Source organism: Bacillus cereus, from assembly GCF_015071065.1.
Classification (GTDB): domain Bacteria; phylum Bacillota; class Bacilli; order Bacillales; family Bacillaceae_G; genus Bacillus_A; species Bacillus_A cereus_BA.
In genome coordinates, this window is sequence record NZ_VOVA01000014.1 from 1 (window position 1) to 57,671 (window position 57,671).

Below are 57,671 nucleotides of genomic sequence, written 5' to 3' on the forward strand. Positions count from 1 at the left end.
TTTACATAAAGGCTCGGTAGCTCAGTCGGTAGAGCAGAGGACTGAAAATCCTCGTGTCGGCGGTTCGATTCCGTCCCGAGCCACCATTTTGAAATCGCAAGCCGGCTTAGCTCAATTGGTAGAGCAACTGACTTGTAATCAGTAGGTTGGGGGTTCAAGTCCTCTAGCCGGCACCACTTTCAAAATGAGCCATTAGCTCAGTTGGTAGAGCATCTGACTTTTAATCAGAGGGTCGAAGGTTCGAATCCTTCATGGCTCACCATTTTTAATTTAATGCGGGTGTAGTTTAGTGGTAAAACAAGAGCCTTCCAAGCTCTGGTCGAGAGTTCGATTCTCTTCACCCGCTTATTATGGGCCTATAGCTCAGCTGGTTAGAGCGCACGCCTGATAAGCGTGAGGTCGATGGTTCGAGTCCATTTAGGCCCACCATAATTATTCCGCAGTAGCTCAGTGGTAGAGCTATCGGCTGTTAACCGATCGGTCGTAGGTTCGAGTCCTACCTGCGGAGCCATATTATAGAGAAGTACCCAAGTGGCTCAAGGGGCTCCCCTGCTAAGGGAGTAGATCGCGAACGCGGTGCGAGGGTTCGAATCCCTTCTTCTCTGCCAGATTTTGGCCCGTTGGTCAAGTGGTTAAGACACCGCCCTTTCACGGCGGTAACACGGGTTCGAATCCCGTACGGGTCATACTAAAAGAGATAGCATAATCTGCTATCTCTTTTTTGTTGTATATATTTTCTTTAAAGCAGACTATTAGTAGTCTGCTTTTTTTATAAAATGTTGTATACTTTTTTCAATTTGAATCGTCTAACTAATAGAAAGGAGAGAGCGATGGAGTATGAAAAGGTCATTATAGGGGGGGATTTTGTTCTACTGGAAAAGATACCTAAAATATTAAAGCATCTTTCGCTAGATAACCACCTTTACACTGATTCCGCCATCGCTCTACTGAATATCAAGTTCACTGCAATCACGATGACTGCACCGATAAGGGTTGCAAATACACGGTCGAACAGAATGATAAACTGGAACGGCTTGCCGGCTTCCATGATCAAAATAATGAGCGGGATCATGGTTGCAGAGTATACAAGATAATTTCGAACCTTTAGAAGAGGTCGAACACCTGCGAATAGCCCGATACTTATAACTAACCCCCAAATTGGTAGACTAGTTGCGAGAAGCAAGCTCGCAACAATCACGCCGATTACTGTACCAAGCACTCGTTGTGTTGTTTTGATTGGAAAGAGTTCTATTTTCCGCTGAGTAAGGATCGCTACGGTAATTGCAATCCAATAGAAGTGGTGCTCGGGCCAAAGTATTCGTAATCCCTCAGCTATACCTAGACATAATGCGAGCCTGATTGGGAATTGCCAACCGGATAGGTGTGCAAGAGAGTTCAGCCATAGAATGATTTTTTTCGATGTTGGCCCTTTCACAGCTCCATCCAGCGATGATTTAAAACAACGGTGTACCCAGATGCCTAGCACCAAGCTGATACTGACGGTCCAAATCGCCCCTGCTAAGATTGAAAAAATTAGTTCCATCCGGTACTCCGTCTGGTCGACCATATTGAGGATGATAATCAGGAATACGACAAAGCGTGTTGTTGCCACCGCCAAGGCACGACTATATCCGCCAATTAACGCAGCAAGGCTTACCAGCAGGATCAAGACTCCAAATGTCAGATAGCCATGTCCGAAAGAGAGAACAGCAGCAATCGCAGCGAGCACTACTGATATCAGCGATGATGCCAACTTTTTCCCGTGATTTATAAAACTCGAACCGACTTTCACGCTACTGACTGCCAAACTGCCGACCGATGCAGCAAAACCAAGAGCGGGATAGCCTAGAACTGTGGCGAACAGAACAGGTCCGGCCATACCTATGCCGGCGGAAATGAGTTCTACTATTTCTACCTTGGCCTCCTTAGACCAAGAAAACACTTGAGCCCTATATGTCTTTACATTCATCTATAGCACCTCTTCCGACCCAAAGAGTAGGGTACAGTTTAATAATAGGCTCTTTCTTTAATCCATGTACATGTGGTGATACCTATGTCCATCAGGCTAATATTTTGAAGTATCCCCAAAATGAAAATTTTATCTTTCCAGAGTTATTTATAATAATTCAGCTCATTTTTTTCGATATGGGGAAATACCAATTTCTTAAGTTGATGGCAATGTATGGTGACCCCTTATAAAAACCTCTAAAAGTATGGCTGCGGATTTACAAAAGTTAAATGATAAGAATTATGTGAAGGCTGCTGTATTAGGGGCTACTGCGGAAAATAAATAATATAGATAGAAGAAGCTGTCTCTAAATAGGTGATCTATTGGAGACAGCTTCTTTATGGTGCTATCCTTGTCGAAATGTCGATATATTTGATTTTGCGTCTATATAATATCACTTACCAAGAAAACTTTAAGAAAAAACCTTTCACAATCTAAAGAAAACGCCTCCATTGAGATGGATTTCACCCGCATTCTAACAACTTTATACTGTGTGTGAAAAAGTTCACAAATAGGTCATAATTTGTGAAGTAATTCACAATAAACCATGCTACAATATGAATGTAAAGAAGTTAAACAACATTAAATTAGTATTTTAATTAATTACTTAAACAATAATATAAAATATATGTGAACAATAGAGAGGGGAAATTATCATGAAAAAAGGTATCAATCGTGTAGTATTAGTAGGAACAGGAGCTGTAGGTTGTAGTTATGCTTACTCAATGATCAACCAAGGTGTAGCTGAAGAATTCGTACTTGTAGATGTAAATGAAGCAAAAGCAGAAGGGGAAGCAATGGACTTAAGCCATGCAGTACCATTCTCTCCAGCACCAACAAAAGTTTGGAGCGGTAGCTATGCAGATTGCAAAGATGCAGATTTAGTAGTTATCACTGCTGGATTACCACAAAAACCAGGTGAAACTCGTTTAGACTTAGTTGAGAAAAATACAAAGATCTTTAAACAAATCGTTCGCGGTATTATGGATAGCGGATTCGATGGAATTTTCTTAATTGCAACTAACCCAGTTGATATTTTAACTTACGTAACTTGGAAAGAATCTGGTTTACCAAAAGAGCGCGTAATCGGCTCTGGCACAACTTTAGACTCTGCTCGTTTCCGTTACATGTTAGGCGACTACTTAGATGTAGATCCACGTAACGTTCATGCTTACATCGTTGGTGAGCACGGTGACACTGAACTTCCAGTATGGAGCCACGCTACTGTAGGTGTACAAAAACTAGAAACAATCTTAGCGAACAACGAACAATACAACCAAGAAGATTTAGATAAAATCTTTGAAAATGTACGCGATGCAGCTTACCATATCATCGAACGTAAAGGTGCAACTTACTACGGAATCGGTATGTCACTACTTCGTGTAACTAAAGCAATCTTAAGCAACGAGAACAGCGTGTTAACTGTATCTGCATACCTTGAAGGCCAATATGGTGAGAAAGATGCTTACGTAGGTGTTCCAGCTGTTATTAACCGCGAAGGTGTACGTGAAATCGTAGAGCTTGAATTAAACGAAGAAGAAAAAGTGAAGTTCGCTCATTCTGTAAAAGTATTAAAAGAAACAATGGCACCAGTACTATAATAATTGCTAAATGATTCAGAGGCGGGAAACTGCTTCCTACCTCTGAGTTTTTATATATAATTGAATATAAATTCCTTTTCCGGTTTCCCTTGTATATCCCCAATATACCCCTTTTGCTGGAGAAGGGTCGTTTATAGAAAAAGCACTCTATTTTTGAATAGAGTGCTTTTGTGCATTATCCCACTATTTGCGAGCAGAGTTTCACTTTATTCCTTAGGAGTTAACCTCGTGGCAATTTTTCAAGAAGGAAAAATATTTAAGCTTTTTCCTAACCGCATTCATCTCTCGCATACTCATTGGATCATGCCCTACCTATTCCTTGAGGTGGGAGTTCTCCGTCGGGAAATGATAAAATTTGTGACAAAAAATGTTGAGAAATATTTTTAAATAATAGATTATTTCGCTTGTATTTTACGTGGAAAGAGCGTGAAATACAGAGAGAAACCAATAAAATAAATATTGAGCAACAATGAAAGGCGAGAAATAGTAAGGAAAATGAAGCGTTTGCAATGAATATTCGTCAAAATTCGATATTTTATATGGAAATTCGAAAAAAATTAAACATTTTCAAGGAAAAAACGTATATTTTTTAAAAACAACAAGGATATTTCAGTTTTTTGCAGAAATAGTTAAAGTGTTTAAAATTTCTGTCATCTTAGTGAGGTGAACATATTGGATGTAATAAATTGTGAAGAAGTGAAACGAGATGAGTTTCATACAGAAAAGTACTATGACAGTTATAACATCTTTGGGGCACATATTGTGACGGAAGATGGGATGCGAGGTGTACGATTCACAGTATGGGCTCCTCATGCGAAAGCAATGAGTGTTGTTGGAGATTTTAATGAATGGGATTATGAGCAACATAAGATGCTACAAGTGACAGAAGAGGGAATTTGGTCCTTGTTTGTACCGCATATTGAAGAGAATGAGATATACAAGTATGCGATTGAAACGATGGACGGTGCCGTTATTTTAAAGGCCGATCCTTACGCAGTATATGCAGAAGTAAGACCAAATACGGCATCTGTAGTTTTTGATATAGAGGGATATGAATGGAATGATAAAAACTGGATTCGTAAGAGAAAGAAAAAATCGATTTATAAAGAAGCGATGACAGTTTATGAATTACATTTCGGTTCTTGGAAAAATAAAGAAGATGGTGCTCTGTATTCTTACAGAGAAATGGCCGAGGAGCTCATTCCGTATGTGGTGGAACATCAATTTACACATATTGAAATTATGCCGCTTGTTGAGCATCCATATGATCGTTCTTGGGGATATCAAGGAACGGGATATTATGCAGCGACAAGTAGATTCGGTACGCCACATGATTTGATGTATTTTGTCGATGAATGTCATAAATATGGAATCGGTGTCATTTTAGATTGGGTGCCGGGGCATTTTTGTAAAGATGCTCACGGTTTATATTTGTTTGATGGGACACCGACTTATGAATATAAAGATATAGATGTGCAAGAAAACCTCGTATGGGGAACTGTTAATTTTGATTTAGGGAAGAGAGAAGTACGTAATTTCTTAATTTCAAATGCGTTATTTTGGATGAGGTATTTCCATATTGATGGTTTTAGGGTAGATGCAGTTGCGAATATGTTGTACTGGAATAAAGAAGGAAAAGAGCAAAGCAATGAACACGCTGTTTCTTTCTTACGAGAGTTAAATGAAGCTGTGTTTGCAGAAGATGAAGAGTTTCTTATGACAGCAGAAGATTCAACAGCTTGGCCACTTGTAACAGCTCCAACATACGAGGGCGGACTTGGATTCAATTACAAATGGAATATGGGCTGGATGAATGACGTGCTGAAATATATGGAATGTGCACCAGAGTACCGGAAATACATTCATGAGAAAATGACATTCTCTTTAATATATGCTCACTCTGAAAACTTCATATTGCCGCTTTCTCATGATGAAGTCGTTCATGGGAAAAAGTCGTTATTAAATAAAATGCCGGGAGATTACTGGGATAAGTTCGCCCAACTTCGTTTATTATATGGATATTTCTTTACTCATCCAGGTAAGAAATTACTCTTTATGGGTGGAGAATTCGGGCAATTTGATGAGTGGAAAGACCTTGAAGATTTAGATTGGAATTTACATGATTTTGAAATGCATCGTTACATGCATGATTACTTTAAAGAGCTCATAGCATTGTATAAGCGCTCAAAACCACTTTGGCAGTTAGATCACTCGCCTGAAGGATTTCAGTGGATTGATGCTAATAATAATGAACAAAGTATTTTCTCGTTTATCCGCCAAGGGGATAAGCAGGAAGATGCGTTAGTTGTCGTATGTAATTTTACGAAATCTACATATGAAAACTATAAAGTAGGTGTACCAGATTTTGATTATTATAACGAAATTTTAAACAGTGACGCTATGCAATATGGCGGATCGGGGCAAGTTAATAAGAAACGTCTCAAGACGATTCTAGAGCCATATCATAATCAAGCGGCACATGTAGAAATTACAATTCCACCATTTGGCGTATCCATATTACGACCAGTGAAGACGAGAAAGGGGAGCAAAAAACAAGATGGCTCAAAAACAAAAGTGCGTAGCAATGCTACTAGCAGGGGGAAAAGGTAGTCGTTTAAGTGCATTAACAAAAAATTTAGCCAAGCCAGCTGTTCCATTTGGTGGTAAATATCGCATTATTGATTTTACGTTAAGTAACTGTGCAAACTCCGGTATTGAAACGGTGGGGATTCTAACACAATATCAACCGCTAGAACTTCATAATTATATTGGAATCGGAAATGCTTGGGATCTTGATCGTGTAAACGGTGGAGTCACTGTGTTACCTCCTTATGCGGAGTCTTCAGGTGTGAAGTGGTATACAGGTACGGCAAGTGCTATTTATCAAAATCTAAACTATTTAAGTCAGTACGAACCAGAATATGTCCTTATTTTATCAGGCGATCATATTTATAAAATGGATTACAGTAAAATGCTAGATTACCATATTGAGAAAGAAGCAGATGTTTCAATTTCTGTTATTGAAGTGCCGTGGGATGAAGCAAGTCGCTTTGGCATCATGAATACAAATGAAGAGATGGAAGTTGTTGAATTTGAGGAAAAACCGCAATTTCCAAGAAGTAATCTTGCATCAATGGGAATTTATATTTTTAACTGGGCTATTTTAAAAGAATATTTAGAGATGGATGCAAGAAACCCTGAATCTAGTAATGATTTCGGAAAAGATGTCCTTCCGCTTTTATTAGATGAAGGGAAGAAGTTGATGGCGTATCCGTTTGAAGGGTATTGGAAAGATGTCGGAACGGTGAAAAGCTTATGGGAAGCGAATATGGATTTACTTCGCGATGAAACATCGTTGAACTTGAACGATCGTAATTGGCGTATTTATTCTGTGAACCCAAATGAGCCACCTCAATATATTGCAGAACAAGCAAAAGTAGAAGAGTCACTTATTAATGAAGGGTGCATTATTGAAGGGGACGTGAAGCATTCTGTTTTATTCCAAGGAGTGACGGTGGAAGAAGGTAGTATGGTAATCGATTCTGTCGTTATGCCTGGGGCAAAGATTGGTAAAAACGTTGTGATTGAAAGAGCGATTGTTGGATCGGAAATGGTTATTGAAGATGGGACAATAATTCGCCCAGAAAAAAATGTTGATGATGTAGTACTAATTGCTGAAGGGAAATAGAAAAGGGGGATGAAATGAATGGGAGAAAAAATGTTAGGAATTATTAATGCAACGGGAAGTTTTCCTTCCTTAAAGAAAGTAACAGGGCATCGTTCATTAGCGGCGTTACCGTTTGGGGGCCGTTACCGACTCATTGATTTCATGCTTTCAAATATGGTGAATTCTAACATTCATAGCGTGGCGGTTTTTACAAGTCATAAAAATCGTTCTTTAATGGATCATGTCGGTTCAGGACAACAGTGGGATTTAGATAGAAAGCGTGATGGTCTGTTTTTATTCCCACCGAACTGCCAATGTGATCATGACGAATTTGGATCTTTTGCACATTTTAGAAGACATATTGATTATTTTCTAAGAAGCAGAGAAGAGTATGTTGTTATTACGAATAGCCATCTTGTAACAGCATTAAACTTTCAAGCGGTGTTAGAGCGACATATACATACGTCTGCAGATATTACTGAAGTTTGTCATGAAGGGGTTTCGCTTCAAACATATGTGTTAAAGAAACAATTATTGCTAGACTTATTTGAGACATATAAAGATGTGGAGCAATACAGTTTATTTGATGTAGTGAGAGAAAAGAGCGGGAAATCACTGCATATTGCTACATACGAGCATACAGGATATGTAGCCATCATTGATTCGATTGAAAGTTACTATAAGCATAGTCTAGAAATTTTACAGCCTACTATTTGGAAGCAATTATTTAAGAAAGAAGCACCAATCTTTACGAAAGTAAAAGATGAGCCACCAACTCGTTATATGAAGGGTGCAGTAGTGAAAAATACAATGGTTGCAAACGGCAGTATTATTGAAGGTGAAGTGGAAAATAGTGTTGTCGCCCGTTCTGTTAAAATTGGAAAAGGTTCAATTGTTCGTAATAGTATTATTATGCAAAAGAGCCAAATTGGAGATAACTGTATAATAGACGGTGTTATTATTGATAAAGATGTGAAACTTGGCGATGGCGTAGTGTTAAAAGGAAATGCTGATGAGCCATATGTTGTAGAAAAGGGTAGTGTACAAAATAGTACAATCAACAGTTATTCGTAAATAGCAGGTGCATAATTAGTGGGGGATTTAGAAAACCCCCACTAATTAAGATTTTACTCTATATGAAAACTTGAAGGGAGGAAGCTGTAAGAAGAGCGATTTATGATGTATACGCTTTTCGTGCAGTGGAACAACAGGTGAATATTTTATTTGCAGTATCAGAATGTGTACCGTTTATTAAATCCGGAGGTCTAGCTGATGTAGCAGGAGCGCTCCCAAAAGAATTGAAAAAATTAGGAGTGAATGTTCGCATTATACTTCCAAACTACAGTCTTATCCCGAAAGAGTTAAGAGAAGGATGTACGCTTCATAAAGTAATTAACGTTCCTCTTGGATGGAGAAACCAATATTGCGGGATTTTAAAAGGTGAGCAGGATGGGATTACGTATTACTTAATAGATAATGAATATTATTTTAAGAGAGATTCTCTATATGGCCATTATGATGACGGGGAGCGTTTTTCTTATTTTTCAAAAGCAGTTTTAGAGTGTATCCCGCATCTTGATTTCGAAGTAGATGTTCTTCATAGCCATGATTGGCATACAGCTATGGTTAATTTCTTACTTCGTGAAAAGTATCAAGATAACCCGTTATATGAGCATATTAAAACGGTATATACGATTCATAACTTGCAGTTCCAAGGTGTATTTCCTCCTGAAGTGATGTACGACTTACTGGAGCTTGGTCATGAATATTTTCATAGTGAACAGCTTGAGTTTTATGGAAACGTGAACTTTATGAAAGGCGGTATTATCGCATCCGACGAAATTACAGCGGTTAGCCCGACATATAAAGAAGAGATTCAATATGAATTTTTCGGTGAGAAGTTAGATGGATTGCTACGAAAATATAATGATAAGCTTAGTGGCATTGTAAATGGAATTGATACGAGCGTATATAATCCAGAAACAGATCCATATATTACTGCTCAGTATAGTGCAGAGTCGCTAGATGAAAAGAATGAAAATAAACGCGCATTGCAGCGTTATTTTGGTTTACCAGAAAAAGAAGATACACCAGTTATTTCGATGGTAACACGATTAACGAAGCAAAAGGGTCTTGATCTAGTACGTACTGTATTCCGTGAAATAATGGAAGAAGATGTACAATGTATTATTTTGGGATCAGGCGATTCTGAATACGAGCAGTTCTTTGAATGGATGGCATACGAGTATCCAGAAAAGGTAAAAGTATATATTGGATTTAATGAAGCGTTAGCGCACCAAGTGTACGCAGGAAGCGATTTGTTTTTAATGCCATCGCTGTTTGAACCGTGTGGACTTGGACAACTTATTGCACTAGCATATGGCACGATTCCAATTGTAAGAGAAACAGGCGGATTAAATGATACTGTACATTCTTACGACGAGGACACTGGAATTGGGAATGGCTTTAGCTTTACGAATTTTAATGCGCATGACATGTTACATACGATTCTTCGTGCAATTGAGTTTTATCAAGATAAACCGGTATGGGATAAGCTTGTAAAGCAAGCGATGACTGAAGATTATAGCTGGGGGAAATCGGCTCTTGCATATAAGAAATTGTATAAAAGTCTCATGGAATAACATTGAGGTGGTGAAAAAATGTTTACTCATGTTGAAAGCTTCAAATCCGCTTTTCTAGAAAAATTAGAAACGATGTATGGGAAAAGTTTCAAAGATTCTACAACTCGTGATCAGTATAATACGCTCGGTCATATGGTACGTGAGTATATGAATAGTCAATGGATTGCAACGAATGAAAGTTATCGGTCTGGAGACCAAAAGCAAATGTATTACTTATCCATTGAGTTTTTACTTGGGCGTTTGCTTGGAAGTAACATATTAAATTTAGGCATTCGAGATGTATGTGAAAAGGGACTTTCTGAACTTGGAATTTCTTTGCAAGAGTTAGAAGAGATTGAAGCAGATGCGGGCCTTGGTAACGGTGGACTTGGACGTTTAGCGGCCTGTTTTCTCGATTCACTCGCTTCTTTAAACTTACCAGGACATGGCTGTGGTATTCGTTATAAGCATGGTCTGTTTGATCAAAAAATTGTTGATGGCTATCAAGTAGAATTTCCAGAACAGTGGCTTCTTCATGAAAACGTTTGGGAAGTAAGAAGGTATGACCAAGCCGTAGAAGTAAGTTATTTTGGAAACGTTGAACCACTAGAAATTGATGGACGTTTAGAGTTCAGGCATACAAATGCAGAAGTTATTATGGCAGTACCATATGACGTTCCAGTTGTAGGGTATGAAACAAGTACTGTGAATACGCTTCGGCTTTGGAACGCGGAGCCAGTTCCTTTCCCGCAAAATTGTAAAGATATTTTGAAATATAAGCGTGAAACAGAGGCCGTATCGGAGTTTTTATATCCAGATGATACGCATGATGAGGGGAAAATACTTCGTTTAAAACAACAGTATTTCCTCGTATCAGCAAGTTTGCAAAATATCGTTCGTATGCATAGGGAGAGACACGGTAGTCTTCGTCAGTTACATGAAAAAATCGCGATTCATATAAACGATACACATCCAGTTCTAGCAATTCCAGAACTTATGCGTATTTTATTAGACGAAGAAAAATTGACATGGGAAGAAGCTTGGCACATAACAACGCAGACAATTTCCTATACGAATCATACGACGTTATCAGAAGCGCTTGAGAAATGGCCAATTCACATTTTTAAACCGTTATTACCGAGAATTTATATGATTATTGAAGAAATTAATGAACGTTTCTGTCATGAGCTTTGGGACCGTTATTCGTACGATTGGAAGCGTATTGAGGACATGGCCATTATTGCGCATGACCTTGTGAAAATGGCTCATTTAGCGATTGTTGGTAGTCATAGCGTTAACGGTGTGGCGAAAATTCATACAGAAATTTTAAAGCAGCGTGAAATGCGATTGTTCTATGAATTTTACCCAGATAAGTTTAATAATAAAACGAATGGAATTGCTCATAGGCGCTGGCTAATGAAGGCGAATCCGCAGCTGACGAATCTTATTTCGGAAGCGATTGGAGAAGAATGGAAGAAAGAGCCGATTAAATTGCAAGCTTTACAAGCGTTTTATCAAAATGGTAGTTTTCAAGAAAAGCTTGCAGGGGTAAAACAAGAGCGTAAGATTATTTTAGCGGAGCGCATTCATAATAAAATGGGGATCACTATTGATCCAAATTCTATTTTTGATGTGCAAGTGAAAAGGCTACATGCCTATAAACGACAGTTATTAAATGTTCTTCATATTTTGTACTTGTATAACCGTTTAAAAGAGGATACTAGTTTTTCATTTTACCCGCGTACTTTTATTTTTGGAGCGAAAGCATCACCTGGCTATTATTATGCGAAGAAAATTATTAAATTAATAAATGAGCTTGCAAGAAAAGTAAATACCGATCCGTACGTAAGTCAATTTATGAAAGTTATCTTTCTAGAAAACTACCGAGTTTCTTTAGCAGAAGATATATTCCCGGCAGCAGATGTAAGTGAACAAATTTCAACTGCGAGTAAAGAAGCATCAGGAACAGGGAATATGAAATTCATGATGAATGGTGCGATTACACTCGGAACGTTAGACGGGGCTAATATTGAAATAAAAGACCGGGTCGGTGATGATGCCTGCTTCATTTTCGGCTTAACGGCGGATGAGGTTCTTCATTACTATCAAAATGGTGGATATCGTGCAAGTGACTATTATCATCACAATATGCACATTAAAAAGGTAGTAGATCAGTTAACGAATGGTTTCTTTGCACAGTCGGGAGCTGAATTTGAAGCGATTTATGATTCTCTCGTTATTCAAAATGATGAATACTTCGTTCTTCGAGATTTTAGCCCATATGCTGAAAGACAAGAAGCTGTTGGAAGGGCCTATGAAAATAGGAATAAATGGCTGGAAATTTCGATTTTAAACATTGCACAATCTGGGCATTTTGCGAGTGATCGAACAATTTTGCAGTACAGTAATGAAATTTGGGGTATTGGTAATACTGTTAAACTTTTTTAGATAAAAGCCCCTTTTGAAGGGGCTTTTATTTATTCACTTTTAAAACAGGGATACGCTTGCTTAGAAAAATAAAACGAGCTTAATGAGATTAAGCTCGTTTTATTTATTTTGCTTAAGAAAGGTAAGGCATGAATGTATATATTATACCTGTTCCGCCATATTCCCCTGTCGCAAAGTATGAAAATGTAAAGAAACCTGTAAACGAAAAAATTATAATGAGAAAAATTGCAAAGAAAAATTTTAGCATGTAAGGTCCCCTCATCCGAAAGTAATTTCATAGATTATTATAGTATACGAATATTAAAATTCCAATTGTTTACTGGTTAAAAATGAGAGGTCAGACATGTTTTGTATGTTGTAATGGAATGATTATTCGTAATGGATTTTGTATTTTTCGTAAATGTCATGTTGTGATGGACGTGTGCATATTCCCAGTCCTTCTCATTAAAATGGACATTTCTTGGAGGGAGAAGAGGAACGACATCGAATAAATTGACAAAACGAAAGCTACTAGCTACTTGCAGTTTATAATAATTTCGAAAGGCGATATCTCCAACTTTTGGAGAGGCAAAGCTATAAAGACCGTACTGTGCGAAGGCAGTATTTATACGTGCATCTAGTATGTGTAGTGTAGCGAGTGCGCCGCCTAAGCTATGACCTGTTGCAAGAAGTTTCTTATGGGCTGGTAATGACACGAGCATATCCATAATAGAATCACGGCAAGATTCATAAATTGAAAGAAAGCCGTTATGAACATTTCCGCTGTTTAAAGCGTATGGGTATGGCCTTTGGTTGACGAGTGAATCGATAATCCAATCTGTATCTGTTTGTGTCCCCCTAAAAGCTACAATAATTGTATCTTCAGATTCTAATATGAACCCAAACCATTCCATCGTTTGAATCGCTTTTCCTTGAAAGCCTTGTACATATTGGAATCCATCAGGTATTTCAAAAATCCCATTTTGTTTATATTGTTCATACGTTAGATCGCAGCAAGATGCTAACAATATGGCAGTATCTTTATCAAAGGATAAAGGAGTACGCATCAAGCAAGCCCTCCTTAAGAAAAGGTATAGTTCAATATATGCAGTGAGGGACTTGATTCATTCTTTTGGAAAACAGGTGGATGATCTAGAAGTACAAAAGCTTGTGGACCAACATATGAAAGTACCCTTTAAGTATGTCGGTGAAGAGTCAATGTACTCTTTAAGTAAATTAGAGAGTGTAGAAGAACAATATAATAATATGATGCCGTCCCCTTATACGGAGAAAGAGAGGTATGGCTCAATAAAACGATGGAATACTATATGATTCAAAATGATTTGTACAGTCCTCCGCAATAAAAATTATATCGACGAATATAATAATAAAAAAAATGTCCGATACGGACACTTTTTACTCTTTCCCATCTAAAAGGCGACCAAGTCCGCCTAAAACGCTGCCTTCACCGCTATTTTGAGCTGCTGGGCTTGTAAGGCGTGCTGCTAAGCGACTAAGTGTTAAGGACTGAATCCAAACTGTTCCAGGACCTTCTAACGTTGCGAAGAATAAACCTTCGCCGCCAAATAGAGCTGTTTTTACTTTTCCAACGAATTGAACATCGTAGTTAACATCTTTTGTCATTGCAACGAGACAACCTGTATCAATGCGAAGTTTTTCACCAGGTTTCAATTCACGCTTATATACCGTTCCGCCTGCGTGCATGAAAGCGAGTCCGTCACCTTCAAGTTTCTGCATGATGAAACCTTCACCACCGAAGAAACCAGTTCCAATTTTTTTTGTAAATTCGATTCCGATAGAAACACCTTTTGCTGCACAAAGAAATGCATCTTTTTGACAGACTACTTTTCCTTGATATTCTGTTAAATCAACAGGAACAATCTTTCCAGGATAAGGAGCGGCGAATGATACGTGACGTTTGCCATGGCCCGTATTTGTAAATACAGTCATAAACATGCTTTCACCTGTAACGAGACGTTTACCTGCGCCCATTAATTTACCGAATAGACCACCAGATGGTCCAGAACCATCACCGAAAATCGTTTCCATTTCGATATGATCTTCCATCATCATCATTGCGCCAGCCTCTGCGATAACGCTTTCTTCTGGATCCAATTCAATTTCAACAAACTGCATATCATCGCCATATAATTTATACTCGATTTCATGTGCTTGCATTTTTTCACCTCATCATATGTAGTAATTATATTGTACAGAAATCAAAGGAATTAGAATACTATAGTTTTGTTAATTGTTGAATAAAAATAGAATAGAAATTTAAGGTTATACTAGGATTATAAAAAACGATGGACGAAAGTGTTCTTATTTGACGTTTTTGATATAGCATGATATAGTGAAAACACTATTGAGCTACATAATGTGGTACGGAAATAAAGCGCGTTGTATTAAAGGCTGTAAGCTTGTTATACATTCATGTCCTTTATATCCACCTTTTCATGTGGATTCATAGTTTCATTTTTATTTAGGAGGTACATGACATGCAAACAGGTAAAGTAAAATGGTTTAACGGCGAAAAAGGTTTTGGCTTCATCGAAGTTGAAGGCGGAGAAGACGTATTCGTACATTTCTCAGCTATTCAAGGCGACGGCTTCAAAACTTTAGAAGAAGGTCAAGAAGTTTCTTTCGAAATCGTTGATGGAAACCGCGGACCACAAGCAGCTAACGTTACAAAAAACTAATTAGCTAGCGAAAAAAAGCATTCCGAACTTCGGAATGCTTTTTTTATGCTTTAGAACCAGACTCATCTGAAGATAATTCACCTTTAAAGGTGCGTTCTTCAAAATCATCAAGCAATTGTTCATATTCTTCATGTTCTTCTGTTGCGAAAACTTGCGGGTTTTTTCCATACATATCTGTTCCAATAAAATTTTCGAAATCCTCTACATACCCAACATTTTCTTCACTATTTACGTACATTCCATTATAGTTTTTTGAATCCTGTCTTTCTAAATCGGATGGTGTTTCTGATGTTCCGTAATTTGCGACGTCTTGCCAAGCATCTTCAGCATCGTACTCTACAGAATGATCTTCGTCGTGCTTGTGAAACGAAGGAGAAAGCACCTCTTCTTCAACTGGGCGCGTCTTCATATCTAATTTATTTGTAGTGTGCTGAATACACGTTGTAGCAGTTGGCATTGCTTCTAATCTTTCAAATGGAATTTCTTCACCAGACACTTCGCAAATTCCGTACGTACCAGCTTCAATTTTTTGCAGGGCATGTTTCGTATCTTCTAGCTGTTTATGCCAAAATTCGATGAGCCCGAAATCTTTCTCACGTTCGTACAATTCTGTTGCCATATCACCTGGGTGGTTGTCATAGCTAGACAGTTCTCCTACTGAATCACGTTCAGATGCACGGTCTTCATTTTCATGAGTTTGTATCGTTTGTTCAATTTCTTGTTTTTGCTTTTCTAAACTCGATTTAAATTGAGTTATTTGTTGTGGAGTTAACATAGTCGTCCACCTTCCTACAATTCAGTTTCTTTACATAGTATGAGCGTTGAGAGTAGGAATTATGAGGTGAATTTCAGCCGGGAAGTCGGTATATGAAAAAAGGAGCTGCGTAAGCAGCTCCTTTCTATCCCGCTATTTGCCGGGCAGTAAAGCTCCCACCTTAAAATTTTGCTGGAGCAAAGAAGTTAGGTAGGAGATCAACTGCCCGTAAAAGCCCGATTGGTGCGGGCTAATAATCAGTGGGGATGAAGAAAATCCCCACTGATTAAAGTTTCACTTTATAGGAAGTATCCAAGCAATAATCCGATTCCCATTAGGAGACCGAAAATTGTATTTGTTTTTGCTGTTGAAATCATCGCAGGTACCATTTCCATTGGAATACTTTTGCCGATAAAGCCTTTCGTCGCTTTAAATGCTTTCGGTGCACTTAAGAATACGATAAGCATCCATGGTGATACGATGTTAACGATGATTAAAGCGATTGTCCAAATGTAGGAAACGATGAACATAGAAGCAAGTACAGCGACTGCTCTTTCGCGTCCAACGAGAATCGCCAATGTTTTACGGCCATTTTCTTTATCACCATCTAAATCACGAATGTTGTTAGATAGTAAAATCGCACCAATTAAAATGGAGCTTGGGATAGATAGTAAAATCACTTCTGATGTTACTGTCCCTGTTTGGATAAAGAATGAAATACCGATAATAATGACACCCATAAATAATCCTGCTGTTAGCTCTCCGAATGGTGTATATGCAATTGGAATTGGACCACCTGTATAAAGGTAAGCAACGGCCATACTAACAAGACCGATCGCGGCAAGCCACCAGCTAGAGTTCATACAAATATAAACACCTAATAGTATTGCGATGCCAAAAAATCCGAATGCTAAGTTAAGCACGGTTTTTGGCTGAATGCCATCGCGGACGATAGCACCGCCAATTCCAACTGAACCTTCATGATCGAGTCCTCTTTTATAATCAAAGTATTCATTAAACATGTTCGTTGCTGCTTGAATGAGAAGGCAAGCAAGAAGCATCATAAAGAAAAGAGGAAGATGTATTTGATTTATACCTCCGACCTGCATTGCATAAGCTGTTCCGATGAAAACAGGAACGAAAGCTGCTGTTAATGTATGGGGACGTAATAAACTCCACCAAATGCGCCAGCCTGTTTGTTTACTTGGCTTTTGCGCTGTAGGAGAGGAATTCGTTTCGACGTTCATTTCCATGTTGAATCCTCCTTAGGTCACATATTGTACACAATTAAGTGTAGAAAAAGCATCATTTAGTGTCAACGTTTATTTTCTAGGAAGAGAAGGTGAATTTCTCAGAAATGCTAAACGTTGACAGGCCTTTCCTTTGAGGTGTATCTTAAAATCAAGCGTAATTATGACTATTTTTCGCCCATAGGGGGGAGACAATTGTGATTCAAACGAAACAAAAAGGCTTACAAGAAGTTTTTGTTACAGCTATTAAGCGTGCGACTGATGAAAAAACATTAGTTAGTTTTGTAAAACAAATAGATTGGGTGGATCCACTTCTGTTTTATGCAGCAGGAAAAAGGATCTCATTCGAAAATAGATGTTATTTTGCAGACCCAGCTCAGCATGTAATATTTGCTGGAATTGGCTCTGTGTTCACTATAGCAAATTCTTCTCACAAACGCTTTCAAACTGCTCGTGACGAGTGGGATAAAGTAAAAGAGAAAGCATTTGTACAAAGAGAAGGATACGAATTTGGAACAGGTCCTCTTTTATTTGGTGGATTTTCATTTGACCAAGAAAAAGAAAAAACGAATCTTTGGAAAGAATTTGATGATACCACATTTTCACTACCAGCATTTTTATTAACTGTAAAAAATGAAAAAGCGTGGTTAACCATTAATCAGTTCGTTTCAGCTGAAGATTGTGCAGAAACTCTTTATAACGAAATTATTTCTGTAGAAGAGAGAATTTTACAAGAGAGTAAATGTGTACTAGAAGGATCAAAATTAACAATTACTTCTAAAGTAGAAGTTGATCCGAAGGGCTGGATGAATGCGATTGGAAAAGTGCAGGATGAAATGAAGCAAGGGAACGTGCAGAAGGTTGTATTAGCAAGGGAGCTAAAATTAACGATGGATCAGCATATTGATTCCGTTCTTGTTTTAGAAGCGCTTCGCATTGGGCAACCGGATTGTTACGTATTTTCTTTTGATTATAAAGGAGCATGCTTCTTAGGAGCGACACCTGAGCGATTGATTCGAAAAGAAGGCGAGAAGTTTACATCGATGTGCCTTGCTGGCTCAATTGGTCGTGGCAATTCTATAGAAGAAAGTAAACAAAATGGTGAGACGCTTCTTCATGATGAAAAGAATTTGGCTGAACACGGTTATGTAGTTAACATGATTCGAGGTGTGCTAAGTGAGCATTGCGAATCTGTTAATATTCCGGAGAGCCCGGGCTTATTAACGACGAAAAATTTAATTCATTTATATACGCCAGTAGAAGCAAAAGGTGATGCAAGTCTTTTAGCGATGGTAGAAGAATTACATCCAACGCCAGCTCTTGGTGGTACACCTCGTCATGAGGCACTGAAATTAATCCGTGATGTAGAGCTTTTAGATAGAGGATTGTATGGTGCACCAATTGGCTTTATAGATGATGAAGGAAATGGTGAATTTGCGGTTGCACTTCGCTGCGGATTATTAAATGGCGAGAAAGCATCCTTATTTGCCGGCTGTGGTATCGTAATCGATTCAGTAGCGCAGCTTGAATATGAAGAAACAAGTTTGAAATTTAGACCGATGCTTGGTGCTTTGGAGGAATTAATGAAATGAACAATCATATAGAAGCATTATCATATTATTTAGGCGCGTTCGTGGACGAACTGACGCGTCTAAATGTATGTGATGTTGTCATTAGTCCAGGCTCACGGTCAACGCCGATTGCCTTACTAATGGAACAACATGAAGGAATGAAAACATATTTACATGTAGACGAAAGATCAGCAGGATTTTTTGCGCTTGGTATTGCGAAAGCAAAAAAACGTCCTGTTGCACTATTATGTACGTCAGGGACGGCAGCAGCGAACTATTATCCAGCTGTATGTGAAGCGTTTCATTCAAGAGTGCCGCTTATCGTATTAACAGCGGATAGACCGCATGAATTACGGGATGTGGGTGCACCACAGGCGATGAATCAATTTAATTTATACGGTACTTTTGTGAAGCAATTTATGGAGATGGCACTTCCGGAGGCGAGCGAAACGATGTATCATTACGCCCGTATGACGACGCAGCGTGCGATAGCAAGCGCACTTCTAGCACCGCAAGGGCCTGTTCATCTCAATTTTCCAGTTCGCGAGCCGTTAATTCCAGATTTCTCATTAGAAAGTTTATGGGATAAAGGACGTGGTGAATATACAGGAGTAGTTCAGCAAGGAAATGTGACGATGCCGAGTGAATATGTAAATTCTCTTGTAGGGCGCCTTTCAAATATGGAAAAGGGGCTTATTATTTGTGGCGACGATAGTCATTCGGAAATTGCAGCCTCAGCGATAGAACTAGCTGAAAAAACTGGATATCCAATATTAGCGGATCCACTTTCAAATATTCGTAGCGGACATCACGATAAAACGATGGTAATCGATTGTTATGATACATTTTTACGAAATGAATTGTTAAAAGAAACATGGAAGCCGAATGTTTTAATTCGTTTCGGCGGAATGCCTGTTTCGAAAGCATTAACGCAGTTCATAAAGAAACAAACAAAGGCAGTTCATATCGTTGTAGATGAATCAGGGCAGTGGAGAGATCCGGCTGTTGTTGCGACAGAAGTTGTACAAGCTAGTGACATTGAATTTTGCAGAGCATTAACAGAGAAAATGCCAGTTATGAAAAAGAATGATTGGTTCGGAATGTGGAAACATATAAACGAGAAAACGAGAGAAACACTTCGTGAGATGGAAACATATGAAACGGCATTTGAAGGAAAAGTAATTACGGATATTGTACGTGTATTACCAGAAGGGGCAACGTTATTTGCGAGTAATAGTATGCCAATTCGCGATACAGATTCATTTTTCTTCACATCGGATAAAAACATTCAAGTAATGGCGAACCGCGGTGTAAATGGTATTGATGGAATTATTTCAACAGCTTTAGGAGCGAGTATTATTTGTGATCCGCTCGTATTAGTAATCGGTGATTTATCATTTTATCACGATTTAAACGGATTATTAGCTGCAAAATTACATGAATTAAATATAACGATTGTTGTTGTAAATAATGATGGTGGAGGTATTTTCTCATTCTTACCACAATACGAGAAAAAGGAACATTTCGAATCATTATTTGGAACACCAATTGGGCTTGATTACGAGCATGTTGTCAAAATGTATGGTGGTTCATTTAGCCGTGTGAATGGATGGGAAAACTTCCGAGAAGAAGTACGAACTGGAACGAAAACGAATGGATTACACGTTGTGGAAATTTGTACGAATCGCGAAGAAAACTTGAAATTACATCGTGAATTATGGGCAAAAACAATGGACGTTATTACTACATCTTTGCAAGGTGAATCAAAATGAAAGTAACATTGCAAGGTGTATCGTATGAATATGAAGTAGTCGGAAGCGGGGAACCACTTCTACTTCTTCATGGTTTTACGGGAAGCATGGAAACGTGGCGTTCCTTTATTCCTTCTTGGAGCGAGCAGTTTCAAGTCATTTTAGTAGATATTGTCGGGCACGGGAAAACGGAAAGTCCTGAAGATGTGACGCATTATGATATTCAAAATGTGGCGCTGCAAATGAAGGAACTACTGGATCATCTTCATATTGAAAATGCACATGTACTTGGCTATTCAATGGGTGGTAGACTTGCGATTACGATGGCATGCTTATATCCAAAATATGTGCGTTCGCTTCTTTTAGAAAACTGTACAGCGGGACTTGAGAGTGCAAATGAGCGAAAAGAACGCAGGGAAAAAGATGAACGACTTGCCGATAAGATTGAGCAAGAAGGCACCCGAAGTTTTGTATCGATGTGGGAAAATATTCCGTTATTTGAAACACAAAAACGTTTAGCACAAAACGTACAAGAAGCGGTGCGAAAAGAACGACTTGCTAATAATCCAACAGGACTTGCAAATAGTCTTCGCGGCATGGGAACAGGGGCTCAGCCTTCATGGTGGAAAGATCTGCAAAACCTAAAAATACCCGTCCTTTTACTGAATGGAGAAAGCGATGAAAAGTTCTTTCGCCTATTAAAAAACATCGAAAAATGCATCCCACACGCGAATTTTGTCAAAATTGATGGTGCTGGCCATGCAATTCATGTGGAACAACCGGAAAAGTTTGATACAATAGTAAAGGGATTTCTAAAAACTATGCAGTGATGCTTTTTTCCTTGTGAAGGAAGTTGAACTTATAGAGAAATTAATGAGAGATCATTAAGAGTATAAAAAGGAGGTAATAGTAATGACTATTGAATGGGTAAAAGAAGGCAATTACGAAGATATTATTTATTCAACATACAATGGCATCGCAAAGATTTCGATTAACCGCCCTGAAGTACATAATGCATTCCGTCCTAAAACGGTAATGGAGTTAATCAATGCTTTTGCACACGCTCGTGATGATGCAAATGTTGGCGTTATCATTTTAACAGGTGAAGGTGGACGTGCATTCTGTTCTGGCGGCGACCAAAAAGTTCGCGGTCATGGTGGCTATGTAGGTGACGATCAAATCCCACGTTTAAACGTATTAGACTTACAACGTCTAATTCGCGCAATTCCTAAACCAGTTATCGCAATGGTAGCAGGTTATGCAATCGGTGGTGGACACGTACTTCATATCGTATGTGACTTAACAATCGCTGCAGACAACGCTGTATTCGGACAAACAGGTCCTAAAGTAGGTAGCTTTGATGGTGGATACGGAGCTGGCTATTTAGCTCGTATGGTAGGCCATAAGAAAGCTCGTGAAATTTGGTACCTATGCCGTCAATATAGTGCTGGGGAAGCGCTTGATATGGGCTTAGTAAACACAGTTGTACCATTAGAAGAACTTGAAGCAGAAACAGTACAGTGGGCACAAGAAATTTTAGCAAACAGCCCAATGGCACTTCGTTTCCTAAAAGCTGCATTCAACGCAGATACAGACGGTCTAGCTGGTATTCAACAACTAGCTGGAGATGCAACGTTATTGTACTACACAACTGACGAAGCAAAAGAAGGCCGCGACGCGTTCAAAGAAAAACGCAGTCCCGACTTCGGTCAATTCCCTCGTTTCCCGTGATCAAAAGCGGAAGCGGCTCGCCCACAAAGTGAGTCGCAACCGATGATCAAACCGGAAACAAAACAACTAAGAGACTTGATGTCATATCAAGTCTCTTTCTTTCATGAAAGGAGAATGAGTGATGGAGACGATGCCTAATTGGTTAATGCAACGTGCATTTTTAACACCTGATCGCACTGCAATTGAAATTGAAGAGGAGAAGGTTACCTTCGTGCAGTTACATGAAAAAGTAGTATCTGTTTGTGAACACCTCCCGCATGTAGGAGTGAAGCGGGCGCAAAAGGTGGCTGTTCTGATGAAAAATGGTATGGAGATGATTACAGTTATTCACGCCCTATCTTACGTAGGTGCAGTAGCTGTGCTTTTAAATACGCGTCTTTCAAGAGAAGAGCTACTTTGGCAAATGGATGATGCGGAAGCTGTTTGTTTAGTGACGGATCAAGAGTTTGAGACGAAAAATGTTCCGGTATATTCATTCGCTGAAGTGATGAATGGACCGAAGGCAGAAGCATCTATACAAGAAGAATTCTCTTTAGAAGAAGCGATGACAATTATTTATACGTCTGGGACGACAGGAAAACCGAAAGGCGTTATTTTAACGTACGGTAACCACTGGGCAAGCGCAGTCGGTTCTTCGCTTAATTTAGGGCTTCGTGATGATGATTGCTGGTTAGCCTGTATGCCGATGTTCCACGTTGGCGGGTTATCTCTTTTAATGAAAAATATTATGTACGGAATGCGCATTTTACTCGTTCCGAAATACGATGCTGATTTTATTCATAAAGCACTTCAAACGAGAGGCGTAACGATTATTTCTGTCGTTTCTAAAATGTTAACTGATTTATTAGAGAGACTTGGAGAAGAGGCATATCCATCTTCTTTACGATGCATGTTACTTGGCGGAGGACCAGCACCGAAACCGTTATTAGAAACGTGTGTAGAAAAAGGAATTCCTGTGTATCAAACGTACGGTATGACAGAAACATCATCGCAAATTTGTACGTTATCAGCAGATTATATGTTAACGAAAGTAGGATCAGCTGGAAAACCACTATTTCAGTGTCAGCTACGTATTGAAAACGATGGTGTAGTGATGCCGCCCCGTACTGAAGGAGAAATTGTGGTAAAAGGGCCGAACGTAACACGTGGCTATTTTAACCGTGAAGATGCGACGCGAGAGACAATTCAAAATGGATGGCTTCATACTGGTGACCTCGGTTATTTAGATGAGGAAGGATTTTTATACGTATTAGATCGCCGCAGTGATTTAATTATTTCTGGCGGAGAAAATATTTATCCAGCTCAAATTGAAGAAGTGTTGCTCTCTCATCCGATGATAGCGGAAGCTGGTGTTGTTGGTATGGCTGATGAAAGATGGGGACAAGTACCAGCTGCTTTTATTGTAAAAAGTGGAGAGGTAACAGAAGAAGAAATTCTTCATTTTTGCGAGGAGAAATTAGCGAAATATAAAGTGCCGAAGAAAGCGTGTTTCTTAGAGGAATTACCACGAAACGCTTCGAAGAAATTGTTAAGACGAGAGTTAAGACAATTAGTGGAGGAGATGTAGGTGGAGATAAAAAAAGCGACACTTTATATAACGGAAATGCCACTCGTAATCCCGTTTGCTGCAAGTTATGGGACTTACGAAAAGCGTGAAAGTATCGTCATCGAATTAGAAGATACGGATGGGTACATTGGATTTGGCGAAGTTGTCGCATTTTCTGAGCCTTGGTATACGGAAGAAACGGTGAAGACAGCGCTACATGTACTTCAGGATTTTTTATTACCAGATTTATTGAAAGCTGAAATCTCTCATCCGAATGAAGTACCGTCTTTGTTCAAACATATAAAGAGAAACCGAATGGCAAAGGCCGGAATTGAAGGTGCCGTTTGGGATTTATATGCGAAGCGTCAAAAGCAGTCGTTAGCGACATTACTGGGCGGAACTAGGACTGAAATTGAAGTCGGAGTTGTAATTGGGATCAATACGATTCCAGTTATGTTAAAACAAATCGAGAAGTACGCGGAAGAAGGATACGGGCGCTTTAAAGTGAAAATAAAGCCAGAGCATGATTACGAATTGCTGAAAGAGATTCGCAAAGAGTTTCCGAACATCCCGCTAATGGCTGATGCAAATTCAGCGTACACGTTAGCGGATACGGAGAAGTTGAAACGACTAGATGAATTTCAATTGATGATGATTGAACAACCGTTAGCAGACTACGACTTTCTTGATCATGCACAGTTACAAAAGAAAATTGAAACACCGATTTGTCTAGATGAAAGCATCCATAGTTTAGAAGACGCGCGCGTTGCCATTACGCTTGGTAGTTGCCGCATCGTTAATATTAAACCAGGGCGAGTGGGCGGATTAACAGAATCGGTTCAAATACATAATTATTGCATGGAGCATAATATCCCGGTTTGGTGCGGCGGTATGGTAGAGATGGGGATATCACGGGCACAAAACGTTGCGCTTGCGTCATTGCCGAACTTTACGATTCCGGGAGATATATCCGCTTCTAGTAGGCATTGGGAGAAGGATATTATTTCGCCGGAAGTGACGCTTGAGGGCGGGAAAGTAGTGGTGCCGCAAAGTATTGATGCTGAGTATGAGGTGGATCGCGGGAGATTGGCGGAAATTACGAAACAGCGGATTGTGTTTGAAAGATGAAATAACAAAGGTTACTCTTATGAGTAGCCTTTTCTCATTGTACAAATTGGATAGACTAGTTTAAAATCGAGCGTATGAAAACGGAATGAAGTAGGGGGACTAAAATGAAGAGTATTTCAATTTTAATAGCCGATGATGAGGCGGAAATTGCTGATTTAATTGCGATACATTTAGAAAAAGAAGGTTACCACGTCGTTAAAGCAGTTGATGGAGAAGAGGCAATTCATGTTATTGAAACTCAGCCAATCGACTTAGTGATTTTAGATATTATGATGCCGAAAATGGATGGATATGAAGTGACGCGCCAAATTCGTGCGAAACATCATATGCCGATTATTTTCTTAAGTGCGAAAACATCTGACTTTGATAAGGTGACAGGCCTTGTGCTAGGTGCGGATGATTATATGACGAAGCCTTTTACACCGATTGAATTAGTTGCGCGTGTAAATGCACAATTACGCCGATTTCTTACGTTAAATCAGCCGAAAGTAGCGGAGAATAAATCCGCTTTAGAGGTAGGCGGAGTCGTTATTGATCCTGAGCGAAGAACAGTAAATGTGTACGGAGAACAAGTTGAATTAACACCGAAAGAGTTTGATATTTTATATTTATTAGCGAGTCATCCGAAGAAAGTGTACAGTGTGGAAAATATTTTTCAGCAAGTGTGGGCGGAAGGGTATTACGAAAGTGGAAATACAGTTATGGTACATATTCGTACGCTGCGGAAAAAGCTTGGAGAAGATAAAAGAAAGAATAAGTTAATAAAAACAGTGTGGGGAGTAGGTTATACTTTCAATGGCTAAAAAGATGAGAAGCTTTCGTTCGAAGATGGTTATGTTATTTGCGTTAAGTATGATATTTGCTGCTGGCATAACGTATTTACTTTATGAAGGATTACGGATTTATTATAAACTAGTAGTTCGTTATGAGGATCCTTTAGCCCAATTTCGTTCAATGGTAAGACAAATTGGGGATATTAATTTCTTTTTAATTATCTTCATCCCTCTATCCATTATGTTTTTCTTCTTCCTTACTAGACCATACTTAAAATATTTTGATGAGATTTCGAACGGGATTCATCATTTGGCGAACGGTGATTTTACAAATCAAGTTCGCGTTTCATCAAATGACGAGTTTGGATATATTGCTCGTGAAATAAATGTAGCGAGTGAGAAATTAAAAGAAGCAGTTGAACGAGGAGACTTTGCGGAAAGTAGTAAGGATCAGCTCATTGTTAACTTAGCTCATGATTTAAGAACACCATTAACTTCTGTTTTAGGATATTTAGATTTAATTCTTAAAGATGAGAATTTAACAAAAGAACAAATTAAACATTTTTCTACGATTGCTTTTACGAAATCGGAAAGGCTTGAAAGCTTAATTGATGAATTATTTGAAATAACGAGAATGAATTATGGCATGCTGCAGCTGGAAAAAAGACCAATTGATATAAGTGAATTACTTATACAGTTAGAGGAAGAATTGTATCCGTCATTAGAAAAAAAGGATTTAGAAGCGAGATTGAATATTGCGCCCCACTTACATATTAATGGTGATGGGAAATTATTAGCTCGAGTCTTTGAAAATCTTTTAACGAATGCGATTCGTTACGGATATGATGGGAATTTTGTTGATATGAACGGATATATTGATCATGAAGAGGTAGTTGTACAAATTATTAATTACGGAGATAGCATTCCAGAAGAGGATTTACCATATTTATTTGATATGTTTTATACAGGTGATAAAGCGAGGTCAGAGCAGCAGGGTGGAACAGGTCTTGGATTATTTATCGCGAAAAATATTATCGAACAGCATAACGGGACAATCTCTGCTGAAAGTAATGTAATTAGAACGATATTTGAAGTGAGATTACCAAAAGAGGATAATCTGGAAATTTAATAAAAATTTTAACTTTACCCCACTTTTTATTTTAATAGTTTTTTCTATTCTATACGTAAGTTACGTTAAGGAGGAACTAGAAATGAAAAAGTGGGTATTTGTTTTTCTTTTTATAGCATGCACAGTATGTGTGGGCTTTTATATAACACCGTTATTTCAAAAGGAGATCGATGTTAAAATTGCAGAAAAAGATAATAAGGTAAAATCGGCGAATACTGAAAAGATAGAGATTACAGAAGAACAAATTTATAAAGGGGATCTATTATTAGTTAATAAAGATTATCCGGTTAAGAAAGATAGCATTAGGTCTGATATTATAAATATAAATCATAATAGTGAATTAGTAAGAGGTTATGTGATATTTGATAGGAATCTTCGCTTATCAAAGGGTGTTGTAAAAAAGTTTTTGAACGTTGTCGATGCAGCTGGGAAAGATGGAGTACAGCATTTCTTAATGAGTAGCGGTTACCGAGATTTTCAAGAACAAAGTAAATTATATAAAGAAATGGGATCTGATTATGCGCTTCCAGCAGGGTATAGTGAACATAATTTAGGGTTATCACTCGACGTTGGGTCTACTCAAAAGAAAATGGAGAAAGCTCCTGAAGGAAAATGGATTGAAGAGAACGTATGGAAGCACGGATTTGTTTTACGTTATCCGAAAAATAAAAGTGATATTACAGGCATTCAATATGAGCCGTGGCATATACGTTATGTCGGCTTACCACATAGTGCGATTATGCAAAAAAAGAAAATTACGTTAGAGGAATATTTGGACTTCTTAAAAGAGGAAAAAGAAATTTCAACTGAGGTGGAAGGTAAGAAATATACGGTTTCTTATTATAAAGTTTCAGGTCGTATGAACGTAAATGTCCCAGTAAATAAGCAGTATGAAATTTCGGGGAACAATATGGACGGAGTTATTGTGACGGTTCAGGACTAGGGGTTCTTTTGAAATAAAATTAAACTTTAATCAGTGGGGATTTTGCGGGATAAAATTTGATTCTCCCATAATAGCGCTCTATAGTGGGAGAATCAAAATAGAGGAGCAGATACAATTCTTAATAATAGAAAAAGAAATTTTTAATTCAAAGTAAAAAAGGTTGGAGCCTCATCAACATTCTTAAGCCACATATACTCTTGGCGATTTAAACTATCCTTCACCCAGACATCACCTTTATATACATTAGTCTTCTTGCGAAACCAAGTAAGATAAGATCCAACAACTTGAGGATCTTCATCAAGTTCATTCTTTTTCGGGAACGAGATTTGTCTCTGTTCTTCTGTTTTTATATTGATAATATAAAGCGTTGTGAACATCGGCGGAACAGGACCTTCCTTCCATTGCTTGTTCTCTTTTGCACGAGCCACAATCACTTTGTCTGGTGAGAACCACTCAAAATCAAGGTCGACATAACCTACAGGTGTGTATTCCTTTTGTTGTTTTGATGTTATCATGTCTGCAACTGTGAATTTTTTATTTTCTACAAAAAACCTTCCTTCTCCTGAAATATAGGCCAGTTGATTGGCTGATGGAGCCCACTTTATCCAATCTTTGAATCCTAGCATTTCACCAATCGATTGAAAGTGTTTCCCTTTTGATGAGATAACACATAACGTATTGCTATCCATTGACAAGGAAGCAGTAGGAGTGGCCAAAAAGCTAACCCACTTTCCATCAGAACTCCACTTAAAATAGTTAGTACCAATCGCAAATAAATCAGTTTCATTTGTTTGAATCGTATAAAAAGGTGTTATTTTATCTTTAGCAAGATTTGCATCTACCGGAATTTTATAAAGTGGGATTGGCCCCCATCCAGTAGGACGTAAGCAGGATTGTGAGGAAGCGATAAATTCCTTTCCGCTCGGGAACCATTCGAAATCACTAACGCCAAGTGATACATTTTTAAAACCTTGCGGGCGCCCATTCTTTGTTTTTGTAACGTTTAATAAACCTTGATCAGTGTAGGCCAATTGATTTTTGTTCGGTGACCAATTAAAGTTAGACGTTTCAACTCTTACGTAAGGCTGATAGCTTATTTTCTCTTTAGTATCATAAATGAATAGGTTAGATTTTTTACCCTGTTCATCACTATCGATATAACCAAGAAACCTACCATCATACGACCATTTTGGAGAATACACATATTGATTCTTTGTGATTTGTATTTCTTGATTCCCCTTTTTCATCCATAGCTGATGGTCCCGGATAAATGCAGCCGTAAGTGGTGGGTTCTCTGCGCTAACCATCATTGGTAAATACAAAGTAACTAAGATGATAAATAATAAAATTCGAAATCCCAAGGACACCCCTCCTGCTTATAGGTTGTCCGGATATTTACTGGAAACTCTCATCAAGATGTGGATTTAAATTTATAATCTTCTTTTACAGAACGAAACAATTTACAATTAAACATTATAACGTTATATTTACTTTTCTTTTTTTTCGTGTTACTCTAAATGTGTGAAAGAGATATAAAATGAAAATTTAATGTAAGCGTATTCTTGTGGCTTCTTATAGAAAAGGGTGGAAATACAATGACAGAACGATTCGTACTACGTAATGTGAAACGTGTGAACGGGGAAGAGATTGACATTGTAATTGAAAATAATAAAATCGCACAGGTGACGAAAAATGGTGCTGGCGAGGGTGGAAAGGTTCTTGATTACTCAGGTACTTACGTATCGAGTGGCTGGATTGATTTGCACGTTCATGCTTTTCCAGAGTTTGATCCGTATGGCGATGAGGTAGATGAAATTGGCGTTAAGCAAGGGGTAACGACAATTGTTGATGCGGGTAGCTGCGGGGCTGACCGTATTGCAGATTTAGTATCTAGTAGAGAACAGGCCAAAACAAATTTGTTAGCCTTTTTAAATATTTCAAGAATTGGTTTGAAACGAATTGATGAATTATCCAATATGGAATGGATAGATAAAGAGAAAGTGATAGAAGCAGTAGAAAAGTATAAAGATGTAATCGTTGGGTTAAAAGCGAGAATGAGTAAAAGTGTCGTTTGTGATAGCGGAATTGAACCGCTTCATGTAGCACGCTCTTTATCTCGTGAAACATCATTGCCGATTATGGTACATATCGGTTCAGCGCCTCCACGTATAGAGGAAGTTGTACCTCTTTTAGAAAAAGATGATGTGATTACACATTATTTAAACGGGAAAGAAAATAATTTATTTGATGGAGAAGGAAAGCCACTCCCTGTATTACTAGATGCAGTGAAACGTGGTATTCATTTAGATGTTGGGCATGGCAATGCTAGTTTTTCTTTTAAAGTAGCAGAGGCAGCAAAGCGTTACGGCATTGCTCTTAATACGATTAGTACAGATATTTACCGGAAGAATCGTATACATGGTCCAGTTTACAGTATGGCTAACGTTCTTTCGAAATTCCTTTACTTAGGTTACACACTCGAAGAAGTGATTGATGCGGTTACGAAAAATGCAGCAGAGTGGCTTAAGAAACCAGAGCTTGGCCGCATTCAAGAAGGAGATATTGCGAACTTAACTTTGTTTACGGTGAAAGATGAACCGATTACGTTAATCGATTCAGAAGGGGATCAGCGCATTGCTGAAAGAAGAATTGATACGAAAGGGGTTGTAATCAATGGGTCATTCATTGAATGCTAAATATGGATTAAAAAGAGTTATTAATGCGAGCGGTAGAATGAGTATTTTAGGTGTATCCGCTCCTACAGATACGGTAATGGATGCGATGAAGCATGGTGGACAAAATTATGTGGAAATTGCAGATTTAGTAGATAAAGCAGGAGAACATATTGCAAGAATTCTAGATGCAGAGGCAGCAGTCGTTGTAAATTCAGCGTCGAGCGGAATTGCACTTTCTATTGCTGGTATCGTTACAGAAGGAAACCGCCGTAAGAGTGAACGACTTCATCAAGAAGTAATCGCGAAAAACGAAGTGATTATGTTAAAAGGTCATAACGTTCAATACGGTGCTCCTGTTGAAACAATGGTGTATTTAGGCGGCGGTAAACTAGTTGAAGTTGGTTACGCAAACGAAGGGAAAGCGGAACATATTGAAGATGCAATTGGCGAAAATACAGCAGCGATTCTGTATGTGAAATCACATCATGCAGTGCAAAAAAATATGATTTCTGTTGAAGAAGCATGGGAAGTTGCGCAGCGAAATAATGTGCCACTTATCGTTGATGCAGCAGCTGAAGAAGATATTCAAAAATATGTGAAGTATTCTGATTTAGCAATTTATAGCGGTTCAAAAGCAATTGAAGGCCCAACTTCCGGTATTGTTGGCGGCAAGAGAAAATATATTGAATGGATTAAAGTGCAATTACATTGCATCGGAAGAAGCATGAAAGTTGGGAAAGAGACAACGTTTGGCTTACTGCAAGCACTCGATGAATACGGAGTAAAAGAAGATAAGAGTCAGCAAGAAAAAGAGTTGTTACAAGTGCTTATACCGCTGAAAGAATTAAACGGTGTAAATGTAACAATCGTTCAAGATGAAGCAGGAAGAGCAATCTTTAGAGCGCGTATCCATATTAACGAGAAAGAGTTAAATAAATCAGCAAAAGACGTTGTTACGGCATTACGCGAAGGGGAAATCGCAATTTACACACGTGATTACGGAGTAAGACAAGGATTCTTTGATATCGATCCACGTCCACTTCAAGGTGATGACATACATGTGATTGAAGAAAAAATGAGAGAAATTGTGGGGGGAAACTAAAATGACAAACATTCAAAAACGTTTTTATAAAGGCCGCGTAGCATTAAATGTATTAGCAAACAACACCCGAAATGCGAAAGGCATTTTTGAAGCGGCAGAAGGTTATGTAGTAGTTGGTGTGTTATCAAAAGATTATCCAACAGTAGAAGAAGCAGTAACTGCGATGAAAGCATACGGAAAAGAAATTGATGACGCTGTATCGATCGGACTAGGAGCAGGAGATAATCGTCAAGCGGCAGTTGTAGCTGAAATTGCGAAGCATTATCCTGGTAGTCATATTAACCAAGTATTCCCTTCAGTTGGAGCAACGCGCGCTAATCTTGGCGGAAAAGATAGCTGGATTAATAGTTTAGTATCACCTACAGGAAAAGTAGGTTACGTAAATATTTCTACTGGTCCAATTAGTGCGGCTGGGGAAGAAAAGGCAATCGTTCCAATTAAAACAGCGATCGCACTTGTGCGTGACATGGGCGGAAATTCATTGAAATACTTCCCGATGAAAGGCTTAGCTCATGAAGAAGAATATCGCGCGGTTGCGAAAGCTTGTGCGGAAGAAGGATTTGCATTAGAGCCAACGGGTGGAATTGATAAAGAAAACTTCGAAACAATTGTACGTATTGCATTAGAGGCAAAAGTAGAGCAAGTTATCCCGCATGTGTATTCTTCTATTATTGATAAAGAAACTGGTAATACGAAAACAGAAGATGTACGTGAATTATTAGCGGTAGTGAAGAAGTTAGTTGATCAATATGCGTAAGAAAATTGCAGCATTCGGTGAAGTAATGATGCGCCTGCAAGTACCGGGATATGAATTGTTATCACAAGCTAACACGCTAAATTACTCATTTTCAGGTACAGGCGTGAACGTTGCAGCGGCGCTTTCTCATCTAGGACATGAAGGTTTTCTTATTTCAACTTTACCGGAAAATTCGGTTGGAGATGCTGCGGTATCGCACATTCAAAAATTAGGTATTCAGGCACCGTTTATTTCAAGAGGCGGTAAATATGTTGGCATGTACGTTTTAGAAAATGGATTTGGCGCACGTGCAAGCCGCGTTACATATTCGAATCGACTAGAAAGTAGCTTCAACACAGCATCTGAAGAGATGTACCAATTTGAAGAAATCGCCAAGGAAATTGACATCGTTCATTTTTGCGGGATTACACTTGCGATGAATGATACTGTGCACCACCATATGAAATATTTAGCGAAAGCAGTTAAAGAAAACGGAGGCACTGTCGTTTTTGATTGCAATTATCGTCCATCGCTTTGGGGAGAAGACGGATATGAACAGGCGAAACCACATTATGAAGAAATGCTGGACCTTGCTGATATCGTTATGATGAATGAAAAGGATGCAATGTTCGTTCTTGGAATGAAAACAGAAGAGACGGAGCGAGAAGCGCAGCTGACGGATCTCATTCCAAAGGTAGCTGAAATGTATCATATCGCTACAATTGCTGGTACACATCGTTCTATTAATAGCGATAATACACAATCACTTCGCGGATTCATATGTAAAGATGGAACGTTCACTTTTGCAAAAACACTTACGTTTTCTGTATATGATAGAATAGGTGCTGGAGATGCTTATACGAGCGGGATTATTCATGGCGAGATAGCAGAGTTTGCACCAGAGAAAGCTGTTTCATTTGCGTCAGCAGCTGGAATGCTTGCACATACAATCGTCGGTGATACGCCAATGTCGTCAGAGAAAGATATACTTCGGGCAATGACGGCATCAGTAGGTGATGTAGAAAGGTAGTGGGTGTAACGGTGAACGTAACGAGGAAAAAAGGACCATTATATTTACAAATAAAAAATATTATTCGTGATCGAATATTGCATGGTGTATATGCGATTCATACGAATATTCCTTCTGAACCGCAATTAGAGGAAGAGTTCAAAGTGAGCAAAATTACAGTGCGTAATGCGATTAAAGAACTCGCTCAAGAAGGATATTTGGAAAAGAAAAGCGGTAAAGGAACGAAAGTAATTCGTAATACTTCTGCGACAAAATTGTCAAAGGGTAAGAAATTTACTGAAGTGTTAGTGGAAGAAGGATATAAAGTACAAAAGAAATTGCTAAAGGCAGAAGTAGTTCAGAATGAAGAAGGAACAGTGCCGTTTCGATTATTCGGTAAAGAGAGTTTCCGTATTGAGCGTCTATATGCTTTAAATGATACTCCGTACATTCATTATACGCACTATTTCTCAGCACAAATGGCAAGTACAGATTTATCGGACTTTGATTTACAATCGCTTTACGATTTAGTCGAGGACCGGGGGATACATTTAGAAAACTTTAGAGATGAATTCGCTGTTGGATTTGCGCCTAGTTTCGTTGCAGAATCGTTAGGTGAAAAAGAAGGAACGGCGTTATTAAAACGTATGCGCTATTCTTACGATGAGGTTGGCGAAGTAATTGAATATAGTGAAGGCTACTACAACACGGAAATGCAGCATTATGTAGTGAATTATGACGTATAAAAAAAGAGGGATTTTCCCTCTTTTTTTATAAAGTGAAACTTTAATTAGTGAGGGTTTTGTTCATCCCCCGCTGATTATTAGCCTACACTAATAGGGCGTTTACGGGCAGCGGGATAAAAGTAAGGGGAATGAGAGATGGATATATACTTATTGATCATCACGTTAATTGCGATCGCAATTGTCATTTTAGGGGTATCATGGTGGAAATGGCATGCATTTATTAGTTTAACAGTTGCTAGTCTGTTTTTAGCAATCATGTCTGGACTGAACTTAACGAAAATAGTGACTGCCTATGAAACTGGTGTTGGTAGTGTACTAGGGCATTTAGTTGGTATTCTGGCTCTCGGAACAATTTTAGGGAAAATGATGTCTGATTCAGGGGCAGGCATGCAAGTTGCAGATTTCTTTATTCGATTTTTCGGTGTGAAAAAACTGCCTTGGGCAATGTTGTTTGCAGGATTTGTTATAGGCATTCCAGTATTTTTTGAAGTGGGGATCGTCATTTTATTACCACTTGTTATTTCAATTCGAAAAACAACGAAGCAAAATATATTATTAATTGCTTTGCCTGTTATTGCGGGATTATCCATAGTACATGGGCTAGTGCCGCCGCATCCAGGTGCGATGACAGCAATCGGTATTTATAATGCGAATTTAGGGAAGGTACTATTGTATTCATTAATTATCGCGTTACCAACAGCAATTATCGCAGGGCCTGTATTTGCAAAGTGGGTACATAAGAGAGTTATACCTGAAAATGAACCGGAGCTTGTCCGGGTTACGACTGTATCAACCGATTTACCAAGTCGTAAGGTTTCGTTTTTTATTATATTACTGCCAGTAGTTCTGATGATTTTATCAGTAGTTGCACCGTATATTTCATTACCGAAAAAAATAACTGAATTTTTCGTTTTCGTAGGAAGTCCAGTAATCGCTTTACTCATTTCATGTTTCGCAGCATTTTATTTACTTGGAATAAGACAAGGAATTAATAAAAAGGTGATTAAAAAATTAACAGATGAAAGTTTACTACCGGTCGGTTCCATTATTTTAATAATCGGTGCGGGGGGTGGATTTAAACAAATATTAATTGAAAGTGGTGTGGGAACAGCGATTGCGCAAATGGCAGAACATATATCGTTATCACCAATCGTACTCGCTTTCATGGTAGCTGGATTAATTCGAATTGCAACAGGTTCAGCTACAGTAGCATTAACGACAGCAGCAGGAATTGTTTCACCGGTTATTCAGCACATGTCTGGTGTGAATTTAGAGTTGCTTGTTATTGCAACAGGGGCAGGTTCATTAATGTTTTCTCATGTAAATGATGCGGGATTTTGGCTTGTAAAAGAGTATTTAGGATTAACAGTGAAGGAAACGTTTAAAACGTGGACAGTGCTAGAGACATTGTTATCATTTATTGCATTTGGCTTTGTACTTTTACTTAATATGTTCGTTTAAAAGAAGGAGGTACCTATTTAAGAAGGCACTGAAAAAGTGATTGCTTTGAAAAAATAACGTGTATTTCATCGACATATAGAAAATGAAAAGGAGTCCATCACCTGTATATAGTAGGTGGTGGACTCCTTTTTCTTATTAGGTGGACTTTTTCAGTGGCCTCCCTATTTAAAGGTATCCTCTTTTTGTGTTGGGGGTCTTTTCATGAAACAAGCCCGTTTTTAGGAAGGGCAAGCTTCCGATTCGCCCTGAAAACATACTATAAATGGAATCCCCTCATTTAGAACAAGAAGAACTTGTTATGAATGATACTAAAGGAGGAATAGAATAATGGGCGAAAATTGTGAACACAGACATGATGATTGCGACCGCAGACGTGGCGGCGGCGGTTTTGCGCTTCTAATCGTATTGTTTATTTTATTAATTATCATTGGTGCTAGCTGCTTCGGCGGAGGCGGCGGTTATGGTGGCGGTTATGGTGGCGGTTATGGTGGCGGTTATGGTGGTGGCTATGGCGGCGGCTATGGTGGATATTGCTGCTAATTATTAAAAACTATTGAAAATGGCCTTGTGCATATTGCACAAGGCCATTTTATTCATATTTTTATATGCTGTGATAATTTATTAATGTACAGAGAACGGATTAAGAAGAAGAAAATGATCTCGATAATCCCGAAAAAGGTGAGTACGATTAATGATTCTTTTAGTAAAGAGAAAGCGAACATGCTTTGTAAAAACTTAACCGCAAATAAAGTGTGAACACCAGCAACGATATAAGGAACGAAAAATAAAATTCCTAATTGAATCGTTGCAGAGCGAAACATTTCTGATTCTGTTAATCCAAGTTTGGTAATTGTAATATACTTTTGTTTTTCGCTCGTTAAGTCATTATACATACGGAAATATAAAACGCTAGCGGCTCCAATAAAAAAAATAAAGCCGAGAAATGCCCAAATAAAGAATTGAGCAACCGCATTCTCTTTACTGTGAACGAGTTCATCAGTAGCTGTATGAATATGGAATGGCTTGAGAAAATCTTTTTCATCCTTGTGTGCTTCATACAAGTTTTCTGCATCATGATCTAAGCTTTTTAATATGTTTTTCGTTGGGACAATTGCATTTTCCCAATCCTCCATAAAGTAGTTATAAACTGTAATCGTTTCAATGTGAGGAATCATATTTTCAATGACAGTATCTTGCATAACAATTAAGTGAGGTAATGCAAAGGTTGGTTCGATTCCTTTATTAATAAAATCTTTAATATGAAATTCCTTTTTATTAGAGCCAAGTGTAATAGTGTCCTGCTTCGCAAATGGGTTTGAGACGAGATTTAATAGCTCTGGCGAATAGCGAGAAATAATATAAACTTGTGTAGAATTAAGAGTGATTTCTGGCCTACTTAATTGTTTAGCTATCGCGTTATAATCACTCATTTTCATAATGGCAATTTCCTCTTTTAAAGCCGTATCTTTTAAAACGGTAAACTTATATTTGTTATATTGAAAATTAGCATTTGTAAGTTCAGTTTCAATAGTAGTAATATGTTTTTGTTCAAATGCATTATCACCTTCTGAAGTATAGGTGAATGGTATTGGATATCGTTCTAATATCGATGCTTTCGTATGGTTATTTGCAGCAAATAACCCGATAATGATTGTAAATGCAAGTGCAGATAGCATAGAAACGATAAAGAGTACATTAATATTACTACGGGTACGAGCAACTAAATCTGAAATCCATAACATATTTATTTGTTTCAAATAAAACTTTCTTCGCTGTTTTAAAATGTAGATAAAAAGAAGAAATGTTTGTGAAAAGAAAAAATATGTCCCGGCCACTACGAGCGGTAAAATAGATAACATAATAAAGAATACAGAGCCATTTTGTACATTTTTTTCTGTTACGTAGCCTTGCGGATAACCGGCGATATAATAACATAGTCCTAAACAAGTTAAAGCGAATATCGAAATGAGTATAGATGGTTTTTTTTCGTTCTTTTCTTTTTTGGTCCCCTTAATGAGCTGCGTTGTTTTACGAGTACGAATAAATATGGGGGTAAACGTAGAAACAATTAAAAATAAAATGATAAAGGTAACGGTTGTAACGATAATCGCTTCTGTTGGCCAATATAAATAAAGGCCTTTCGCACTTGTTAATTTCGAAGTAACTAATAAGAAAAAGTTAGAGAACACAAGGCCACCTTGAATACCGATAAAGATAGATAACATCCCGATTATCATGTTTTCAGTAAATAAAAGTCTTTTTAACTGTTTCTGTGAGATACCAAGAATAGTGAGTATCCCGAATTGTTGCTTTCGTACATTTAAAAATGTTCCGATTGAATATAAGAGAAAGAAGAACGAGAACATGACGATAACAAGCTGTGCTGTACTCGCTAAATTCATTAAAGGATCTCGTTCTTGAAAGTTTTGTACACTTTGTAAGCGTGGATGATACGCATATACAGTAAATGAAAAGAAAACCATAATGGAAAATGTACTGCTTACAAAATAAGCGAAATATGCTTTAGAATTACGTGAGACATTTTTAAAAGCAAATTGCCAAAACGTCATCCACGTCTTCCTCCTAATAATGCTAAAACATCTAATATTTCTTGATAAAATTTCTCGCGATGTAGTCCGCGGTGTAGTTCATTGTAAAGCCCACCATCTTTAATAAAAATAACTCGGTTACAATAACTTGCTGCAAATGGATCGTGCGTAACCATTAAAATCGTTGCATCCTCTTCTTTATTTAATTTCGTAAATAACTCCATTACATCAATTGCCGCTTTCGAATCTAAGTTCCCTGTCGGTTCATCCGCAAGTAGAAGTGACGGATTATGAATAACAGCACGTGCTACCGCGGTACGTTGTGCTTGTCCTCCAGAAACTTCAAAAATACGCTTGTCCAAAATCTGATCAATTCCAAGCTTTTTTGAGATGTTATCAAGCTTCTCGTCCATTTCTTTTAAAGGAACATTATCTAACGTTAAAGGTAATACGATATTTTCACCGATTGTCAGTGTATCTAGTAGGTTAAAGTTTTGGAAAACAAATCCTAACTCTTGGCGGCGGAAAATAGCAAGCTTCTCTCTGCGGAACGTGTGCGGTTGTTTTCCGTTAATAATGACTTCACCAGAAGTAGGTGAATCGATGGTGGAAATAACGTTTAAAAATGTAGATTTCCCGCTTCCAGACGGCCCCATAATCGCAACGAATTCACCTTTATCTACGTGTAAATTTATATTTTTTAAAGCAGTATGAGGGACTTTTCCTTCATACACTTTTGAGACGTTTTTTATGTGTAATACTTCTTCCATAATAATCACCTTTCTATTTTTTAAAACTTAATATGTTGTGATAATTTTTGCATATAAAAGGAACGAATTAAAAGGAAAAAGAGAATTTCAACCGTTCCAAAGATTACAAGTACAACTGTAATCTCAGCGAATAATGAGAGATTTAATATTTCTTGCAACATCTTTGTCGCAAACATTGTATGGATCGATGCCATAATGTAAGGAACAAAGAAAAGAATCGCAAGTTGGATGGTAGCAGATTGCTTCATTTCGGTTTCTGTTAAACCAATTTTTGTAATCGTTATATACTTTTCTTGCTCATTTGTTAAATCTGTATACATACGGAAGTAAAGAACGCTGCCAGCACCGATAAAGAAAATGACACCTAGGAAAGTACCGATTAAGAAGAACGAAGCGACATTTAGTTTTGTTTTGTATAGAGAATCGCTCGCTTCACTTGCATGGAACGGTGGGTGTTCTGCTTGGATAGCTTCATTATCTTTATTAATTTTTGTTGTAAATGCGGAACCAATGTCATGTGCTTTTTCCCAATCGTTCACTTTGAAACTATATACACTCATCTGTTTTGAAACGTTTGATAAAGCTTCTACATTTTTATCAGATAATACGACTAACTGTGATATTAAGCTATTTGGGAACGGGTTATAACTTTTATATTCTTTTATTTGTAACTGTAAAGAATTTTGGTTCAGCGTAAGAGTATTTTTTGCTTTTTGATCATGAATGGTTCCAATAACTTGACTGTCTAAATCTTTAATAAGGATATAAGATTCATTATTTTTTACGTTGAGATGTTCCCAGCTTAATGTATTAGCCAGTATGTTGTAGTCACTTTGTTTAATTGCATAATAGAGCTGCGGGCTTTCTTCCGCCGAAGATACTTCATATATATCTGTTTTAAATTTCTTATAAGTAAACTGCTCTTCGTTAAATTTTTGTTCTAACCAATTTAAATGTTCATCAGCTAACGTATTTTCAGTATGTGATAAATAAGTAAAAGGGAAAGGGTTTTGCCTTATTTCATCAAACTTTGTGAATTTCCCAAACCCATATAAGAATGTAATCATTGTGAAAGCGAGCGTTGATAACATCGTCACAATGAAGAGCATGTTAATATTCGTCCGAATACGAGTTGCTAAATCAGAAATCCAAAGCATATTAATACGTTTCATATAAAATTTTCTTCGCGCTTTTAATATACGAATGAGTAAGAAGCTAATTTGTGAGAAGAAAAAATATGTCCCAGCTGCAGCAAGTGATGGAATGACAAATATACTGGTGGCGGCGTATAAAAGTCCAGCGATATCTCCTAGTGACATAAAATATAGCGGATTCGCTGATAAAGCATATCCAGATAGTAAACATGTCGCACCAAAGAGAGAGATGAGTACAGATGCTTTTCTTTCTTTTTGTTTTTCACCTTCTTGCAAAAGTCGTACAGCTTTTCTCGTACGGATTAGCATCGGTGTAAAGGAAGATACGAGAATAAAGAGTCCGAAAAAGATTATTATTGTTAAAATAATAGCACTTGTAGGCCAGTATAAATATAGACCAGGTACATGTGTGATTTTGGCGGTAACTAATAGAAAGAACTGTGAAAAGACAAGGCCAAATTGAATGCCAAAAAATATGGAAAGGACACCAATTAACATGTTTTCTAGAAATACAAGCCTCTTTAACTGCTTTTGAGATATGCCAAGTACTGTTAAAATCCCAAACTGTTTTTTTCGTACCTTTAAAAAGGTACCGATCGAATATAGTAAAAAGAAAAATGAAAAGAATACAATGACAACTTCTGAAATTGTCATTAATATGTTCAGAGCATAATTAACGTCTGTCATATGCAGCTTCGGATGAAATAAATAAACTGCAAATGAGAAAAAAATTGCAATGGAAAACGCGCTGCTTACAAAATAGGCGAAATAAGCTCTGGCGTTTCGCGTCACGTTTTTAAATGCAAACTGCCAAAATGTCATTCACCTAAGCCTCCTAATAGAGTTAACGTGAAAGGAGTATGGGGAGAGGTTCCCTCATACTCTTTTCATCAAGTTTGTTTTAAATATTTTGCCCATTAGTATACTGTGATAATTTTTGCATATAAAGCGAACGAATGAATAAGAAAAATACGATTTCAACGACTCCAAAAATAATAAGAACAGTTGCAATTTCAGTAAACAATGATAAACCAATTACATCTTGTAGCATCTTCGTTGCAAACATTGTATGAATGGATGCCATAATGTACGGAACGAAAAATAAAATACTAAGTTGAATGGTTGCAGAGCGTCTCATTTCTGCATCTGTTACGCCAATTTTTGAAATCGTTACGTACTTCTCTTGTTCGTTCGTTAAATCAGTATACATTCTGAAGTAAAGAACGCTACCTGCTCCAATAAAGAAAATGACACCTAAGAATGTCCCGATTAGGAAGTATGCAGCACTTCCTGATGTGATTCTATATAATGAGTCTGCTGATTCATAGGAGCGTATAAGGGGGCCTTCGTATTGGAATTCCTGTCGATCTTTTTGTATTTTTTTCATAAAATCATCAGCAATTTCATACGTCTTTTCCCAGTTTTGTACTTTATAATTGTACGCTGATACATGCTTTGTTGTACTTGGTAAGCTGTTTACAACAGCGTCCGGTAAAATTAAAGTTTGATATGAAAAGTCAGATGGAATGGCCCCTACTTGTTCATAGCCCTTTACTTGTAATATCGTATTTGTGCTAGAAAGTGTAATGGATTTTCTATTGTAGCTTGGCTCAAACTCGCTGAATAAGGTGAAATAAGCGCTACCCGTTAAGACATATGCTTCGTTATCGCTCATGAATAGTTGTTTCATTCGCAGGGAAGCTGCAAGCTTGTTATAGTCACTTTGTTTCATTGCATATATGTCATTATAAGCTGTTATACCTTCATCTTCTTTCAGTGGTGTTTCATATAAATCAGCCTTTATTTTTTTATAAGAGAAATTTTCTTTTTGTAATTGCTGTTCAAGCCAATTTAAATGCTCGTTAACAAAAGGATTTGCGTCATATGAAAAATAAGAGAATGGAAAAGGTGAACTTCTCGTAACCTCTAGCTTTGTAAACTTCCCGAATCCATATAGGAACGTAATCATTGTGAAAGCGATTGTAGATAGCATCGCTACAATAAAAAGCATATTAATATTCGTTCGGATACGGCTTGCTAAATCCGAAATCCAAAGCATATTAATCCGTTTCATATAAAACTTTCTTCTTTTCTTTAAAATATAAATAAGTAAGAAACTAATTTGAGAAAAGAAAAAATATGTCCCAATTGTAACAAGTGTTGGAATCACGAAAATACTTGAAATCATATATATAAAGCCTACTTGCGGGTTTATTGAGAAGAAATATTTAGGATTTCCAGCTAAAACATAACCACCTAATAAACAGATAGCACCAAATAGAGAGACGAATATGGATGGTTTTCTTTCTTTTTGTTTTCCACTGTTTGTTTTTAAAAGGTGCACTGCTTTTTTTGTTCGAATAAGCATTGGTGTGAATGCAGATACAGCGATAAAGAGACTAAGAAACACGATCGTTGTTAAAATGAAAGCATTCGTAGGCAAATATAAATATATACCTGGTAGGTGTGTGATTTTCGCTGTCACTAATAAGAAAAACTGTGAAAATACAAATCCAAACTGCATACCGAAAAAGATAGATAAAATACCAATTAACATATTTTCAGTGAAAACGAGTCGATGTAATTGCTTTTTTGATATACCTAAAACGGTTAAAATACCAAATTGTTTTTTACGAACTTTTAAAAACGATCCGATTGAATATAGTAAAAAGAAGAAAGAGAACAGAACAATGACAACCTCTGAAAAAATCATTAAGCCTGAAATCTCAGAAATCATGCTGAAATTTTGTAATTTCGGGTGAAATAAGTAAACTGCAAACGAAAAGAACACAGCAATCGAAAATGAACTGCTGACGAAATAAGCGAAGTAAGCTCTTGAATTGCGTGTTACATTTTTAAAGGCAAACTGCCAAAAGTTCATAGTCCATACCTCCAAACCGAAAGTATAGATATATTCCTATTACAAAAAATGTATGAGAGTAAATTCTCATACATTTTAGGAGTAACTAGATTCATTCTTCTGTCACCTGCTCTAAGGGATTGTTCGCAGCATTATGGAAGATAATTTTAATCGTCGTTCCTTTACCAACTTCAGAGTCTAGTTTTACAGAATGACCTAAATAATCACAAATTTTACTTACGATATAAAGCCCCATACCAGTAGATTCTCCGAATGTACGACCGTTCTTTCCAGTGTAAAATGGTTCAAATACTCTTCGAACATCTTCTTGCGGAATACCAACGCCCTCATCACGAACTTCCAAAATGATATCTTTTCCATTTCGATAGGCGGATAAGAAAACTTTCTTTCCGCGTTCACCAGAATAACGAACAGCATTTGTCATTAACTGATAAATGATGAACTTTAGCCATTTCGCATCAGAAGCAACCTTTAAATCTGAATGAACTTCTAAAACGGGGAAGACTCCATTTCGAATGAATAGCTCTTTTAATCCGTTAATATTTTTTGTTACAGTATCTTTTAATGAAATCGTTTCAACATGGAAGTCTTCATGGAAGTTATTTAACCGTGCCATGTATAAAGCCATATCGAGTCCTTGATTTAGTCGTTCTAACTCTTTTTTAAATTTCGGGATTAAATGTTCATCTTCCATTTCCAGCACCATAAGTTGCATAATAGAAACAGGTGTCTTCATTTGATGAACCCAATGGTTAATAAATAATTGGTGTTCTTGTTGTTTTACTTCGAATGTTTGTAGGTCTTTTTGGAATAGACGATATTGCGTACGAACGAGCTCGTTTACACTGTGTGGCATTGGAGCAGTCGCTCTTTCAATAAAAGCATCTTCCATTTTCTCTGGTGGTTCACTTAATCTGTGGTACATTCTACGGTTACGAACATAACGATAAGCGAGGAAGCAGATAAATAAATATAAACTTAATACGATGAAGTAAAACTTATTATTTTGAAATCCATCTACTGCATCATAGAGAACGAAAATGATTCCGAAATTTAATACATATAGTAGAAAAAATGCAAAATGATCACGTAAAAATAGCTTCATGCTTATTCACTCCAAGTTGCGTTAAAACGATACCCAAGTCCACGTACTGTTTCAATAGCATTTTCAATACCAAGCTCATTGAACTTTTTACGAAGACGCGTAATGTTTACGTTTAATGTATTTTCCTCAACGAAGCTTTCGTCGTCCCAAAGAGCGGCTAGTAAATCTTCACGACTTGCTGTACGAGGGAATTTAGATAATAACATTTCTGCTAAAATTGCCTCTTTCTTCGTTAAAAGAACTTGCTCAGATTCAAAATGAATTTCTGGACGCTCAGGGAATAGTTTTAAACCTTCTACTTCAACGATACGCTCAGAAATATTCGGTGCATAGTCACCGTAAATACGGCGTAATTGGCCTTTAATTTTCGCCATTACAACATCATAGTGGAACGGTTTCGTAATGTAATCATCCGCGCCACTTTCAATCGCCATAATTTGTTCCATCTCACCAGCACGTGCTGAAATGAAAATAATTGGACAAGTAGATTCATGGCGAATTTGACGGCACCAGTAGAAACCATCGAATTTCGGTAAGTTTACATCAAGTAAAACAAGGTGTGGTTTCACAGCGTTAAATGATTCCATAATATCATCAAAGTTTTCAGTAACAACAGCGTCGTAACCGTACTTTTGAATGTGAGATTGCAGTAATGATGAAATATTTGGATCGTCTTCAACGATTAAAATTTTGTACATATGTATATTCCTCCTCAAAAAAACACTTGTAGCTATAGTGTACCATGTGTTTCCTGTCTTTTCATTATGTTGAAATGAGAGCTATATAAATATAAAAATTAAAAAGACGACATAGAACTTGTCTTTTTAGGGGAGAGAGAGGATCGAGCCATGCATAGAAGCGGTCAGAGCCTTTTTCTGCCCCGTTCGAAGTAAAAACAAAGAAATCAAATGAATAGGCTTTCCTTTTTTGTTATACATAGCATAGCTGTGGCGTATTTATATGACGAAAGAGTAAACAGGATTTATATAGTAAACAGTATAGGTCAAAAGTGGAAAAAGTAAAAAGTAAAAAGGGCCTCATAGATAATTGACAATTGACTGAAATCATTTTAACATTTAGATAAATATCTAAATGTCTAATTAGTGAAAGGAAGAAAGACATTGAATCAAGCATTCAAAGCATTAGCAGATCCAACAAGGCGAAAAATTTTAGATTTATTAAAAGAGGGTGATTTAACAGCTGGGGAAATTGCTGAACAGTTCAACATGACAAAGCCAAGTATTTCTCATCATTTAAATGCACTTAAAAATGCTGAGCTTATTCAAGATGAAAAAAGAGGGCAATTCGTTGTGTACTCTTTAAATACAACTGTCTTTCAAGATTTATTGACTTGGGTGTTTACGTTTACGAATAAGGGGGAAGAGGGGAAATGAGGAAGCATGTATTTCCGTTATTATTAATTGCTTTAACGATTATTGTATGGTGCATCGCATGGCCATATTTACCAGAAGAGGTTCCGAGTCATTGGAACGTTGCTGGTGAGGTAGATGGACATATGTCAAAAATGGGAATGATGATTTTTGATGTAGCGATTATGGGATTTATATATGCACTTGTAACTTTATTACCTAAAATAGACCCGAAGTATGACAATTACAAAAAATTCCCTAAAGCACTTGGAATGATAAATGGAGCCATTTTATTTTTCTTGTTTGCTCTTAATATGATGACACTCGCAAATGCTTTAGGATATAACGTTCCAATTGGAATTGTTGTGAACATAATGGTCGGTATCCTCTTCATTGTACTCGGCAATTATATGCAGCAATGTAAACCAAATTTCTTCATAGGTATTAAGACACCATGGACTTTAAGTAGTGAAAATGTATGGAGAAAAACACATAGGTTAGGATCAAAGATTATGATGATTGGCGGTATTGTAATCATATTTTCCTCGTTTCTTCCGGGAATGTGGAAGATGATTTGTTTGTTAAGTGTTGTCGTTGTATTGGTTGTTGGTACGATGCTATATTCATATGTTGCTTATAAGAAAGAAAAAGGGGCTTAATAAAAAATTATGGGGGAGAGAGGATGAAAAAACATCTTTTTGCAATTATATTAATTTTTATAACTTGTATCGCATGGGCGTTTGCTTGGCCACATTTGCCGGATACAATTGCGACACATTGGAGCGGCGGTAAGGTAGATGGCTATTCTTCTAAATTATATGGAATGATTTCTATGGTTGGAATTATGATTGCGTTATATATATTTCTAAATGTGATACCAAAGATTGATCCAAGGAAAGCAAATTACGAGAAATTTTCTAAAGCTTTCATGATGATGAATAACGGGATACTATTGCTACTATTTGTAGGGAATATAGATATTATTACAAGTGGACTCGGATATAACTTATTCATTAATCGGGTGCCAGAATTATTAGTTGGTGTTTTATTTTTAGTAATAGGTAATTATTTACCGCAGTGTAAGCCTAACTATTTCGTTGGGATGCGTAATCCTTGGACGTTAAGTAATGAAGAAGTATGGCGGAAAACACATAGATTTAGCGGAAAAGTATTTGTGGCTTTAGGAATTATTATGATTATAAGTGTTTTCGCTCCGGCTGATTGGAGATCTTATATGATGCTTGGGATTATAGTAGTTGCTGTCATCATAACGAATTTATATTCTTATGTTTTGTATAAAAAAGAAATGCAATTGTGAGCAGTAAGTGATTGAACGGTACTAGTTAAATTTTATATTTATAGTTTCTATGTGTTAAGAAGTTCTAATACTCAGTGGGGATAACGAAAAAGCTCGCTGAGTAAATTTTTTTGTATTCGGTCTGAAAATTCAGTTAAAAAGATAGTTTGGGGGAAATCACATGTTAGAAATTATAAATTTTAGCAAGACATACAAAGGTGGCAAAAAAGCAGTAGATCATTTAAATATTACTGTTCAAGCAGGAGATATCTTTGGATTTATTGGACATAACGGTGCGGGGAAAAGTACAACAATTAAGTCGTTAGTAGGAGTTATAGATTTTGAAGAAGGTGAAATTTTTGTTGATGGACATTCAGTAAAAAAGGATCCAATTGCATGTAAGAAAATAATGGCGTATATTCCTGATAATCCAGATTTATATGAGCAATTAACAGGAATTCAATATTTGAACTTTGTTGCTGATGTGTTTAAAGTGTCTGCAAAGGATCGGGAAGAACAGATACAAAAGTATGGGGATGCTTTTGAGATTACACCTTACTTGGGAGACTTAATATCTTCTTATTCACACGGTATGAAACAAAAAGTAGCGATTATATCGGCGGTTTTGCATAAACCGAAATTATTAGTTTTAGATGAACCTTTCGTTGGTCTTGATCCAAAGGCTGCTGTAGTATTGAAAGGGATTATGCAGGAGCTTTGTGAAAAGGGAAGTGCGATTTTCTTTTCTACGCATGTTTTAGATGTGGCGGAGAAGTTATGTAATAAAATAGCGATGATTAATAGAGGGAAATTAGCACTTTCAGGGGAAGTGAATTCTTTAATAAAGGAAGGCTCATTGGAAGAGCTCTTTATGAAGGAGCTTGCTAATGAATATTAGTAGTCTAGGTCTTTTAAAAATCCGCTTGATAACACAGCTTGGTTTAAATACTTTTAAATATGAAAAAGATAAAAAGAAGAAGCAGAATAAGATTTTGCTGTCAGTGTCTATTGCCTTGGTGGGTGTCATGTTAATGCTATATTGTGGTGCCTCAGCATATGGATTGGTGAACTTGGGAATAAGTGAAATTATCCCAGTTTATGCATTAGTTGTTTGCAGTGTATTGACGTTGGTTTTCACTATATTTAAGGCAAATGGAGAGATTTTTGCTTTTAAGGACTACGATCTTTTAATGTCATTACCGATTCGTGTAAGTACTGTTATTACAAGCAGGTTTTTGTATTTATATTTGCTGAATACACTCTTTTCAATCATAATTATGCTACCAATGGGAGTTGTTTATGGCATACATGAGAAGCCATCAGTTTCTTTTTACTTTATGTGGTTCATCAGTATGTTTATAGCATCTTTAATTCCAACAACAATTGCAGCAATCTTTGGAGCTGCGATTACAGCAATCGCTTCTAAATTTAAAAATACGAATAAAATAACTACGATTTTAAGTTTTATAGTAATTATTACATTCGGTTTCTTTATGCTAAAAAACGGAAATGCTCAGTATACCCTTAATGATATGAAGGGGATTGGTACAATTGTTTCAGAGCAACTAACTAAAGTGTATCCATTAGCTAACATGTTTCAAAAAGCAATTGTTCATGCTGATCTTGTAGCTTTCATCCTGTTTGTTGGGATATCAGTTATTTGGTATTATCTTTTTGTAAAAATACTTTCGCTAAAATATAAGCAAATAAACACAGGGATTACCACTTATCATATGCTTTCAAATTATGAGATTAATAGTATGAGAAAAGAAAGTGTATTGGTTGCGTTGTATAAAAAAGAACTGAAACGTTTCTTTTCTTCTACAGTGTATGTGATAAATAGTGGAATGGGAGTTGTGATGGCAATAGCTTTCGCGCTAGCTATAGTTGTAGTAGGACCAAGTCAATTAATAGCGTATCCTGGAATTGAGCCCCTGTTGCAAAAGATTGCGCCATTTGCTATTGCAGCAGCGATTTCGATGACGTGTACAACATGTGTGTCATTGTCTTTAGAAGGAAAAAATGTATGGATTATTAAGTCATTGCCTATAGCGCCAAAGATGATTTATGACAGTAAAATTCTTATGAATCTTTCATTAAGTATACCTGCATCACTTATCAGTGCCGTATTACTGATAATAGGGTTAAAACTAGATGTTTGGAGTTCTCTTTTAATCGTCATAACACCGATAACATATTCATTATTTTCGGCAGTATGGGGGATATTTATTAATAATCGATTTGGTTATTATGATTGGGTATCAGAAACTCAAGTAGTAAAACAAAGTGTAGGATCGTTTGTTGGTATGTTTGGTGGCTTTATTATGGCTGTTATCCCAGCCTTGTTAATCGGTACTGCTACTATCTCGAGCTACAGAGTATTTACTTTTGGAGTTGTTATAGTGCTAGCGATTATTACTATTTTCTTGTATAAGAACGAGTCGAGAAGAAGTATAAAGTGAAACTTTAATCAGTGGGGGTTTTGTTCATCCCCCACTGATTATTAGCGCTCACCAATTGGGCGTTTACGGGCAGCCCGACTCCCACCTAACTTCTTTGCTCCACCTGAATTTTGAGGTGGGAGTTTTACTGCCCGCAAATAGCGGGATAAAATAAGAAGCTGCTTTTCCTGTAAAGAGGAAGAGCAGCTTCTTATTTTGAAACAGTTTAGACCCTTATATTACTTTTTTTAAACAGGTACCCATATTTCGCTTCTGAAATTCGGCGAGGATACCTCTTTACTTTCATTCCACAATATTTCCGGTCCTTCTGCTAATTCATAGTTTGAAGAAGGAAGCCATTCGGAATAAATACGTCCCCACACATTTTGTAATGCATCAGGAAATGGACCAACAGCTTCAAATATAGCCCATGTTGAAGCTGCAACTTCAAGTTGTTTCTTTAAAATCAATTTCGTGTGTAAGGTTGTCTTCAATATACTGCATTGCCGCATTCATATTTTTAAGTGAATCCATTATATGACCTCCTTTGTATATAGAATATCAGGAAAAAGATAGCCCCATCCGACATTTCATGCACAACTTTGTAGGGTGCGTTTTTAACCTTACAAAATTGTAATGTTCCTGTAAGGAGAATGAATGGATGGCATGATATCCCAATGTTATAGTAACAAAGTACTTTAGCTCATTAGGTTAAATTTTGATTTCTCCGCTTATGTGCCTTACATAACTGTCATGTTTGTGTAAGAAACATCGATAGTGGCAAGAGTAGAGAGTGTATATAGTTGAAAATAGAGAATAGAAGAAATGAGGGATGTCGAGATGAAAACAGTGTTAGAAGCAAAAAATATTGAAAAAGTGTATGACACAGGTGGGAATAAATTTGCAGCTTTAAAAGGCATTAACTTACAAGTAAAAGAAGGTGAGTTCGTTGGAATCATGGGACCTTCTGGTTCGGGTAAGACGACTCTTTTAAATGTTCTTTCTACAATTGATAATGCGACGGACGGTGAAATTTTAATTGATGGAAAAGACATCGTGAAGATGAACGATGATAAGCTAGCGTTATTCCGCCGCGATCATTTAGGGTTCATTTTCCAAGATTATAACTTGTTAGATACGTTAACGGTGAAAGAGAATATTGCGTTACCTCTTGCGTTATCAAAGGTGAAAGCGAGTGAAATTGATCGCCGCGTTCTTGAAATCTCAAAGAAATTCGGTATTGATCATATTTTAAGTCAGTTCCCATATCAAGTATCTGGTGGACAGAAGCAGCGCTGCGCAGCATCGCGCGCGATCGTTACAAGCCCTAGTATGATATTTGGGGACGAGCCGACTGGAGCACTTGATTCTAAATCAGCGACAGATTTACTAGAAAGTATGAAGTCGTTAAATGAATATGATAACTCTACAATTTTAATGGTAACGCACGATGCATTTGCGGCGAGTTATTGTAAACGAGTTATTTTCATTAAAGATGGTGAGTTATATAAAGAATTGCACCGAGGTGAATCAACGCGTAAACAGTTCTTCCAAAAAGTCGTGGATGTAATGTCTTCCATTTCTGGAGGTATGGCTGATGACCTTATCTAGCATTGCCCTCCGCAACATACAGCGGAACTTTAAAGACTACTTTGTATATTTTGCATCTATGATTTTTAGTATCGTAATTTATTTTACATTTAAAGCACTGCAATACAATTCACAAATGGAAAAAGCAGCGGAAGCCTCGAAGAAAATTAGCGGAGCATTCCAAGTTTCAAGTATCATGCTAATCATCTTCGTAGCGGTATTCATTATATATTCGAACGGTTTCTTTACACGGAAGCGTAAAAAAGAAGTTGGACTATATTCGTTACTCGGTATTCGTAAAAGACAAATCGGTAAAATGCTCTTTTATGAAAATATGTTAATGGGATTAATGTCTTTAATTATAGGGATTGCGATTGGTAGCGTTCTTTCGAAACTATTCCTTGAATTATTAGTAAGCATGATGGGTTTAAACTTAAATGTACATTTTGAAGTACCGATGGCTGCAATTGTTGATACAGCAATTATTTTCTTTGTAATTATATTGTATACATCACTTCAAGGGTATCGTTTAATTTATCGATTCAAGCTAATTGAACTTTTCCGCGCAGAACGCGAAGGAGAAGAAATGCCAAAAGGATCAGTAATTATGGCATTTATTTCAGTATTCTTAATCGGTTCAGGCTATTTCTTAGCATTAATGTACGTGAAGGCATTGAAGTATGCAGACTTTATGTTAGTCGCACTTTACATTTTACTTGCGACAGTATTAGGTACGTACTTACTATTTATGTTCTTTACAGTATTCGTATTAAAACGTGCAAGAAATAATAAATCATCGTTTTATAACGGTATGAATATGGTAACAACGTCACAGTTACTATATCGTATTAAAGGAAATGCAAAGTCGCTTGCGACAATTTCTATTTTAAGTGCGGTGACATTAACCGCGGTTGGTACGTCAGTTACGATGTATTACAACACATTTACGCAATCAAAAGCAGCTGCACCGTACAGTTATTCTTACGAGAAAAAAGATGCAGAGCTAGATAAGAAAGTAAATGAGATTCTTGCTGAGGAGAAGAAGGATCATCCTGTTAAAGATCAATTTGAAATTGAGACGGTTCCTGTAAAAGGGAAGTTTGAAGGGGATAAAGTTGATTTCATTCTTAATATGAACTACACGATTTCAGAGAAATATCAGTTTATATCTCAGTCTGAATTTAACAAACTTGCTAAAAAAATCGAAGTGGAAACAGTGAATGTAGCTGCTGGTGAAGCATTTATATATGATAGTTCTTATATTGAGGGGTATGAGTTTAGTCCTCAATATAAAGGAAATAAAGCGGTATTCCAAATTGGAAATGAGACGAAGACATTAACAATCCAAGGTGCAAACGATAATGCAATTACGAACTTAGGTGAATTAGTTGTTGTCGTTTCAGATGAAATGTATGAACAAGCGAAGCAAGCATTTGGAACACGTATTGTAAAAAATATTGATGTAAAAGATGAAAGAAATAGTAAAGTATTAACAGAAAAATTAACAAAAGTGATGCCAGCTGGTGAATCAGAAATGGTACCAGCATTTAGAGATTTCTACACTGGTTTCCATATGGGGCTTGAAGCAACTGGACTCATGATGTTCATCGGAATGTTCTTAGGACTTGTATTCTTACTAGCAACAGGCTCTATCATTTACTTTAAACAATTAACAGAAGCAAATGCAGATCGTGAGCGTTACGTCGTACTTCGTAAAGTTGGTGTAACGAAACAAGAGATGAAAAAAGCTATCGCCAAACAAGTAAGCTTTATTTTTGCGATTCCGTTAGTAATCGGAATTCTGCACAGCTTATTTGCACTAAAAGGTTTAGCAAACTTATTACCATTTGAAATTATGATTCCGCTCCTAATTAGTATCGGAGTATACGGTGTCATTTATATCGGATATTACTTCTTAACAGTTCGCTCTTATTATAAGATTGTGAGCGCGAAGTAATAGGCGATAACTGTAAGAAAATAAAGAGCCATTCACCTGATTTCTTATGAGGTGAATGGCTTTTTTGCTTTTGTATATAAGTACCACTAAGGGGGAGACATCATTAACGCGCATCAATTATGTCTATAAGACTAAAAGTATGTTTACGCCCAAAGGTATCTATACATACTACAGAACGTTGTAAAGGATGTATTTCCGTTACGATCATGTAACTTGTAGGAAAATAATCATCTTTATAATAAGTAATCAATATTTCTTTTTCTGAAATGTATGAGCGTAATAGAGTGTCTTCAATTCTCTCTCTATCATCAGATTGTTTAGACATAATAGTCATTGGAGTCGATTTTGATATATTTGTACTACTCATGCTTTCTATTCTCCTAACAATATATTTTCTATATAGGAAGGTTAATCACTATGGAAGTAGCTGTTACCGATAATTCATAAGCAACCTATTTTAGCTTTAACATGTATAGAACGAAGAAATTATGGATTATTGGAAGACTAATTTGCTTAGCACTAAAAAATTACCAAATTCATTAACTTATTTATAGTAATTTATTTGTCATTCTTGCACTTTTTTGAATGGGGGTAAAATTTTATTAAGATTAACTTGGATGAAGGAGAATAAATAAATCGAATGGATGAAGGTGAGCTAGTATTATCCCTATCTCACCTCATATTAAGAAAGCGTTTTTATATAACGGTATGATTTTCACGATATTGTCTAGGAGTCATACTAGTGATTTTTTTGAAGACTCTTGTGAAATAACTTTGGTCATTAAAATTAAGCCAAGTACAAATATCTGATAATGGATATGTCGTTAATGTTAATAACTTTTTTGCCTCCTCTACTCGTTCCCTTTGAACATACTCACTTAAAGGAATCCCTACTTCTTTTTTAAATAATTTAGATAAATAGGTAGGGGAAATAGCTAAAAGGCTAGCAAGGTCATTGAGAGATATTTCATCGTAAATATGTTTGTGAATATGATTTAGGCATGTAGTTATTGAATTAGAATATGCTTGATTACTATATTCTTTAACACGTTCTGCAAAAGTACATAAGGCATCTTCAATTAATCTATTTACGGAGTACATGTTATCTAGTTTTTCAATGGTTTGGATATATAAAGTACCAAGTGAAAAAGCGATATCTGATGGAAGATTACCCTCTATCGCATATCGAATAGCTAGAGTAATTGCAATAATACCATTATTTTTTTGGTTTCTGAGTTGATCTCCTTTTGATGAAATTGCCGCATCCTCTTGTGGAAATGAATACGCATATTGTATTACTTTTTCTTTATTTCCTTCTTTAATTGCTGAAAAAAATTTACGTTCTAATGATATGTTGTAATTTTTAGGGTCATTCCGCCGGCGTTTTGAAATATATAAATCGGGATTTACAATTTTATAAGAAACGTCCTCTAGAACTTTGTTTTTTTCCCACACAATATCTATATCTAATTTTTCATTGAAAATTACGTAATGTAACCAAATGCTTATATCAATGAGAGTACTTTTTTTAATCTCAGGTAGAAACTGATAGTAGTCCATTCCTTGTTGCATTTTATTATTAATGTTGGAATACTCCATAAGTTTGATGGCCATTTCATCTGATACTTTTGGATAGGTAGTGGGCCCGATTATAATTGTTCCTTTTAAATATTCGTGATTTGTTATATGAATGATAACGAAATTCTCAAGATACTTATTTCCTTTAAGAATTGGAAAGTTACAGGGAGCGTTTTCCTGATAAATCTCACTTAGATGTTCTTCTTTAGAAGAATAAAAAGGACTACAAATAGTATTAGAAGTAGATTCATATAAGATTTTTCTGCTAGTAGATAAGAACTGAACAGGTACATGAAAAGTTCTATGCACAAGATCACATAAGTATTGTAGGTCGATGGGATTATTCATTATTTTCTCCTTTTAAATAATTTGTGAAATACCACATTAGATCTATATTTCTTTCCATAAGATACAAACTTCTTAGTATTTAATTGTTTTTGCTTTATATAAAAGCTGTGCATATATTTACGGATGCATTTACACAGATGCTGTATGAAAATAAGCGTAGGGATAGTGTCTTCCATAAAAGCTCTCTTTTATATTTATTATATCAAATAAACAAATATAAAAGAGGTATTTATATAGGGAAGACGAAATATTTCATGTGTCAGAATGCATGATAAATTCTTCATAAAATCTTAAAAAATCTCCTCAATTTTTGTTAAGAAACGATAGTTATACTTAGATACAAGTTAAAACTATTGAACGAATGGGGAGAGGTTTACATGCAACTCATAACATTCTTACATGAATTTATTAAACATCCGAAACATACTGGTGCAATTACGCCAAGTTCAAAAATATTAGCAAAGAAAATGGTAGATATAATTAATTTTAATAGTGCGAAGTGTATCGTGGAGTTAGGTCCTGGTACAGGAGTCTTTACGAAAGAAATTATGAAGAGAAAGAAGAAGGAAACAATATTTCTTCTTATTGAAATTAATGAAGTGTTTTGCAAAGAGCTAAAGAGAAAGTTTAAAGATGAGAAGAACGTCATTGTTGTACACGGTTCAGCTGAAAATATAAAAAGGTATATGGAAGAGTTCAATATAGAATGCATTGATTACGTCTTATCAGGATTGCCGTTCACTTCTTTACAGCCCTTCCCGAACGAGAAAGCCCATCGCCTTTAGGCATGGGATGAAAGTGAGGTTGGATCTGGAGTGCCACTAAAAATCGCAAGGTTCGTGGTACTCTAAGTATCCAAAGTATAAGTAGTTTCTTCGGGTATTTTTGTTGTAATTTTTCGAAAATAAATGATGCATTGTAACTAGAATCAATGATGATAGAAGTACGTTTCAAAGTGTTTGAGGGAAAAATCTCCTCGTCTCATGTAGGTGCAAAGTTTATGGACAAGTTCTTATTTTGTTTCTATTGCTAGAAGTGTATCAAATGAAAGATGTTGAAAATTAAACAACAAGGGGATGAAACGTATGTCACAGACCCTAACAGTGAAAGTGAAATTGATTCCAACAAAAGAGCAAATCCGTTTATTAGAACAAAGTAGTCACGAATATATCAAAGTTATAAATACACTTGTATCAGAAATGGTTGAAGCAAAGAAAAGTACGAAAAAAAGCACAAAAGATATTGAAGCAAATATCCCAAGTGCGGTGAAGAAACAAGCGATTAAAGACGCAAAAAGTTTGTTTGCTACAAAAGTAAAGAAAAGTAATTATAGAATCATTCCGATCCTAAAGAGGCCTGTTTGTGTATGGAACAATCAGAATTATGCATTTGACTGTACTTATATTTCCATTCCATTTATGGTAAGTGGAAAGTCAACTCGTTTAAAGGTTCGGGCTTTATTAACAGATAAAAATAATCGCAATTTAGATTTGTTAAAACATAAGTTAGGTACACTTCGTATCACAAAGAAATCGAATAAGTGGATCGCCCAAATATCTATCACGCTTCCTACAAATGAAAGGGGAGGAACGAAAATTTTAGGAGTAGACCTCGGTCTCAAAGTACCCGCGGTAGCAATCACAGATGATGATAAGGTTCGTTTCTTTGGAAATGGTAGGCAAAACAAATATAGTAAGCGTAAGTTTCGTAGTGTTCGTAAGAAGTTAGGAAAAGACAAAAAAGTGAATGCCATTCGGCGATTGGATGATAAAGAGCAAAGATGGATGCAAGATAAAGATCATAAAATAAGTCGTGAAATCATTAATTTTGCGATTGCAAATCATATTTCTGTCATTCGATTAGAACAATTAACGAATATAAGACAGACGGCAAGAACAAGCCGTAAAAACGAAAAAAACCTACACACTTGGTCATTCTATCGTTTGTCAAAATTTATTAAATATAAAGCGATATTAGCTGATATTCAGGTTGAATATGTGAATCCTGCTTATACAAGCCAAAGCTGTCCGAAATGCGCTGAAAAAAACAGGGCACAAGACAGAAAGTACAAGTGTCCATGTGGGTTTGAGACACACCGTGATATCGTTGGGGCGATGAATATTCGCTACGCAACTGTGATTGATGGTAACATTCAATCAGCCTAAGCACCTATATGGTCTGGTTTAGGAGGGGCAATGGGATGCCCTCATCTTGAAGGCTGTTCAAAACAGAAATGGACTGCGAACGCTTAGTCATTCAAGAATCCCACCCGTAATTCCATAAGGATTCGGGCTTGCGACTTTAGTCGTGGGAGTCTCAAATGAATTATTATCATACATTGAGCAGTATGGGTATTGGGCATTATTTTTCTGCTTATGGTTAGGCATTATCGGTATGCCGATTCCAGATGAAATGATTGTTATGAGCGGTGGTTTCGTATCGTCATTAGGCGTATTAAGTGTTATTCCTGCGTTTGTATTAACATATTTAGGCGTTGTATCCGGGCTTTCTTTAGGCTATATACTAGGGAAAATATTTGGCGTAAAAGTACTAAACAAGTTGATGAAAAAGAAAAAAGCAAAATATGTTGTTAAATCGCAAGAGATGGTAGAGAAATATGGTCGTTATGCATTAGTTACAAGTTACTTCATACCAGTTGTAAGACATATCGTACCGTATGTAGTTGGAATGAATAACATGTCATTTAAGACGTATGCTTTGTATTCCTATACGACAGGATTTGTGTGGACACTCGTTTATTTTGTACTCGGTTCTTTATTCGGACAACATATTGAAAGCATTGTAGCGATCGCGATAGAGTATGGTGTGTATTTTGGCGGGAGTATTGTTTTGATCGTAAGTCTGTTTTATGTAAAAAGAAGTGCAGTGGTTAGTAAGTAGAGGAGGCTGTTCCAAAATACATTTTTGGATAGCCTCTTTTGTTACTGTATGGTAAAAAAGTAGAAGAGGGGGAGTGAGAGTGAGAGTTGTGCTACTCATTGTTAGCCTTATCTTAATTGGAATTATGTGTAGTATGAGAATAGTATCCTTACATATGATAGAACGACAAAAGATAGAAGAACGATATGTATATTGTCCAAAATGTGATGCGAAAATTAGAAGAGGAAAATCTGCTCCTTTTTGTTCGAAATGTAATTTAATATTTTAACGCCAGTAAATCCGAAATCACTTTGTATGGTTTCGGATTTTTCTTTTTAAGAAACTGTTGAAAAATCTCAGCACTATTTCAGAAAAACGAAAGAGAAAGTTATGTTCTCTTGC

Annotated in this window: 46 protein-coding genes, 8 tRNA genes and 5 pseudogenes; 44 read left to right on the forward strand and 15 right to left on the reverse strand. The window is 36.9% G+C overall.

Annotation, left to right across the window (positions count from 1 at the left end; all coding sequences use genetic code 11):
* Window positions 1–10 precede the first annotated feature (10 nt).
* The 8 genes from FT637_RS22850 (at window position 11) to FT637_RS22885 (ending at window position 686) form a co-directional block, all read left to right on the forward strand.
* Window positions 11–86: transfer RNA gene (locus FT637_RS22850), tRNA-Phe, on the forward strand.
* Between the two features lie 14 nt (window positions 87–100).
* Window positions 101–176 (forward strand) — tRNA-Thr (locus FT637_RS22855).
* Window positions 177–186: 10 nt separating this feature from the next.
* Window positions 187–262: transfer RNA gene (locus FT637_RS22860), tRNA-Lys, on the forward strand.
* 13 nt (window positions 263–275) lie between these two features.
* Window positions 276–346 (forward strand) — tRNA-Gly (locus FT637_RS22865).
* A 6-nt stretch (window positions 347–352) separates the two neighbouring features.
* Window positions 353–429 (forward strand) — tRNA-Ile (locus tag FT637_RS22870).
* Between the two features lie 7 nt (window positions 430–436).
* Window positions 437–511 (forward strand) — tRNA-Asn (locus FT637_RS22875).
* 6 nt (window positions 512–517) lie between these two features.
* Window positions 518–608, forward strand: a tRNA-Ser gene (locus FT637_RS22880).
* 6 nt (window positions 609–614) lie between these two features.
* Window positions 615–686: transfer RNA gene (locus FT637_RS22885), tRNA-Glu, on the forward strand.
* Window positions 687–922: 236 nt separating this feature from the next.
* Here the strand turns inward: FT637_RS22885 and FT637_RS22890 are convergent.
* Entirely contained in the window at window positions 923–1,969 is a 1,047-nt protein-coding gene (locus tag FT637_RS22890; RefSeq protein WP_193648236.1) for an FUSC family protein, read from the reverse strand.
* A 695-nt stretch (window positions 1,970–2,664) separates the two neighbouring features.
* On the opposite strand from FT637_RS22890, the gene FT637_RS22895 reads away from it, so the two are divergent.
* From FT637_RS22895 to glgP, 6 genes are all read left to right on the forward strand, one after another.
* On the forward strand, window positions 2,665–3,609 hold the full coding sequence (locus FT637_RS22895) for an L-lactate dehydrogenase (protein ID WP_002089250.1): 945 nt from the start codon (window positions 2,665–2,667) through the stop codon (window positions 3,607–3,609).
* A 672-nt stretch (window positions 3,610–4,281) separates the two neighbouring features.
* A complete protein-coding gene (gene glgB, locus FT637_RS22900; protein WP_193648237.1) occupies window positions 4,282–6,219 on the forward strand; it encodes a 1,4-alpha-glucan branching protein GlgB in 1,938 nt (645 codons plus the stop codon).
* Window positions 6,167–7,297: a glucose-1-phosphate adenylyltransferase gene (gene glgC, locus FT637_RS22905; RefSeq protein ID WP_193648238.1), complete on the forward strand. Its 1,131-nt coding sequence runs from the start codon at window positions 6,167–6,169 to the stop codon at window positions 7,295–7,297. The genes glgB and glgC overlap by 53 nt, the downstream gene beginning before the upstream one ends.
* Before the next feature lie 18 nt (window positions 7,298–7,315).
* Complete coding sequence (glgD, locus tag FT637_RS22910; protein ID WP_193648239.1) at window positions 7,316–8,350, forward strand: glucose-1-phosphate adenylyltransferase subunit GlgD; 1,035 nt, start codon at window positions 7,316–7,318, stop codon at window positions 8,348–8,350.
* A 137-nt stretch (window positions 8,351–8,487) separates the two neighbouring features.
* Window positions 8,488–9,918, forward strand: a complete 1,431-nt coding sequence (gene glgA, locus FT637_RS22915; RefSeq protein WP_193648314.1) for a glycogen synthase GlgA — start codon at window positions 8,488–8,490, stop codon at window positions 9,916–9,918.
* Window positions 9,919–9,936: 18 nt separating this feature from the next.
* Complete coding sequence (gene glgP / locus FT637_RS22920; protein WP_193648240.1) at window positions 9,937–12,345, forward strand: glycogen phosphorylase; 2,409 nt, start codon at window positions 9,937–9,939, stop codon at window positions 12,343–12,345.
* Between the two features lie 323 nt (window positions 12,346–12,668).
* Here glgP and FT637_RS22925 read toward each other — a convergent pair whose 3' ends face one another.
* Window positions 12,669–13,391: a lipase family protein gene (locus FT637_RS22925; RefSeq protein WP_193648241.1), complete on the reverse strand. Its 723-nt coding sequence runs from the start codon at window positions 13,389–13,391 to the stop codon at window positions 12,669–12,671.
* A gap of 64 nt (window positions 13,392–13,455) precedes the next feature.
* On the opposite strand from FT637_RS22925, the pseudogene FT637_RS22930 reads away from it, so the two are divergent.
* Window positions 13,456–13,688: pseudogene (locus FT637_RS22930) on the forward strand (MerR family transcriptional regulator); the annotation flags it as partial.
* 52 nt (window positions 13,689–13,740) lie between these two features.
* Here the strand turns inward: FT637_RS22930 and FT637_RS22935 are convergent.
* Window positions 13,741–14,523, reverse strand: a complete 783-nt coding sequence (locus FT637_RS22935) for a TIGR00266 family protein (protein ID WP_193648242.1) — start codon at window positions 14,521–14,523, stop codon at window positions 13,741–13,743.
* A 320-nt stretch (window positions 14,524–14,843) separates the two neighbouring features.
* On the opposite strand from FT637_RS22935, the gene cspD reads away from it, so the two are divergent.
* Complete coding sequence (cspD, locus tag FT637_RS22940; protein WP_001193051.1) at window positions 14,844–15,044, forward strand: cold-shock protein CspD; 201 nt, start codon at window positions 14,844–14,846, stop codon at window positions 15,042–15,044.
* Window positions 15,045–15,087: 43 nt separating this feature from the next.
* Here the strand turns inward: cspD and FT637_RS22945 are convergent, their stop codons facing one another.
* Window positions 15,088–15,819: a yteA family sporulation protein gene (locus FT637_RS22945; RefSeq protein ID WP_193648243.1), complete on the reverse strand. Its 732-nt coding sequence runs from the start codon at window positions 15,817–15,819 to the stop codon at window positions 15,088–15,090.
* 278 nt (window positions 15,820–16,097) lie between these two features.
* Complete coding sequence (locus tag FT637_RS22950) at window positions 16,098–17,051, reverse strand: 1,4-dihydroxy-2-naphthoate polyprenyltransferase (protein ID WP_193648244.1); 954 nt, start codon at window positions 17,049–17,051, stop codon at window positions 16,098–16,100.
* A 194-nt stretch (window positions 17,052–17,245) separates the two neighbouring features.
* Between FT637_RS22950 and FT637_RS22955 the strand changes: the two genes are divergently transcribed.
* The 9 genes from FT637_RS22955 to FT637_RS22995 all read left to right on the forward strand — a co-directional run bounded on the left by FT637_RS22955 (window position 17,246) and on the right by FT637_RS22995 (window position 27,620).
* On the forward strand, window positions 17,246–18,640 hold the full coding sequence (locus FT637_RS22955) for an isochorismate synthase MenF (RefSeq protein WP_193648245.1): 1,395 nt from the start codon (window positions 17,246–17,248) through the stop codon (window positions 18,638–18,640).
* The gene (gene menD, locus FT637_RS22960) at window positions 18,637–20,391 is read left to right on the forward strand and encodes a 2-succinyl-5-enolpyruvyl-6-hydroxy-3-cyclohexene-1-carboxylic-acid synthase (RefSeq protein ID WP_193648246.1); all 1,755 of its coding nucleotides are present in this window, start codon (window positions 18,637–18,639) and stop codon (window positions 20,389–20,391) included. The genes FT637_RS22955 and menD overlap by 4 nt, the downstream gene beginning before the upstream one ends.
* Window positions 20,388–21,200 (forward strand): 2-succinyl-6-hydroxy-2,4-cyclohexadiene-1-carboxylate synthase, encoded by an 813-nt coding sequence (gene menH / locus FT637_RS22965; RefSeq protein ID WP_193648247.1) that lies wholly within the window; start codon window positions 20,388–20,390, stop codon window positions 21,198–21,200. The genes menD and menH overlap by 4 nt, the downstream gene beginning before the upstream one ends.
* A gap of 82 nt (window positions 21,201–21,282) precedes the next feature.
* The gene (gene menB, locus FT637_RS22970; protein WP_193648248.1) at window positions 21,283–22,101 is read left to right on the forward strand and encodes a 1,4-dihydroxy-2-naphthoyl-CoA synthase; all 819 of its coding nucleotides are present in this window, start codon (window positions 21,283–21,285) and stop codon (window positions 22,099–22,101) included.
* Between the two features lie 121 nt (window positions 22,102–22,222).
* The gene (locus tag FT637_RS22975; protein WP_193648249.1) at window positions 22,223–23,668 is read left to right on the forward strand and encodes an o-succinylbenzoate--CoA ligase; all 1,446 of its coding nucleotides are present in this window, start codon (window positions 22,223–22,225) and stop codon (window positions 23,666–23,668) included.
* On the forward strand, window positions 23,669–24,775 hold the full coding sequence (gene menC / locus FT637_RS22980; RefSeq protein WP_193648250.1) for an o-succinylbenzoate synthase: 1,107 nt from the start codon (window positions 23,669–23,671) through the stop codon (window positions 24,773–24,775). It abuts the gene before it with no gap.
* A 104-nt stretch (window positions 24,776–24,879) separates the two neighbouring features.
* Window positions 24,880–25,578: a response regulator transcription factor gene (locus FT637_RS22985; RefSeq protein WP_193648251.1), complete on the forward strand. Its 699-nt coding sequence runs from the start codon at window positions 24,880–24,882 to the stop codon at window positions 25,576–25,578.
* On the forward strand, window positions 25,571–26,677 hold the full coding sequence (locus FT637_RS22990) for a sensor histidine kinase (RefSeq protein WP_193648252.1): 1,107 nt from the start codon (window positions 25,571–25,573) through the stop codon (window positions 26,675–26,677). Before FT637_RS22985 ends, FT637_RS22990 begins: the two co-directional genes overlap by 8 nt.
* 82 nt (window positions 26,678–26,759) lie before the next feature.
* A complete protein-coding gene (locus FT637_RS22995) occupies window positions 26,760–27,620 on the forward strand; it encodes a D-alanyl-D-alanine carboxypeptidase family protein (protein WP_193648253.1) in 861 nt (286 codons plus the stop codon).
* A gap of 140 nt (window positions 27,621–27,760) precedes the next feature.
* Here the strand turns inward: FT637_RS22995 and FT637_RS23000 are convergent, their stop codons facing one another.
* The gene (locus FT637_RS23000; RefSeq protein ID WP_193648254.1) at window positions 27,761–28,981 is read right to left on the reverse strand and encodes a translocation protein TolB; all 1,221 of its coding nucleotides are present in this window, start codon (window positions 28,979–28,981) and stop codon (window positions 27,761–27,763) included.
* Between the two features lie 234 nt (window positions 28,982–29,215).
* Between FT637_RS23000 and FT637_RS23005 the strand changes: the two genes are divergently transcribed.
* The 8 genes and pseudogenes from FT637_RS23005 to FT637_RS30055 form a co-directional block, all read left to right on the forward strand.
* On the forward strand, window positions 29,216–30,316 hold the full coding sequence (locus FT637_RS23005) for an amidohydrolase/deacetylase family metallohydrolase (RefSeq protein WP_193648255.1): 1,101 nt from the start codon (window positions 29,216–29,218) through the stop codon (window positions 30,314–30,316).
* A complete protein-coding gene (locus FT637_RS23010) occupies window positions 30,294–31,397 on the forward strand; it encodes a DgaE family pyridoxal phosphate-dependent ammonia lyase (RefSeq protein WP_193648256.1) in 1,104 nt (367 codons plus the stop codon). Before FT637_RS23005 ends, FT637_RS23010 begins: the two co-directional genes overlap by 23 nt.
* 1 nt (window position 31,398) lies before the next feature.
* Complete coding sequence (gene dagF, locus FT637_RS23015) at window positions 31,399–32,154, forward strand: 2-dehydro-3-deoxy-phosphogluconate aldolase (RefSeq protein WP_193648257.1); 756 nt, start codon at window positions 31,399–31,401, stop codon at window positions 32,152–32,154.
* Entirely contained in the window at window positions 32,147–33,163 is a 1,017-nt protein-coding gene (locus tag FT637_RS23020) for a sugar kinase (RefSeq protein WP_193648258.1), read from the forward strand. The genes dagF and FT637_RS23020 overlap by 8 nt, the downstream gene beginning before the upstream one ends.
* Complete coding sequence (locus FT637_RS23025; RefSeq protein WP_193648259.1) at window positions 33,163–33,888, forward strand: GntR family transcriptional regulator; 726 nt, start codon at window positions 33,163–33,165, stop codon at window positions 33,886–33,888. Before FT637_RS23020 ends, FT637_RS23025 begins: the two co-directional genes overlap by 1 nt.
* 135 nt (window positions 33,889–34,023) lie before the next feature.
* Window positions 34,024–35,349 (forward strand): gluconate permease GntP, encoded by a 1,326-nt coding sequence (gntP, locus tag FT637_RS23030; protein WP_193648260.1) that lies wholly within the window; start codon window positions 34,024–34,026, stop codon window positions 35,347–35,349.
* Between the two features lie 327 nt (window positions 35,350–35,676).
* Window positions 35,677–35,787, forward strand: a pseudogene (locus FT637_RS30050) (YjcZ family sporulation protein); the annotation flags it as partial.
* A pseudogene (locus FT637_RS30055) lies at window positions 35,776–35,874 on the forward strand (hypothetical protein); the annotation flags it as partial. The pseudogenes FT637_RS30050 and FT637_RS30055, both read left to right, overlap by 12 nt.
* A gap of 68 nt (window positions 35,875–35,942) precedes the next feature.
* Here FT637_RS30055 and FT637_RS23040 read toward each other — a convergent pair.
* From FT637_RS23040 to FT637_RS23065, 6 genes are all read right to left on the reverse strand, one after another.
* Window positions 35,943–37,919 carry an ABC transporter permease gene (locus FT637_RS23040; protein ID WP_193648262.1) on the reverse strand — a complete coding sequence of 659 codons (1,977 nt, stop codon included), beginning with the start codon at window positions 37,917–37,919 and terminating at the stop codon, window positions 35,943–35,945.
* Window positions 37,916–38,668, reverse strand: coding sequence for an ABC transporter ATP-binding protein (locus FT637_RS23045; RefSeq protein WP_193648263.1), 753 nt, complete (start codon window positions 38,666–38,668; stop codon window positions 37,916–37,918). The genes FT637_RS23040 and FT637_RS23045 overlap by 4 nt, the downstream gene beginning before the upstream one ends.
* A 20-nt stretch (window positions 38,669–38,688) precedes the next feature.
* Entirely contained in the window at window positions 38,689–40,644 is a 1,956-nt protein-coding gene (locus FT637_RS23050; RefSeq protein WP_193648264.1) for an FtsX-like permease family protein, read from the reverse strand.
* Between the two features lie 79 nt (window positions 40,645–40,723).
* Entirely contained in the window at window positions 40,724–42,703 is a 1,980-nt protein-coding gene (locus FT637_RS23055) for an FtsX-like permease family protein (RefSeq protein ID WP_193648265.1), read from the reverse strand.
* Window positions 42,704–42,794: 91 nt separating this feature from the next.
* Window positions 42,795–43,808 carry a sensor histidine kinase gene (locus tag FT637_RS23060; RefSeq protein WP_193648266.1) on the reverse strand — a complete coding sequence of 338 codons (1,014 nt, stop codon included), beginning with the start codon at window positions 43,806–43,808 and terminating at the stop codon, window positions 42,795–42,797.
* Window positions 43,809–43,810: 2 nt separating this feature from the next.
* Complete coding sequence (locus FT637_RS23065; protein WP_098764733.1) at window positions 43,811–44,506, reverse strand: response regulator transcription factor; 696 nt, start codon at window positions 44,504–44,506, stop codon at window positions 43,811–43,813.
* A 423-nt stretch (window positions 44,507–44,929) separates the two neighbouring features.
* Between FT637_RS23065 and FT637_RS23070 the strand changes: the two genes are divergently transcribed.
* The 5 genes from FT637_RS23070 to FT637_RS23090 all read left to right on the forward strand — a co-directional run bounded on the left by FT637_RS23070 (window position 44,930) and on the right by FT637_RS23090 (window position 48,937).
* A complete protein-coding gene (locus FT637_RS23070; protein WP_001070538.1) occupies window positions 44,930–45,202 on the forward strand; it encodes an autorepressor SdpR family transcription factor in 273 nt (90 codons plus the stop codon).
* Window positions 45,199–45,837: an SdpI family protein gene (locus tag FT637_RS23075; RefSeq protein ID WP_193648267.1), complete on the forward strand. Its 639-nt coding sequence runs from the start codon at window positions 45,199–45,201 to the stop codon at window positions 45,835–45,837. Before FT637_RS23070 ends, FT637_RS23075 begins: the two co-directional genes overlap by 4 nt.
* A 23-nt stretch (window positions 45,838–45,860) precedes the next feature.
* Window positions 45,861–46,496, forward strand: coding sequence for an SdpI family protein (locus FT637_RS23080; RefSeq protein ID WP_193648268.1), 636 nt, complete (start codon window positions 45,861–45,863; stop codon window positions 46,494–46,496).
* 160 nt (window positions 46,497–46,656) lie between these two features.
* On the forward strand, window positions 46,657–47,373 hold the full coding sequence (locus FT637_RS23085; RefSeq protein WP_193648269.1) for an ABC transporter ATP-binding protein: 717 nt from the start codon (window positions 46,657–46,659) through the stop codon (window positions 47,371–47,373).
* On the forward strand, window positions 47,363–48,937 hold the full coding sequence (locus FT637_RS23090; RefSeq protein WP_193648270.1) for a permease: 1,575 nt from the start codon (window positions 47,363–47,365) through the stop codon (window positions 48,935–48,937). The genes FT637_RS23085 and FT637_RS23090 overlap by 11 nt, the downstream gene beginning before the upstream one ends.
* Window positions 48,938–49,164: 227 nt before the next feature.
* Here FT637_RS23090 and FT637_RS23095 read toward each other — a convergent pair.
* Window positions 49,165–49,371: pseudogene (locus tag FT637_RS23095) on the reverse strand (GyrI-like domain-containing protein); the annotation flags it as partial.
* Window positions 49,372–49,756: 385 nt separating this feature from the next.
* On the opposite strand from FT637_RS23095, the gene FT637_RS23100 reads away from it, so the two are divergent.
* Together FT637_RS23100 and FT637_RS23105 are read left to right on the forward strand one after the other, a co-directional pair.
* Window positions 49,757–50,527 carry an ABC transporter ATP-binding protein gene (locus FT637_RS23100; RefSeq protein WP_002015790.1) on the forward strand — a complete coding sequence of 257 codons (771 nt, stop codon included), beginning with the start codon at window positions 49,757–49,759 and terminating at the stop codon, window positions 50,525–50,527.
* Window positions 50,514–52,463, forward strand: a complete 1,950-nt coding sequence (locus tag FT637_RS23105) for an ABC transporter permease (protein WP_193648271.1) — start codon at window positions 50,514–50,516, stop codon at window positions 52,461–52,463. The genes FT637_RS23100 and FT637_RS23105 overlap by 14 nt, the downstream gene beginning before the upstream one ends.
* 103 nt (window positions 52,464–52,566) lie before the next feature.
* Here FT637_RS23105 and FT637_RS23110 read toward each other — a convergent pair whose 3' ends face one another.
* Window positions 52,567–52,830: a YolD-like family protein gene (locus FT637_RS23110; RefSeq protein ID WP_193648272.1), complete on the reverse strand. Its 264-nt coding sequence runs from the start codon at window positions 52,828–52,830 to the stop codon at window positions 52,567–52,569.
* 329 nt (window positions 52,831–53,159) lie between these two features.
* Window positions 53,160–54,389 carry a helix-turn-helix domain-containing protein gene (locus tag FT637_RS23115; protein WP_193648273.1) on the reverse strand — a complete coding sequence of 410 codons (1,230 nt, stop codon included), beginning with the start codon at window positions 54,387–54,389 and terminating at the stop codon, window positions 53,160–53,162.
* A gap of 377 nt (window positions 54,390–54,766) precedes the next feature.
* Between FT637_RS23115 and FT637_RS23120 the strand changes: the two are divergent.
* From FT637_RS23120 to FT637_RS30490, 4 genes and pseudogenes are all read left to right on the forward strand, one after another.
* Window positions 54,767–55,171: pseudogene (locus tag FT637_RS23120) on the forward strand (class I SAM-dependent methyltransferase); the annotation flags it as partial.
* Between the two features lie 303 nt (window positions 55,172–55,474).
* Complete coding sequence (locus tag FT637_RS23125; RefSeq protein WP_193648274.1) at window positions 55,475–56,554, forward strand: RNA-guided endonuclease InsQ/TnpB family protein; 1,080 nt, start codon at window positions 55,475–55,477, stop codon at window positions 56,552–56,554.
* A gap of 142 nt (window positions 56,555–56,696) precedes the next feature.
* Window positions 56,697–57,290: a DedA family protein gene (locus tag FT637_RS23130; RefSeq protein WP_193648275.1), complete on the forward strand. Its 594-nt coding sequence runs from the start codon at window positions 56,697–56,699 to the stop codon at window positions 57,288–57,290.
* A gap of 88 nt (window positions 57,291–57,378) precedes the next feature.
* On the forward strand, window positions 57,379–57,558 hold the full coding sequence (locus FT637_RS30490; protein ID WP_193648315.1) for a hypothetical protein: 180 nt from the start codon (window positions 57,379–57,381) through the stop codon (window positions 57,556–57,558).
* The last annotated feature ends 113 nt before the right edge of the window (window positions 57,559–57,671 follow it).

Bases quoted from the DNA above. Each gene is read 5' to 3' on its own strand.
- cspD (WP_001193051.1), top strand. From the start codon at position 14,844: ATGCAAACAGGTAAAGTAAAATGGTTTAACGGCGAAAAAGGTTTTGGC.
- FT637_RS23020 (WP_193648258.1), top strand. From the start codon at position 32,147: ATGCGTAAGAAAATTGCAGCATTCGGTGAAGTAATGATGCGCCTGCAA.
- FT637_RS23005 (WP_193648255.1), top strand. From the start codon at position 29,216: ATGACAGAACGATTCGTACTACGTAATGTGAAACGTGTGAACGGGGAA.
- FT637_RS23090 (WP_193648270.1), top strand. From the start codon at position 47,363: ATGAATATTAGTAGTCTAGGTCTTTTAAAAATCCGCTTGATAACACAG.
- FT637_RS22975 (WP_193648249.1), top strand. From the start codon at position 22,223: ATGGAGACGATGCCTAATTGGTTAATGCAACGTGCATTTTTAACACCT.
- dagF (WP_193648257.1), top strand. From the start codon at position 31,399: ATGACAAACATTCAAAAACGTTTTTATAAAGGCCGCGTAGCATTAAAT.
- FT637_RS23060 (WP_193648266.1), bottom strand. From the start codon at position 43,808: ATGAAGCTATTTTTACGTGATCATTTTGCATTTTTTCTACTATATGTA.
- FT637_RS23085 (WP_193648269.1), top strand. From the start codon at position 46,657: ATGTTAGAAATTATAAATTTTAGCAAGACATACAAAGGTGGCAAAAAA.
- FT637_RS23040 (WP_193648262.1), bottom strand. From the start codon at position 37,919: ATGACGTTTTGGCAATTTGCTTTTAAAAATGTCTCACGTAATTCTAAA.
- glgC (WP_193648238.1), top strand. From the start codon at position 6,167: ATGGCTCAAAAACAAAAGTGCGTAGCAATGCTACTAGCAGGGGGAAAA.
- FT637_RS23110 (WP_193648272.1), bottom strand. From the start codon at position 52,830: ATGAGTAGTACAAATATATCAAAATCGACTCCAATGACTATTATGTCT.
- FT637_RS22990 (WP_193648252.1), top strand. From the start codon at position 25,571: ATGGCTAAAAAGATGAGAAGCTTTCGTTCGAAGATGGTTATGTTATTT.
- gntP (WP_193648260.1), top strand. From the start codon at position 34,024: ATGGATATATACTTATTGATCATCACGTTAATTGCGATCGCAATTGTC.
- FT637_RS23125 (WP_193648274.1), top strand. From the start codon at position 55,475: ATGTCACAGACCCTAACAGTGAAAGTGAAATTGATTCCAACAAAAGAG.
- menB (WP_193648248.1), top strand. From the start codon at position 21,283: ATGACTATTGAATGGGTAAAAGAAGGCAATTACGAAGATATTATTTAT.
- FT637_RS23045 (WP_193648263.1), bottom strand. From the start codon at position 38,668: ATGGAAGAAGTATTACACATAAAAAACGTCTCAAAAGTGTATGAAGGA.
- FT637_RS23100 (WP_002015790.1), top strand. From the start codon at position 49,757: ATGAAAACAGTGTTAGAAGCAAAAAATATTGAAAAAGTGTATGACACA.
- FT637_RS22925 (WP_193648241.1), bottom strand. From the start codon at position 13,391: ATGCGTACTCCTTTATCCTTTGATAAAGATACTGCCATATTGTTAGCA.
- FT637_RS23055 (WP_193648265.1), bottom strand. From the start codon at position 42,703: ATGAACTTTTGGCAGTTTGCCTTTAAAAATGTAACACGCAATTCAAGA.
- FT637_RS22935 (WP_193648242.1), bottom strand. From the start codon at position 14,523: ATGCAAGCACATGAAATCGAGTATAAATTATATGGCGATGATATGCAG.
- FT637_RS22890 (WP_193648236.1), bottom strand. From the start codon at position 1,969: ATGAATGTAAAGACATATAGGGCTCAAGTGTTTTCTTGGTCTAAGGAG.
- glgD (WP_193648239.1), top strand. From the start codon at position 7,316: ATGGGAGAAAAAATGTTAGGAATTATTAATGCAACGGGAAGTTTTCCT.
- FT637_RS22995 (WP_193648253.1), top strand. From the start codon at position 26,760: ATGAAAAAGTGGGTATTTGTTTTTCTTTTTATAGCATGCACAGTATGT.
- FT637_RS23065 (WP_098764733.1), bottom strand. From the start codon at position 44,506: ATGTACAAAATTTTAATCGTTGAAGACGATCCAAATATTTCATCATTA.
- menD (WP_193648246.1), top strand. From the start codon at position 18,637: ATGAACAATCATATAGAAGCATTATCATATTATTTAGGCGCGTTCGTG.
- FT637_RS23075 (WP_193648267.1), top strand. From the start codon at position 45,199: ATGAGGAAGCATGTATTTCCGTTATTATTAATTGCTTTAACGATTATT.
- FT637_RS23115 (WP_193648273.1), bottom strand. From the start codon at position 54,389: ATGAATAATCCCATCGACCTACAATACTTATGTGATCTTGTGCATAGA.
- FT637_RS23010 (WP_193648256.1), top strand. From the start codon at position 30,294: ATGGGTCATTCATTGAATGCTAAATATGGATTAAAAAGAGTTATTAAT.
- FT637_RS23080 (WP_193648268.1), top strand. From the start codon at position 45,861: ATGAAAAAACATCTTTTTGCAATTATATTAATTTTTATAACTTGTATC.
- FT637_RS22950 (WP_193648244.1), bottom strand. From the start codon at position 17,051: ATGGAAATGAACGTCGAAACGAATTCCTCTCCTACAGCGCAAAAGCCA.
- menH (WP_193648247.1), top strand. From the start codon at position 20,388: ATGAAAGTAACATTGCAAGGTGTATCGTATGAATATGAAGTAGTCGGA.
- FT637_RS22945 (WP_193648243.1), bottom strand. From the start codon at position 15,819: ATGTTAACTCCACAACAAATAACTCAATTTAAATCGAGTTTAGAAAAG.
- FT637_RS23105 (WP_193648271.1), top strand. From the start codon at position 50,514: ATGACCTTATCTAGCATTGCCCTCCGCAACATACAGCGGAACTTTAAA.
- FT637_RS22895 (WP_002089250.1), top strand. From the start codon at position 2,665: ATGAAAAAAGGTATCAATCGTGTAGTATTAGTAGGAACAGGAGCTGTA.
- glgP (WP_193648240.1), top strand. From the start codon at position 9,937: ATGTTTACTCATGTTGAAAGCTTCAAATCCGCTTTTCTAGAAAAATTA.
- FT637_RS22985 (WP_193648251.1), top strand. From the start codon at position 24,880: ATGAAGAGTATTTCAATTTTAATAGCCGATGATGAGGCGGAAATTGCT.
- FT637_RS23050 (WP_193648264.1), bottom strand. From the start codon at position 40,644: ATGACATTTTGGCAGTTTGCATTTAAAAACGTGACGCGAAACGCCAGA.